The sequence below is a fragment of the Hymenobacter sp. BT559 genome (genome assembly GCF_017571525.1).
In the GTDB taxonomy this organism is placed as follows: Bacteria; Bacteroidota; Bacteroidia; order Cytophagales; family Hymenobacteraceae; genus Hymenobacter; species Hymenobacter ginsengisoli.
The window spans coordinates 229,519-287,189 of sequence record NZ_JAGETY010000001.1; the positions used below are offsets into that span (position 1 = coordinate 229,519).

General features: G+C 59.3%; 46 protein-coding genes (2 of these 46 only partly in view). 20 read left to right on the top strand and 26 right to left on the bottom strand.

Features of this window, described 5'->3' with window-relative positions:
* From J4D99_RS00925 to J4D99_RS00970, 10 genes are all read right to left on the bottom strand, one after another.
* Positions 1 to 1,364: the 5' portion of a tetratricopeptide repeat-containing sensor histidine kinase gene (locus J4D99_RS00925; RefSeq protein ID WP_208129814.1), read on the bottom strand. The gene continues 457 nt to the left of window position 1, outside the view; the window shows 1,364 of its 1,821 coding nt (coding positions 1–1,364); the start codon lies at positions 1,362 to 1,364; its stop codon lies beyond the left edge, outside the window.
* 258 nt (positions 1,365 to 1,622) lie between these two features.
* Positions 1,623 to 2,525 carry an ATP synthase F1 subunit gamma gene (gene atpG / locus J4D99_RS00930; RefSeq protein WP_208129815.1) on the bottom strand — a complete coding sequence of 301 codons (903 nt, stop codon included), beginning with the start codon at positions 2,523 to 2,525 and terminating at the stop codon, positions 1,623 to 1,625.
* Between the two features lie 123 nt (positions 2,526 to 2,648).
* Positions 2,649 to 4,232, bottom strand: coding sequence for a F0F1 ATP synthase subunit alpha (atpA, locus tag J4D99_RS00935; RefSeq protein ID WP_208129816.1), 1,584 nt, complete (start codon positions 4,230 to 4,232; stop codon positions 2,649 to 2,651).
* A gap of 7 nt (positions 4,233 to 4,239) precedes the next feature.
* Positions 4,240 to 4,803: an ATP synthase F1 subunit delta gene (gene atpH, locus J4D99_RS00940; RefSeq protein WP_208129817.1), complete on the bottom strand. Its 564-nt coding sequence runs from the start codon at positions 4,801 to 4,803 to the stop codon at positions 4,240 to 4,242.
* 102 nt (positions 4,804 to 4,905) lie between these two features.
* Complete coding sequence (locus J4D99_RS00945) at positions 4,906 to 5,400, bottom strand: F0F1 ATP synthase subunit B (RefSeq protein WP_208129818.1); 495 nt, start codon at positions 5,398 to 5,400, stop codon at positions 4,906 to 4,908.
* Between the two features lie 189 nt (positions 5,401 to 5,589).
* Entirely contained in the window at positions 5,590 to 5,850 is a 261-nt protein-coding gene (gene atpE / locus J4D99_RS00950; RefSeq protein ID WP_208129819.1) for an ATP synthase F0 subunit C, read from the bottom strand.
* 79 nt (positions 5,851 to 5,929) lie between these two features.
* A complete protein-coding gene (gene atpB, locus J4D99_RS00955; RefSeq protein WP_236018447.1) occupies positions 5,930 to 6,910 on the bottom strand; it encodes a F0F1 ATP synthase subunit A in 981 nt (326 codons plus the stop codon).
* Between the two features lie 148 nt (positions 6,911 to 7,058).
* Positions 7,059 to 7,469 (bottom strand): hypothetical protein, encoded by a 411-nt coding sequence (locus tag J4D99_RS00960; RefSeq protein WP_208129821.1) that lies wholly within the window; start codon positions 7,467 to 7,469, stop codon positions 7,059 to 7,061.
* A 245-nt stretch (positions 7,470 to 7,714) separates the two neighbouring features.
* Complete coding sequence (locus J4D99_RS00965) at positions 7,715 to 9,523, bottom strand: serine hydrolase domain-containing protein (RefSeq protein ID WP_208129822.1); 1,809 nt, start codon at positions 9,521 to 9,523, stop codon at positions 7,715 to 7,717.
* A gap of 2 nt (positions 9,524 to 9,525) precedes the next feature.
* Positions 9,526 to 9,762: an AtpZ/AtpI family protein gene (locus J4D99_RS00970; RefSeq protein ID WP_208129823.1), complete on the bottom strand. Its 237-nt coding sequence runs from the start codon at positions 9,760 to 9,762 to the stop codon at positions 9,526 to 9,528.
* 161 nt (positions 9,763 to 9,923) lie between these two features.
* Here J4D99_RS00970 and porW point away from each other — a divergent pair, with 161 nt between their 5' ends.
* From porW to uvrC, 3 genes are all read left to right on the top strand, one after another.
* Positions 9,924 to 12,971 (top strand): type IX secretion system periplasmic lipoprotein PorW/SprE, encoded by a 3,048-nt coding sequence (gene porW, locus J4D99_RS00975; RefSeq protein ID WP_208129824.1) that lies wholly within the window; start codon positions 9,924 to 9,926, stop codon positions 12,969 to 12,971.
* Between the two features lie 93 nt (positions 12,972 to 13,064).
* Entirely contained in the window at positions 13,065 to 15,422 is a 2,358-nt protein-coding gene (locus J4D99_RS00980; protein ID WP_236018448.1) for a penicillin-binding protein 1A, read from the top strand.
* 150 nt (positions 15,423 to 15,572) lie between these two features.
* Positions 15,573 to 17,387 (top strand): excinuclease ABC subunit UvrC, encoded by a 1,815-nt coding sequence (gene uvrC, locus J4D99_RS00985; RefSeq protein WP_208129825.1) that lies wholly within the window; start codon positions 15,573 to 15,575, stop codon positions 17,385 to 17,387.
* A gap of 72 nt (positions 17,388 to 17,459) precedes the next feature.
* Here uvrC and porN read toward each other — a convergent pair whose 3' ends face one another.
* The 10 genes from porN to lipB form a co-directional block, all read right to left on the bottom strand.
* Entirely contained in the window at positions 17,460 to 18,464 is a 1,005-nt protein-coding gene (gene porN / locus J4D99_RS00990; RefSeq protein WP_208129826.1) for a type IX secretion system ring subunit PorN/GldN, read from the bottom strand.
* Between the two features lie 37 nt (positions 18,465 to 18,501).
* Entirely contained in the window at positions 18,502 to 20,085 is a 1,584-nt protein-coding gene (porM, locus tag J4D99_RS00995; RefSeq protein WP_208129827.1) for a type IX secretion system motor protein PorM/GldM, read from the bottom strand.
* Positions 20,086 to 20,143: 58 nt separating this feature from the next.
* Positions 20,144 to 20,956 carry a type IX secretion system motor protein PorL/GldL gene (gene porL, locus J4D99_RS01000; RefSeq protein ID WP_208129828.1) on the bottom strand — a complete coding sequence of 271 codons (813 nt, stop codon included), beginning with the start codon at positions 20,954 to 20,956 and terminating at the stop codon, positions 20,144 to 20,146.
* Positions 20,957 to 21,022: 66 nt separating this feature from the next.
* Positions 21,023 to 22,039, bottom strand: coding sequence for a T9SS ring complex lipoprotein PorK/GldK (gene porK / locus J4D99_RS01005; protein WP_208129829.1), 1,017 nt, complete (start codon positions 22,037 to 22,039; stop codon positions 21,023 to 21,025).
* 231 nt (positions 22,040 to 22,270) lie between these two features.
* Positions 22,271 to 23,290 (bottom strand): PorP/SprF family type IX secretion system membrane protein, encoded by a 1,020-nt coding sequence (locus J4D99_RS01010; protein ID WP_208129830.1) that lies wholly within the window; start codon positions 23,288 to 23,290, stop codon positions 22,271 to 22,273.
* Between the two features lie 160 nt (positions 23,291 to 23,450).
* The gene (locus J4D99_RS01015; RefSeq protein WP_208129831.1) at positions 23,451 to 24,278 is read right to left on the bottom strand and encodes a uroporphyrinogen-III synthase; all 828 of its coding nucleotides are present in this window, start codon (positions 24,276 to 24,278) and stop codon (positions 23,451 to 23,453) included.
* A gap of 73 nt (positions 24,279 to 24,351) precedes the next feature.
* Positions 24,352 to 25,497, bottom strand: coding sequence for a DUF4271 domain-containing protein (locus J4D99_RS01020; protein ID WP_208129832.1), 1,146 nt, complete (start codon positions 25,495 to 25,497; stop codon positions 24,352 to 24,354).
* Between the two features lie 81 nt (positions 25,498 to 25,578).
* Positions 25,579 to 26,685 carry an MraY family glycosyltransferase gene (locus tag J4D99_RS01025; protein ID WP_236018449.1) on the bottom strand — a complete coding sequence of 369 codons (1,107 nt, stop codon included), beginning with the start codon at positions 26,683 to 26,685 and terminating at the stop codon, positions 25,579 to 25,581.
* Positions 26,686 to 26,735: 50 nt separating this feature from the next.
* The gene (locus J4D99_RS01030) at positions 26,736 to 27,158 is read right to left on the bottom strand and encodes a hypothetical protein (RefSeq protein ID WP_208129833.1); all 423 of its coding nucleotides are present in this window, start codon (positions 27,156 to 27,158) and stop codon (positions 26,736 to 26,738) included.
* The gene (gene lipB, locus J4D99_RS01035) at positions 27,155 to 28,000 is read right to left on the bottom strand and encodes a lipoyl(octanoyl) transferase LipB (RefSeq protein WP_208129834.1); all 846 of its coding nucleotides are present in this window, start codon (positions 27,998 to 28,000) and stop codon (positions 27,155 to 27,157) included. Before lipB ends, J4D99_RS01030 begins: the two co-directional genes overlap by 4 nt.
* Positions 28,001 to 28,144: 144 nt before the next feature.
* Here lipB and J4D99_RS01040 point away from each other — a divergent pair, with 144 nt between their 5' ends.
* Positions 28,145 to 28,504, top strand: a complete 360-nt coding sequence (locus J4D99_RS01040; RefSeq protein ID WP_208129835.1) for a YraN family protein — start codon at positions 28,145 to 28,147, stop codon at positions 28,502 to 28,504.
* Between the two features lie 6 nt (positions 28,505 to 28,510).
* On the opposite strand, the gene J4D99_RS01045 is transcribed toward J4D99_RS01040, so the two are convergent.
* Both J4D99_RS01045 and J4D99_RS01050 read right to left on the bottom strand, forming a co-directional pair.
* Positions 28,511 to 29,635, bottom strand: coding sequence for a toxin-antitoxin system YwqK family antitoxin (locus J4D99_RS01045; protein WP_208129836.1), 1,125 nt, complete (start codon positions 29,633 to 29,635; stop codon positions 28,511 to 28,513).
* A gap of 100 nt (positions 29,636 to 29,735) precedes the next feature.
* Positions 29,736 to 30,560, bottom strand: coding sequence for a cyanophycinase (locus tag J4D99_RS01050; protein ID WP_208129837.1), 825 nt, complete (start codon positions 30,558 to 30,560; stop codon positions 29,736 to 29,738).
* 160 nt (positions 30,561 to 30,720) lie between these two features.
* Here J4D99_RS01050 and mgtE point away from each other — a divergent pair, with 160 nt between their 5' ends.
* The 10 genes from mgtE (at position 30,721) to J4D99_RS01100 (ending at position 45,172) form a co-directional block, all read left to right on the top strand.
* Complete coding sequence (mgtE, locus tag J4D99_RS01055) at positions 30,721 to 32,103, top strand: magnesium transporter (protein WP_208129838.1); 1,383 nt, start codon at positions 30,721 to 30,723, stop codon at positions 32,101 to 32,103.
* A 243-nt stretch (positions 32,104 to 32,346) separates the two neighbouring features.
* Complete coding sequence (locus J4D99_RS01060; protein WP_208129839.1) at positions 32,347 to 33,057, top strand: hypothetical protein; 711 nt, start codon at positions 32,347 to 32,349, stop codon at positions 33,055 to 33,057.
* Positions 33,058 to 33,198: 141 nt separating this feature from the next.
* Positions 33,199 to 33,858 (top strand): hypothetical protein, encoded by a 660-nt coding sequence (locus tag J4D99_RS01065; protein ID WP_208129840.1) that lies wholly within the window; start codon positions 33,199 to 33,201, stop codon positions 33,856 to 33,858.
* Positions 33,837 to 34,643 carry a sensor histidine kinase gene (locus J4D99_RS01070; RefSeq protein ID WP_208129841.1) on the top strand — a complete coding sequence of 269 codons (807 nt, stop codon included), beginning with the start codon at positions 33,837 to 33,839 and terminating at the stop codon, positions 34,641 to 34,643. Before J4D99_RS01065 ends, J4D99_RS01070 begins: the two co-directional genes overlap by 22 nt.
* Before the next feature lie 40 nt (positions 34,644 to 34,683).
* Positions 34,684 to 35,349, top strand: coding sequence for a response regulator transcription factor (locus tag J4D99_RS01075; protein ID WP_208129842.1), 666 nt, complete (start codon positions 34,684 to 34,686; stop codon positions 35,347 to 35,349).
* A 980-nt stretch (positions 35,350 to 36,329) separates the two neighbouring features.
* Positions 36,330 to 36,866, top strand: a complete 537-nt coding sequence (locus J4D99_RS01080; RefSeq protein WP_208129843.1) for a phage tail protein — start codon at positions 36,330 to 36,332, stop codon at positions 36,864 to 36,866.
* A 42-nt stretch (positions 36,867 to 36,908) separates the two neighbouring features.
* Positions 36,909 to 37,478, top strand: a complete 570-nt coding sequence (locus J4D99_RS01085; protein ID WP_208129844.1) for a phage tail protein — start codon at positions 36,909 to 36,911, stop codon at positions 37,476 to 37,478.
* Between the two features lie 44 nt (positions 37,479 to 37,522).
* Positions 37,523 to 38,056, top strand: a complete 534-nt coding sequence (locus J4D99_RS01090; protein ID WP_208129845.1) for a phage tail protein — start codon at positions 37,523 to 37,525, stop codon at positions 38,054 to 38,056.
* Positions 38,057 to 38,176: 120 nt separating this feature from the next.
* Positions 38,177 to 39,133, top strand: coding sequence for a methionyl-tRNA formyltransferase (locus J4D99_RS01095; protein ID WP_208129846.1), 957 nt, complete (start codon positions 38,177 to 38,179; stop codon positions 39,131 to 39,133).
* 75 nt (positions 39,134 to 39,208) lie between these two features.
* The gene (locus J4D99_RS01100) at positions 39,209 to 45,172 is read left to right on the top strand and encodes an Ig-like domain-containing protein (RefSeq protein WP_208129847.1); all 5,964 of its coding nucleotides are present in this window, start codon (positions 39,209 to 39,211) and stop codon (positions 45,170 to 45,172) included.
* A gap of 204 nt (positions 45,173 to 45,376) precedes the next feature.
* On the opposite strand, the gene arfB is transcribed toward J4D99_RS01100, so the two are convergent.
* Positions 45,377 to 45,781: an alternative ribosome rescue aminoacyl-tRNA hydrolase ArfB gene (arfB, locus tag J4D99_RS01105; RefSeq protein WP_208129848.1), complete on the bottom strand. Its 405-nt coding sequence runs from the start codon at positions 45,779 to 45,781 to the stop codon at positions 45,377 to 45,379.
* An 18-nt stretch (positions 45,782 to 45,799) separates the two neighbouring features.
* The gene (locus J4D99_RS01110) at positions 45,800 to 46,750 is read right to left on the bottom strand and encodes a 3-oxoacyl-[acyl-carrier-protein] synthase III C-terminal domain-containing protein (protein WP_208129849.1); all 951 of its coding nucleotides are present in this window, start codon (positions 46,748 to 46,750) and stop codon (positions 45,800 to 45,802) included.
* Positions 46,751 to 46,945: 195 nt separating this feature from the next.
* Between J4D99_RS01110 and J4D99_RS01115 the strand changes: the two genes are divergently transcribed.
* From J4D99_RS01115 to J4D99_RS01140, 6 genes are all read left to right on the top strand, one after another.
* Positions 46,946 to 47,437, top strand: a complete 492-nt coding sequence (locus tag J4D99_RS01115) for a hypothetical protein (RefSeq protein WP_208129850.1) — start codon at positions 46,946 to 46,948, stop codon at positions 47,435 to 47,437.
* Positions 47,438 to 47,762: 325 nt separating this feature from the next.
* The gene (locus tag J4D99_RS01120; RefSeq protein WP_208129851.1) at positions 47,763 to 51,104 is read left to right on the top strand and encodes a SusC/RagA family TonB-linked outer membrane protein; all 3,342 of its coding nucleotides are present in this window, start codon (positions 47,763 to 47,765) and stop codon (positions 51,102 to 51,104) included.
* Positions 51,105 to 52,685: a SusD/RagB family nutrient-binding outer membrane lipoprotein gene (locus tag J4D99_RS01125; RefSeq protein WP_208129852.1), complete on the top strand. Its 1,581-nt coding sequence runs from the start codon at positions 51,105 to 51,107 to the stop codon at positions 52,683 to 52,685.
* Positions 52,686 to 52,758: 73 nt separating this feature from the next.
* Positions 52,759 to 53,589 (top strand): tyrosine-protein phosphatase, encoded by an 831-nt coding sequence (locus tag J4D99_RS01130; RefSeq protein ID WP_208129853.1) that lies wholly within the window; start codon positions 52,759 to 52,761, stop codon positions 53,587 to 53,589.
* 97 nt (positions 53,590 to 53,686) lie between these two features.
* Positions 53,687 to 54,109, top strand: coding sequence for an energy transducer TonB (locus J4D99_RS01135; protein WP_208129854.1), 423 nt, complete (start codon positions 53,687 to 53,689; stop codon positions 54,107 to 54,109).
* 58 nt (positions 54,110 to 54,167) lie between these two features.
* Positions 54,168 to 55,835, top strand: coding sequence for an alkaline phosphatase family protein (locus tag J4D99_RS01140; protein WP_208129855.1), 1,668 nt, complete (start codon positions 54,168 to 54,170; stop codon positions 55,833 to 55,835).
* A gap of 130 nt (positions 55,836 to 55,965) precedes the next feature.
* Here J4D99_RS01140 and J4D99_RS01145 read toward each other — a convergent pair whose 3' ends face one another.
* Together J4D99_RS01145 and J4D99_RS01150 are read right to left on the bottom strand one after the other, a co-directional pair.
* Positions 55,966 to 57,243, bottom strand: coding sequence for a dihydroorotase (locus tag J4D99_RS01145; RefSeq protein ID WP_208129856.1), 1,278 nt, complete (start codon positions 57,241 to 57,243; stop codon positions 55,966 to 55,968).
* A gap of 77 nt (positions 57,244 to 57,320) precedes the next feature.
* Positions 57,321 to 57,671, bottom strand: partial view of an aspartate carbamoyltransferase catalytic subunit gene (locus J4D99_RS01150; RefSeq protein ID WP_208129857.1) — the end only. It continues 636 nt past the right edge of the window; 351 of the gene's 987 nt are visible here — the last part of the coding sequence; its start codon lies off the right edge, out of view — the gene reads right to left on this strand; the stop codon is at positions 57,321 to 57,323.

A 57,671-nucleotide genomic window follows, 5' to 3' on the forward strand; every position in this document is an offset into this window, starting at 1 on the left:
GCCATCTGGTCGAGGTACTCCTGCTGCTGGGCCGGCGCGTAGCGCCCCTCGCGCAGCAGCGTGCTTTGCATCGAAATCTGGGTCAGCATGCTACCTACCTCATCGTGCAGGTCGGCCGCAATGCGTGTGCGCAGGGCTTCGTGGCGGCTTATTTCGCGGCGCCGATAGTGCCAGAGTAGCCCACTGCCGCCACACACTAAGAGCAAGGCTAGCACCAGGAGGGCGGCCAGTTGCTGGTGATAGCGCAGGCGCACGAGCTCCTGCTGCTGGGTTTGGAGTCGCCCCTGCTGCTGCACCAGCTGCAGCTGAATTTGCTGCCGCCGGTGCGAGGCCTGCGCCAGCAGGCCAGCCACCCGGCGCCGCGTGTCCTCACCAGTTAGACTATCGGCATAGCTAATGGCCAGGGCCCGGTACTGGTAGGCCCGGTGCCACTGGCCGAGCTGCGCATTGGCCTCCGCCAGCACCTGCGCTGCATCCCGAATGGCAGGGCGCAAGCCGTGGCCCCGGTTGAGAGCCAGGCTGCGCGCTGCGTAGTAAGAGGCGCTATCATACAGGCCTGTAGCCAGGTATATACGGCCTAGCAACAGTTGGGCCCGCGCGGCTGGGCCTTCCCAATCGGCTTGCAGAGTCTGGCGCAGCAGGCTGCGCGCAGCCGTTATGGCCGCGGCATGGTTGCCTTGACGCTCCGTCATCTCCGCAATGCTCAACTCTACCGGCAGCATCCCTTGCGTGTTAAACACATTGTGGTAGCTAGCCGCGGCCGACGTATAATAATGCCCTGCCAGGCTCCAACGCGCCTGTTGCCGGTTCAGGTCGCCGAGCCCACTATAAGCGCCACCGATGCCGATATTATCTTTCAGACTTTGGGCGAGAAGTAAAGCTTGGTCAAAATGCTCCTGAGCAGCAGCGTATTCGCCCAGCGCAATCTCTATCAACCCGGCTTGAATAAGCTGATAAAGCTCGGCCCGGCGATTATGAATAGCCTGCGCCAGCGCTAGGCCCTGCAGGTTTATGGCCAAGGCCCCACTGTAGTCGCCCTGCTCAAAATGAATGCGGCCCAGGTTGTAAAGCCCGCGCGTACGGTCGTAGCTGCTGTGCAGTCTCGACGCCAAGCTCAGCGCTTGCTGCGTGTGGTAAAGGGCCGAATCATACTTGCTAGCCCCCCGGTAATAGTAGCCCAGGCTAAAGTGCGCATTGAGCATGCCCCGCTCGTAGTGCAGCTGCTTGGCCAACACCAGCGCCTGCTTGGCAAACTGGCGCGTTTTTGCCGCTTGGTTGATGCGCAGTAAAAATGCCTGCTTATTTAACCAGTTCACATAAGCAGTATCGAGCCGGGCGGGCGGGCTAGGTTGCGCTGGCGCCACACTAGCCGCCGAGGCAGCCTGGGCACCTGCCTGGAGTACCTGCGCCCCTAGCAGCCATGCTATTCCTATTGCACGACGCGCCAGCCGCCGGCTTGCTGGCTTCAGGCTAAGCATACTTCGCAGAACAGGGCCGGTTACTCATACCACGAAGTAACTACATTTAGTAGCATTCAACTCATCTTCTCTCTATACCTGGCTAAAAAAGAAGGCTCAGCAACAACTGGTTGCTGAGCCTTCCGGTACAGGTTTGGGCGAGGGCTAGCGGCTGGCAGCCAAGGCTTCAGCGCCCCCCACAATTTCGAGAATCTCGGTGGTAATAGCGGCTTGGCGCGTGCGGTTATACGTCAGTTTCAGCGATTTTAATAGCTCACCGGCGTTGTCTGTAGCTTTGTCCATCGCCGTCATACGGGCGCCGTGCTCCGAGGCATTGCTTTCCAGCACCGCTTTGTAGAGTTGAATTTTCAGGCTCTGCGGAATGAGCGTTTGAATAATCTGCTCTTTGCTAGGCTCGAAAATGTAGTCGATGCTGGCATCGGGGGCCGTGGCGCTAGGGGTGCCGGCGGGCACCTCGGTAGGCACCAACGGCAGCAGCTGCTCGGCCTGCACCACTTGCGTGGCTACGTTCTTGAACTCGTTGTAGACCATCACGACTTGGTCGTAGCTACCCTCTGTGAAGCCACGCATGGCTTCTTCAGCAGCCGGCCGCACGGTGTCAAATGACAGCTTGCCAAATACATGCGTGTAGTCGCCCACCCGCTTGTAGCTACGGCGGCCGTAGTAGTCGTGCGCCTTTTTGCCAATTGCCATCACCGAAATGCTGCTAGCCGGCAGGTTGGCGTAGCGCTCTGCGATGAGGGCATTCACGCCCTTGAATACGTTGGCGTTGAACGCACCGGCTAGGCCACGGTCCGACGTAATGGCGATGATGAGCACCCGGCGCACCTCACGCACCTGGCCATACTCGCTCACTACTTCGTCAGTGGTCGTACGAGTCAGATTAGCTAGAATGCTGGTCAGTCGCTGGGCGTAGGGGCGCATCCGGATGATGTTATCCTGGGCCCGGCGCAGCTTGGCCGCCGCCACCATTTTCATGGCTTTGGTAATCTGCTGCGTGCTCGAAACCGACTGGATGCGCGAGCGAACTTCTTTTAAAGAGGCCATAACTTAATTAGAAACTAAAAATCGCCGGTCGTTGCGAACGAGTGTGAAGCCATTGCACCAGAACGCTGTCGTGCGGAGGCGATGGCTTCGCGTTGCGCGCAAGGACCGGCGATTTTTTGCTGTTTATTTGGCAGCGTAGCTAGCAGCTACGTCTTTGGCCGTCTGGCGGATGGCACCCGTTACCGAGTCATCCAGCTTGCCGGCTTTCAGGGCCTTGAGGGCGTCGGGATTGCGGGCGTTCATCACCTGCGTAAACTCCTTCTCAAATTCCCGCACACGGTTCACGGGCACGGTGTCGAGCAGGCCGTTAGTAGCAGCGTAGATGATGGCCACCTGGTCTTCTACCTTCACTGGCGAAAACTGGGGCTGCTTCAGGATTTCCAGGTTGCGGCGGCCACGCTCGATAGTGAGCTTGGTCGAAGCATCGAGGTCTGAGCCAAACTTGGCGAAGGCTTCCAGCTCGCGGAACTGCGCCTGGTCGAGCTTTAGCGTACCCGACACCTTCTTCATGCTCTTAATCTGGGCGTTACCACCCACGCGGCTTACCGAGATACCCACGTTGATAGCGGGACGCACGCCGGAGTTGAAGAGATTGGTTTCGAGGAATATCTGGCCGTCCGTAATCGAGATTACGTTAGTCGGGATGTAGGCCGACACGTCACCGGCCTGCGTTTCGATGAGCGGCAAGGCCGTCAGCGAGCCCCCACCTTTGACCAGCGGCTTCAAGCTTTCAGGCAGGTCGTTCATGTTGCGCGCAATCTCGTCCGAAGCGTTGATTTTGGCGGCACGCTCCAGCAAACGGCTGTGCAGATAGAATACGTCGCCAGGGTAAGCCTCGCGGCCTGGAGGGCGACGGAGCAGCAGCGACACTTCGCGGTAAGCCACCGCCTGCTTCGACAAGTCGTCGTAGACTACGAGAGCCGGACGGCCCGTATCGCGGAAGTATTCGCCGATAGCAGCACCAGTGAAAGGAGCGTAAAACTGCATCGGGGCGGGGTCTGAGGCCGAGGCCGACACTACCACGGTGTAATCCATGGCGCCGCCCTTTGTGAGGGCATTCACCACCTGCGCTACTGTCGAAGCCTTCTGGCCTACGGCTACGTAGATGCAGAATACGGGCTCGCCACGCTCGAAAAACTCGCGCTGGTTGAGGATAGCGTCGAGCGCTACCGTCGATTTGCCAGTCTGGCGGTCGCCGATAATCAATTCGCGCTGGCCACGGCCAATCGGAATCATGGCGTCGATAGCCTTGATACCCGTTTGCAGCGGCTCGGTTACAGGCTGGCGGAAGATTACCCCGGGAGCCTTGCGCTCAAGCGGCATCTCGTAGGTCTGGCCCTGAATGGGACCGCGACCGTCGATGGGCTGGCCCAACGTATTCACTACGCGGCCCACGATGCCCTCGCCTACTTGGATTGCAGCGATTTTATTGGTGCGGCGCACAGTAGCGCCTTCCCGGATTTCAGAGTAGTCGCCGAGCAATACGGCGCCTACGTTATCCTCTTCGAGGTTCAGCACCAGCCCTTGCAGGCCATTTTCGAACTCAATCAGCTCGCCCGACTGCGCGTGCGACAGGCCGTAGATGCGAGCTACACCGTCGCCCACCTGGAGCACGGTGCCGACTTCTTCCAGCTCGGCGGCCGATTTAAAATTGGACAGCTGCTGCCGCAGGATGGCGGATACTTCGTCCGGGCGTACTTCTGCCATTGGAATATTAGTTTAAGCTGGGAGTATAAGTATTGTCGGTGAGCGAGGTACGCAGGCGACGCAGGTTGCCCTTCACCGAGTCATCAATCTGGCGGTCGCCTACCCGCAGCACGAAGCCGCCAATCAGCGAGGCATCCACCTTTTCGGTGAGCGACACATCGGGCAGACCGGTTTGTAGCTTCACCATTTTCTCAATTTCGGCGCGGGTAGCCGGCGTAAGTGGCGCAGCCGAAGTTACTTCAGCTACCTGCACGCCCATCAGCGCGTTGTACTGCTTCAAAAACTCAGTACCGATGTGCTCGAGCGCATCCTCCCGATTTTTGCTAGTGAGAATTTGAAAGAAGCGCATCAGCATGTCCGATACCTTGCCGCTGAACAGCGCCGTAAGGATGCTAAGTTTCTTGTCGTGCTTCACAATCGGGTTGCGCAGCAGCAGGCGCAAATCGCGACTACCGGCCATTGTATTGGCCAGCAGGTCCATATCCTGCTTCAGCGTTGCCAGCGTGCCCTGCTCCTGGGCCAGGTCGAGCAAGGACTTGGCATAGCGGGCGGCTACTTGGTGGTCGGCCATTGGGTTAATTGCTAATGGTTAATGATTAATTGTTAATGAGTGTTATGCCCTGCTTTTCGGTGTAGCCGAGGCAAGTAACCACCAGCAATTAACCATTGACAATTAATTGAGCTTTACGTCTTTCAGGTACTCGTCTACCAGCTTTTGCTGAGCAGCCGGGTCGGCCAGCTCGCGGCGTAGCACACGCTCGGCAATGTCTACACTCAGCTGAGCTGCCGTGTTTTTAACTTCGGCCAACGCCTGGTTTTTCTCCTGCTGAATGGCTTCACGGGCTTGCTGCGTAATGCGATTAGCCTCTTCGGTAGCCGACGTCTTGGCCTTTTCGATGAGTTGGTTGGCGATGTTCTGGCCTTCCTTCAGCATCTGGTCGCGCTCGTGGCGGGCATCGGCCAGCAGCTTTTCGTTGCCGGCTTTGAGGCTTTGCATTTCCAACTTGGCCTGCTCGGCCATTTTCAGGGCCTGGTCGATGCTGTCTTCCCGGTCTTTCAGCGAGCCCAAAATAGGCTTCCAGGCAAACTTAGCCAGCAGCAGAAAGAGCAGAAGAAAAATGAGGGTTTGCCAGAATAGCAAACCAAATTCGGGAGTGATAAGATTCATAAAGGACGGCAATTATCGGGGTGGCAGCGCCGCCGTGAGGCGGCACCGATAAACATCCGGCGGCGGCTAAGTTGCCCGAACGCCCGGCGTGCTAGGCCTAGCCAGCAAAACCAGGCTGTAGCCGAACGAAAACCCGGCGCGACTGACCTCCGCAGGGGAAGCCAGCCGGCCGGGCTTAGACCGACGCGATTACTGCAATTTCAGGGCGATGAGCAGGCAGACTACGATGGCGAACAGCGTAGCACCTTCCAGCAGCGCCGCCACGATAAGCATAGCCGTCTGGATTTTGCCCGAAGCCTCCGGCTGACGGCCGATGGCTTCCATAGCGCTACCCCCGATGCGGCCAATGCCCAGGCCAGCGCCTAGGATAGCCAGACCAGCGCCGAGGCCGGCACCCATTACAGCCAGACCAACCGAATTAACAACTTGCAGCAACAACGAAAGAAGCATGGTAAAGAGAAAAATGTGTGTAGGGAAAAAACTTGGGAGAAAACAACCCGGCGGCCAGCATGGCTACCCGGCTAGGGGGTTAGTGAGCGGCTACGTCGGGCTGGCCGAAGTGGGTAAAGTTGGAGCCGCCGCCGCGCTGCTCGGCAGTACCGAAATCCTCGTCGTGGCTGTGCGCGTCGTCGTGGTGATGCTCTTCTACAGCGCTGCCGATGTACATGGCTGTGAGCAGGGTGAAGATATAGGCTTGCAGAATCGACACCAGCAACTCTAGCAGGCTGATGAACAAGCCGAAAGGCACTGAGAGGAAACCCGTGGCCGCCGAACGGAAAATGAAGATGAGGCTGATAAAGCTCAGGATGATGATGTGGCCGGCCGTAATATTGGCAAACAGACGAATCATCAGTGAGAAGGGCTTCACAATCACCCCTACCAACTCGACCGGCACCATAATAATGTAGAGCGGCCACGGCACGCCTGGTGGCGCGAAGATGTGACCCCAGTAATTCTTGTTGGCGCTGAACAGCGTGATAATTAGCGTAAGGATAGCTAGGGCGCCCGTTACGGCAATATTGCCGGTGAGGTTGGCTGCGCCGGGCGTGAGGCCAAGCAGGTTATTAAACCAGATAAAGAAGAATACCGTGAGCAGGTACGGCATGTAGCGCTCGTACTTCGGGCCAATACTTTTCTTGGCTACTTCGTCGCGAATAAATAGTACGAAAGGCTCAAGGGCATTTTGCAGGCCCGATGGCGCCTGACCGGCGCGGCGACGATACGACTTAGCAACGGAAGAGAACACCAGCAGCAACACCAGGCTACTCATAGCAAGGGCGGCTACGTTCTTGGTGATGGAAAAGTCGTAGACTTTGCTGCCATCGGTCGTAACGAGTTTCTCTTCTTCCAGCTTGAAGTTGCCGTAGGTTTCGCCTTCAGCTATATGCTTGGACGAGAATACCGACAAGCCCTTGCCAGGCTGGTAAGCGATGATGGGCAGATAGGTAACGAAATTGCTGTTGTCGGTGCTAAACCAGTGCCACTCGTGCGAGTCGGCAACGTGGTGCAAAATAACTTCGCCCGGGTTGAAGGACTCCCCTTTTTCACCCGTTTTAGTGGGTTCGGCGCTAAAGCCGACGAACGTGCACAGGCAAAGTAAGAGGGTGAGTAAACGCTTCATTCAATAGGAGTTAAAAACCAAGTCCAAGGGTAAATTATTATGCTTTTGGGACTTGCTTCGCTGAAAACGGGCGCAAGTTACTAAAAATAGCCCATATTTCAAAGCCAGCACACAGAAAGTAGCCAATGAAGAAGGCTCCCAAGAAGGTAAGCAAACTGTGATTGTCGTGGAGGTTACTGCGAAAAAAGTAGACAAGAATAATCCCGATTCCGAGCACCAGACGCACACCGACGCCACTGAAATACGCTACTAGAAAATTATTGGGAGAGTTCCGCACCACGCTTGCCGTAAGCCAATACGCGAGCAGCGTAAGCGCCAGCAACACCCCTAGCACGAGCGGCGCCAGTGGGTGCACCACCGCCGGCCCGAAGGCCGCCCGCAAGCCGAAAAGCACGGCCAAAGAGCTCAGCGCAAAAGCAGCGAATTGGGTAAGAAAACGAGCATTCATGGGCAGTTGGCCTAAACCGGGGCGCAAAGGTCGGCACAAATGCGCGCAAAAGCCCCGTTGGCCAAGGCCAACAGGGCTTTATTTATGAAAAAACGCTGAAAATTTTTAATACGCTACAGTGAGTGGTAGAGAGGCCCGAGATACCAACGCGAGTCCACCAGCCGCGGCGGCGCTAGTATGCGCACATCGATAGTGCATTTGTTCTCGTTACGGCCGCAGGTTTCTTTTCGGTTGAGATGCCTCTGCTAGGGCCGGGCGCTCTCAATGGCCAGCTGCAACAACGCTGAGCGTACCCCTAGCTCGCCCAGTTTGCCATTACGGCGCGTGGGGTTCACGCGGTTGGTAAACAAGATAACGAATAAGTCGAGGTCGGGCTCGACCCAGAAGTAGGTGCCGGTGAAGCCGGTGTGGCCGTAGCTGCGCGGGCTGGCGCTACGGGCCGCGTTCAAGGCTGGATTCTTGGGGTCGGGCTTGTCGAAGCCCAGCGCCCGGCGGTTGTCGGGGCAGAACTGGCAGGTGGTGTATTCGGCTATCGTTTCGGCTTTGATGAGCTGCTGCCCGCCGTAGCGCCCCTGCCACAGGTACATCTGCACGAGCTTGGCCAGGTCGTTGGCCGAGCCAAACAGGCCCGCGTGGCCGCTCACGCCCCCTAGCAGGGCAGCGCCCTCGTCGTGCACGGTGCCGCGCACCAGTTGGTGCCTAAACGCCGAGTCGTACTCGGTAGGCGCGATGCGGCTGACTGGGAAGCGGCGCAACGGATTAAAACCCAGCGTAGTTGCTCCGAGCGGCTGATAAAGCTGCATCGCAACGAACTGGTCAAACGGCTGGCCCGTAGCCTTTTGCACGTAGTACGGGTAGAGCATGAATGACAAGTCGGAGTATACGTAGCCCGGCTTGGCATTGAGCGCCGAGGTACCGATGCCCTGGTACAATCGCATCGGCATTTCGCGGCTAGCCCACAGGCCCTGCGCCACCGGCAAGGGAAATGCGGCTGACGAATCGGGCCGCAGAAATGCCGTTTTTGGGCTACCATCGGGACTCATGTAGTCGGGCCAGAACGAGATGGATGCCCGCAGCCGCGCCTGGTGCGTCAGTACGTCGCGCAAGCGCAAGTCCTGCTTGTTGGTACCTTTTAAAAAATCAAACAGGGCTCCCAAGGTATAGTCAGGCCCTAGCAGGCCGCGGTCTTCCAGCAGCATAAGAGCTGGCAGCGCGGCCGTCACCTTAGTAAGCGAGGCGAAGTCGTAGAGCGTATTGTTGAGCACCGGCTGGGGCTGGGTACCGGGGCTAGCCTCGGCCTGCAGCACGCCGTAGCTGCGGCGCAGCGCCACCACCCCATGCCGGGCCACGATGACCTGCGCCCCCGGAAACGCCCCTGCCGCCAGCGCGTGCTTGAGTAGCGAATCGACCAGCACCGGCAGATTGGCACGTAGGCCGGCCTCGGCGGGCGTGCCATAGGCGAGGCGCAGGCCGCCCGGCGGGGCTAGCCCCGGCCCCAGCCCCGCATGGGCCGCCACCCCGCGCCCACCGAAGATGACCTGTATTGCCTGGCTTATCGCCTGATAGCTGTGCGAAGGGGCCAGCACCACAGCGGCAGCCTGCCGCAGCTCGGGTAGCGCACCAAGCGCCGCGCTGTCGGATACTAACGCTACGGTTTCTTTGCGTAGGGCCAGCAGCCGGCGCAGCACGGCGCGGTCGGTGCTGGCACCATCGGGCAGGGCTAGCAGCAGCAGGTTGGCCTTGCGCAAGCCCGCTACATCGGCCGGGCGAGCGCCAGTAAAAAACGTAGTCGGAGCATAAGCCGCCACTTCCTGCGGCAGCGGCCAGTTAAAACCAACGGTATCAACACCTCTATGCAGTTTCACGGTGGCTAGCCGTAGCGTATCGAGGCGGCGCAGAGGCAGCAACTGTCCCTTGTTGCGCAGCACCACTACGCCGGGAGCCAGAAGACCCGCGTGAGTTGGCTGAGCCTGCGCGCCGCTGGTTTTCGGCCCTAGCAGCACAGCTAGTACACTGAGTGCAAGCACGTAGCGCATTAAACGGGGTGTGAGCATACTCAGGGCTGTGTGACCGAGCGAATGACTTGATACAGCGCCCCGAAGATGCCTAGTAGCGTGAGGCTAATGGTGTACCAGGGCGTATGGGTCTGAAAGTGCTTGTCGAGCCAGATTCCGGCCCAGGTACTGAGGCCGATAATGGCAAACATTTGCACGGCGATGCCTGAGTACTTGCCCAGGGCCGAGCTGTTGCGAGCCGAGTCGTCGGCTTCTGAATCGGGGAGCTTGGTAGCCATGCGGGTGGGCGGGTTGGGAGGGCGGTAAAGCTAAGCGTTGGATGAAGGTTTCGGGCTAGCCGGGCGTAATTTTACGGGTTGCCGGCCGTTAGCGACAGGGGGCCGAACATTTTGGGCCGTGCCAGGCGTTGCGACTTACTTACCAGACCAGCCTTTTAACGTTGAAAATCGCTATTTCCCTGAAATACTACCGGTTTTGGCTGCTGGCCTGGCTGGGCGTGAGCGCGGCTAGCTGCGCCTCCGATAAGTCGATTCTGAGCCATGCGCTCAACAACGTGGCGGCCCGCGACAATGGCTTCTTTCTGGCCCGCGAAAAGCTGTGGGCCACTGAGGCGACGCTCTACAAGGGCCGCAACGACGACTACAACCGCGTGCTGCCCCTCTACCCTACCCTCGACAGCACCACGGTGCGCGCCACCCGGGCCGACCTCAACGACATTATTAAGAAGGCCTCGCTGCCCATTCAGCACCGCGCCGGCTCCGATTGGACCGATGATGCTTATCTGCTGGTGGGCTGGTCGCGGTATTATAAAATGGAGTTCGACGATGCGGCCCTCACGTTTAAGTACGTGAACAGCACCAGCCGCGACCCGTTTGCCAAGCAGGAAGCGCTCATCGGGCTGATGCGCACCTTTCTCATTACCAAGCAGCTCGATAATGCAAAGGCCGTATCGGACCTGCTCGACAAGGAAGTGGGCCTGCCCAAAGATGCCCGCGAGCTCTTCCTGGCTAGGGCCGATTATTACCTGCAAACCGAGGAGCCCAAGCTAGCCATCGCGCAGCTAGAGAAGGCTGTGCCGCTCATTCCGACCAAGAATGAGCGCTCGCGTACGCGCTTCATCCTGGCGCAGCTCTACCAGGCGCAGGGCCAGAATAAGGAAGCTACGGCTCAACTCAACAACATCCTGAAGCACAACCCGCCCTATGAGCTTGACTTTCAGAGCAAGCTCTTGCTTGGGCAGGTGTCGGACCTCGACCAGCAAAGCAAAGAGCGGCTCGACAAATACTTCGCGGCCCTGCTGAAAGACCTGAAGAACAAAGAGTACCGCGATAAAATTTATTACGAGATGGGCCGGCTGGCCTACCGCCAGCAGAAGTACGCCGATGCGCTAGCCCTGCTGCGCACCTCAGCCCGGCAGCCCACCACCAGCAAGTCACAAAAAGGCTACACGTACCTGCTGGCGGGGCGCATCTACTATGAAAACCTGCAGAAGTATCGGCTGGCATCTGCCTATTATGACAGCACCACGCAGGCCATGCCCAAGGATAACCCACTCTATGCCAATACGAAGGAGCGAGCAGACATCCTGAAAGAGTTTGCAAAGCAATACACCATCATTGAAACCCAGGACAGCCTGCAGGCCTTGGCCCGGCTGCCCGCCGCCGAGCTCGACAAGCGCCTGAATACCTACGCCGCCGCCGAGCTGGAGGCCAAGCGCCAGGCGCAGGCCAAAGCGCTAGCCGCCCAGCAGGCCCTAGCTAAAAAGCAGCAGGCCGATGCCAGCCGCATCACGGCCCCGCCCAGCGCCCTGAGCGGTATCCAGCGCGACATCAGCAACCCCAACGGCTTCGATGCCACCACGGCCGTGGCGAGTGGCGCGGGTTGGTATTTTGATAACGCGACGTCGCTGGGCACGGCCCGGGCCGATTTTCTTCGGCTGTGGGGCGACCGCAAGCTGCAAGACAACTGGCGCACCGTGAATACCCCGAGCAGCTCGCCCAACGCGCCACAAAACGGGGGAGTGCCGGTGAGTATTACCGGCAACGACCAGACGCGGGTGAACGGCGGTGCACCCGGCGCTAGCCCCGCTGGCGCGGCAGCAGCCGACCCGCAGGCTGCGCAAAATGCGCTCGTGGCGCAGTACCGCCAGACCCTTCCCACCTCGCCCGATAAGTTGCAGGCTTCTGACCAGCAAGTAGAAGCCGCGATGTACGCCCTGGGCGGCATTTACAAAGAGTTATTAAAGGAAAAGCAGCGCGGCTATGAAACCTACGCCAATGAGGTGACGCGCTACCCGCGCGGTGCCCACGCCCCGGATGCCGACTACCTGCTTTATCTCTACTATAAGGACCTACCTGATGCCGCCAAGGCGGCGCAGTACGCAGCGGCTTTGCAGCGCGAGTTTCCGACCTCCACCTACGCCAAGCTCATTGCCGACCCGCTATATCGGGAGCACGAGCGCGCCCTGCACAATGCCGTGGCCGCTAGGCTCGACTCGGCCTTCATGCTCTATAAAGACCAACGGTTTACGAAAGCAAAAGCCGTAGTGGTGCGCCTCGAGAAGCAGTACCCCAAGAGCGACCTGCAAGACCGGGCAGCGTACCTGAAGCTACTGCTGGCCATCCGGACACAGCCGCCGGTAGAAGTAAAGAATTTGGTTGGTCAATTCGCCAAAGACTACCCCGATAGCCCGTTGGTGCCCCAGGCACTAGCCCTGGCCGGTGCCTACCAAAAGGCCGAAGCCGGCCAGCTCTACGGCGCGCTAGCCTCGACTGAGAAGCCGCAGCTGTCATCGCAGTTCCGGCCCGGCGAAGTCGATAACCGCATGCGCATCTATTACGAAGACGATGCGCCGGCAGCCCCCGCCCCGGCAGTACCTACGCCTACTAGCCCTACGCCTGCTACTATACCTAAAGCTCCTGACGTACAGGGTGCCCTAGCTCCGCAGCCTACCCTTAGGGCTAAGGCAATGGCGCCCCCCGCATCGGCGGTGCCTCCTCCCTCTGCTACTACGCCCGGCGCCAATGTGCCCGCACTGGCTAGCCCCCCGGCAGCTCCGGCAGTGGCCCTGACTACGCCGGCCCCAGCGCCCGCTGCGGCGGCGGCCCCCACGGTAGCTTATGCCACGCAGCTGAGCGCGGCCCATGCCGTCGTGCTGGTGTACCCAAAGGGTGCGGCACCCACGGCCGACCTGCCCAGCCAGCTTACGACGTATAATGGCAAGTTTTTTCGGGCCAGCAATCTGACCGTGCAGCCGGCGCAGCCACTAGGGGCCGAACAGGAAATGGTGGTGGTCCGGTCTTTGCCGGGCTCGAAGGTGGCCCAGAGCTACGCTACCAAGCTGCGCGGGCCGCAGTCGCCGCTAGCCCGCTTGCGCGGCCAAGGCTACCAGGCCGTCGTCATCAGCCTGGATAACCTGACGCTGCTGCAAGCAGCGGGCGGCGACCTGGCCGGCTATCAGCAATTTTACCAGAAGGTTTACCAGTAAGCGAATTTGGAATTAAGAATGTAGAAGGAGGAATTGCTCTTGTACTTCCACGAAATTCTTCATTCTGCATTCCAGATTACCCATTCAGTTACGATGCCCAGTTCTCCCTCTTCCCCGCCCCGCCAACGTCCGCCCGTGCGCCGAGGCACCCCGCCACCGCCGCGCAAAGGGCGCTTCGAAGCCTTTACGCGCACGATGTGGGTGCTATTTGTGGGCGGTACGCTGGCGCTGCTGCTCTACGTGGGGGCGGTGAGCATCAACTTCATGAACCTGTTTGGGCGCATGCCCAACCTGAAAACGCTCGAAAACCCGAAGAGCGAGCTGGCCTCCGAAATATACTCGGCCGATGGGGTGCTGCTAGGTAAGTACTTCCGCGAAAACCGCACGCCGGTTGAGTATAAGGACTTGCCGCAGAACGTTATCGATGCCCTCATCGCTACTGAAGACGTGCGTTTTGAGGAGCACTCGGGCATCGATTTCAAAAGCATTATGCGCGCCGTGGCGGGCTTGGGGCGTAGCGGCGGCGGTTCTACGCTCAGTCAGCAAGTGGCCAAGGTGCTGTTTAAAACCCGCCCCGGCGAGGAAAGCAACCTCAACGACGGTATCCTCAACGGCCCCGGCCGGCTAGGCCTGCTCATCACCAAAACCAAGGAGTGGCTGCTGGCCATCCGGCTGGAGCGCAACTATACCAAGCGCGAAATTCTGCGGATGTACCTCAACACCGTGGACTACGGCTCCAATGCGTTCGGCATCAACACGGCGGCCAAAACATTTTTCAACAAGAGCCCCAAGCAGCTTACCACGCCCGAAGCGGCTACACTGGTGGGCATCGTGAACGCACCCTCGCGCTTTAGCCCGGCACTGCACCCGGTGCGCTCGAAGCGCCGCCGCAACTGGGTGCTGCAGCAAATGACCAAGGCCGGCTACCTGCCGGCGGCCGAGATGGTGAAGGACACCGCCAAGCCTATTGTGCTGCATTACTCGGTCGAGAGCCCGGTGCAAGGGCTAGCCCCTTATTTCCGCACCGAGGTGGCCAAGTACCTGCAAACCTGGGCCAAGGAAACCGACCACGACCTCTACGCTGATGGTCTTAAAATTTACACCACCCTCGATTCGCGCATGCAGACCTATGCCGAAAAAGCGGTGGCCGAGCACCTGGCCTTGCAGCAGAAGTGGTTTTCGGCCCACTGGAAGGGCCAGCTGCCCTGGCGCGACGAGAACGGCAAGGTGATTCCGCAGTTTCTGGAAACGTCGATGCGCCGCACTCAGCGCTATAAGTCGCTCATGGAGCGCTACGACGGCAACCGCGACTCAGTGAACCACTATCTGCACAAGAAGTACAAGATGACGGTATTCTCGTGGCAGGGCGAGAAGGAAATGCTAATGTCGCCAATGGACTCGCTAGCCTACTACAAGCGCTACCTGCAGGCTGGCTTCATGGCTGTCAATCCGCTCAATGGCTATATCAAAGCGTGGGTAGGCGGGCCCAACTACAAGTTCTTTAAGTTTGACCACGTGCGGCAAGGCAAGCGCCAGCCCGGCTCTACCTTCAAGCCCATCGTGTACACGGCAGCCATTGACCAGGGGTATTCGCCGTGCTTCCCGCGGCCCGATGTGGCAACTACTTTCCCTGGCGTGGCCGGTCGGCCCCCCTACACGCCCAAAAACTTTGAGGGCGGCTACTCGGGGCGCACGTTTACCCTGCGGCAGGCCCTAGCGCGCTCCATGAACTCTATCACGGCTTGGCTGGTGTATAAGCTAGGCCCCGAAACGGTAGTAGCCTACGCCAAGCGCCTCGGCATTACCTCGCCTATCGACCCGGTGCCGGCCGTAGGCTTCGGGGCTTCCGATTGCAGCATCTACGAGTTGTGCGGCGCCTATGGCACCTTCGTAAACAAGGGTGTGTGGACCGGCCCCATCATGGTGACGCGGATAGAGGACAAGAACGGCAATGAGTTGCGCCGCTTTGTGGCGCCTACCAAAGAAGCCTTGAGCGAAGAAACGGCCTACGTGATGACCAATATGCTGCAAGCCAGCACTACTGAGCAGGGTGGCACTAGCACTATTTTGCACACGGGCTTCAATTTTCCCTATCAGATTGGCGCCAAAACCGGCACTACCTCTAATTACTCCGATGCCTGGTTTATGGGCATCACGCCCAACCTCGTGTGCGGCATGTGGATTGGGGGCGAAGACCGTAGCATTCACTTCCGCACCGGCGCCTATGGCCAGGGGGCTCGGCTAGCCCTGCCGCTCTACGGCATCTTCATGAAGAAGGTGTACGCCGATAAGTCGCTCGATATTGACCGCGGGCCCTTCCCGGCGCCCGCCCAGCCGCTTACCATTGAGCTCGACTGCTCGAAATATTACGGTGGCCAGCGCGACACCATCCCGGCCGACCAGAAGATGGTGCAGCCCACCCTCGACCCGCTCGACAACAAAGACATCTAGCCCGCAGCTAGCCCCTGAACTTGTAGAAATGGCCGGCGCTTTTCGTCGGCCATTTTTGTTACACTATCCCCATCCGCGCACCTCCGCGTCTCCCACTGCGTACCTCAGCGGTAACTTCCCGTACCGCTAGTCTGACTAATCTGCCTCCCTATGCCGGCCAAACCTGAACTACAAGAACAGATAAATCGCCTACCCCACCAGCCCGGCGTGTACCGCTATTTCGACGACGAAGGCATCATCTACGTGGGCAAGGCCGTGGACCTGCGCAAGCGCGTGAGCAGCTACTTCACCAAGCAGGACCATAATAAGAAAACCCAGCAGCTCGTCAAAAACATCAAGCGCATCGAGTTCACCATTGTCAACTCGGAGTCAGATGCTTTTTTGCTCGAAAACAACCTCATCAAGCAGCACCAGCCCAAGTACAACATCCTGCTCAAGGATGGGAAAACCTACCCCTACTTGCTACTAACCAAGGAGCGCTTTCCACGCCTCATCCCTACGCGCAACAAGCAGCCCGGCGATGGCCAGTACTTTGGCCCCTATGCCAACCAGGGCGGCCTCAACGTGCTGCTAGAGCTTATCCGGGCTTTATACCCACTACGCACATGTACTTACAACCTGAGCCCCGAAAACGTGGCCGCGGACAAGTTTAAGGTATGCTTGGAGTACCACATTGGCAATTGCAAGGGTCCCTGCGAAGCTAAGGAAGATGAGGCCACGTACAACCAATATATCCAGCAAATTCGCCAGATACTGGGCGGCGACTTGCGCTTACCCAAGCAGTATTTCCGCGAGAAGATGACCGCGGCGGCGCAAGAAATGCAGTACGAGCTAGCCCACCAGTTCAAGCAAAAGCTCGACAAGCTCGACGACTTCCAAGCCAAGAGCACTATTGTCAACGCCTCGCTCACCAATATCGACGTATTCGCCATCGCTTCAAATGAAAAGTCGGCCTTCGTCAACTACTTCAAGGTGATGAACGGCAGCATCATCCTTACCCAAAACCTCGAACTAACCAAAAAGCTTGATGAAACAGACGCCGAAATTCTGGTTCCACTCATCATGCAGCTGCGCCAGGAGTTTGAAAGCGAGGCGAAGGAAATCTTAAGCAATGTGCCCGTGGAAAACTTACCGCTGCCCGGCGTCACGTTCACGGTGCCCCAGATAGGTGATAAGCGCAAGCTATTGGAGCTTAGCATTAAGAACGTACTCTATGCCCGCAAGGAAAAGGAGAGCATGAATGAGAAGAGCAAGGATGTGAATGAGGTACGCATCATGGAGCAGATTAAGAAAGACCTGCACCTGAAAGAGCTACCCAAGCACATCGAGTGCTTCGACAACTCCAACTTTCAGGGCGACAACCCGGTGTCGGCAATGGTCTGTTTCCGCAATGCACGGCCTAGCAAAAAGGATTATCGCCACTACCACGTGAAGACGGTAGTAGGCCCCAATGACTTTGATACCATGTACGAAGTCATCACACGCCGCTATCGCCGCTTGGTAGATGAAGGTGCTAGCCTCCCCCAACTCGTGATTGTAGACGGCGGTAAGGGCCAGCTCAGCATGGCCGTGAAAGCACTGAAGGACCTCAACTTATGGGGCCAAATCCCGGTAATCGGCATTGCCAAGCGCCTCGAAGAAATATACGTTCCCAACGACCCACTACCTCTCTATATCGATAAAAAGAGTGAGAGCCTGCGCCTCTTCCAGCGCATGCGCGATGAGGTGCACCGCTTTGGCATCACTTTCCACCGCAACACCCGCGACGCTGCTACGCTTAAAACGGAGCTTACCGATGTCAAAGGGCTAGGCCCCGTCACGGCTGATAAGCTCCTGAGTAAGTTCAAGTCTGTGAAGAAAATAAAGGAGTTAACCGAAGCCGAACTAGTGACCGAAGTAGGTAAAGCCAAAGCCAAAGTATTGTTAAACTATTTTAATCAGCAAGAAGCTTCTCCTACAGAATAGCAGGCCTACTCCAACAAAAAAGCCCGTGCTGTACAGCACGGGCTTTTTTGTTGGAGTAGGCCTAGCGGTGGCTTAGAAGCTCCACAGGCTGTATTCATACTCTATGAGGTCAGCAGCAGTTTGCTGGGCAGCCAGTAGGCCATTGCGCTCACTGCCGTACTGCGTAGCTAGGTCATCACCAGCCGGGTTTGACACTTTCACGATGTACGAGTTGAACAGCCACAACTCAAACGCATCGGCTAGATTCTTGTGCTGCGCGTCGTTCTGCGTATTAAACCAGATGGCTTGCTGCGGATTGTTGCGGAACACCTTTACCAAGTCAGAATACTTGAACGTGGCAATATTTTTCTCAAGGCCCGACGTGTTAGTAGAGAGCGTCGACGGTAGCTTTAGCGATATCGTCTTAATCTGGTGATACATCCGCGAGCGCTTCTTGTCGAAAATCATCTCCTCCGTCAACTCCATCTGGTAGATGTCCTTCGGGCGGTATTCGGCTGAAGTAGCGGGCGGAGGCGGCGGTGCAGCGGCTACCGTCGAAGTTCGTACTGTACGATACACATACTTGCCGTTCTTCTTTACTGGCTTACCGTTTTTATCTAGAACCTTCTCGCGGCGGGCGCTTGAAGCAGGCGGAGTAGAAGCAACTGGGGCGCCCCAGCCATCATTAGCCGGAGCTGCTTTCTTTGTGCTCTTAGGGGCAGGGGTACTGCCCCAATCACCACCGTCAGCATCGGGGCTGATAGGAGCCTCGATAGCATACGACATGTTAGATGACATCTCCTTCGGAGTGAAGGTGGAAGTCACCGAGTCATTCTTATAAGCAGTTAATTCTCCACGCCTTACAGCATCTATAATAACCCGGCTGATTTCCTTACCGTCCGAAAACATGGGGCGGTTCTGCTTCTCACGCAGGTCAATGGCCCGCGTGATAGTTTTGCGAAACATTTGGTCCGAAACCGGAATCTGCCGGATGGCCCCCGTCGTCACGGTTGAGGTGGCCTGTTCCTGCGCTCGGCCCGCCAAGGCGGCTAGCAGGGCCGCAGCGGTAATAGGCAACGCCTTGAAATAGCGGGTCATAATAGAATTTTTAAAGCTAACGAATTATGTAATTACCTTATTGCAGCGGAATATTGAACGTGCGAGTCATGTTCACGTCCTCAACTTGGTTCTGGAAATTCATGCGTTGTACTGCCTGTACCTCCAAGAACAAACGGTCGCCTTCCTTATAAGCGTTCACCATGTCGCTGAAGTCGCCCTGAGCACCATTAATGGTTTTCGGACCGATTACCGGCCGCTTGCCACGAGCCAATACGGCCGTGAAGCGCGATACACGATACCGGGCATCTTCGGGCAGGAAGGTCTGAAAGCCAGGGTCCGGAATGGCACGCAAGGTGATAGACCGAATTGCCGTGCCTGGAGTTCCTTGCTTTTCATTAGCTTCGCTGCCACCAGCATAGCACTTGATAGTCGGGTTCGGAATCGGACGAACTTTAAAGGTTTGCGAGCCGATAGCATTGCCACCGCTGCTTACGTTCAAGGTTACTTCACGTGAATTAGGCACTAGCGTAACCTCACCCTTCTGGCCCGTGATAACTGAAGCGCCCGAAGCAGAGAAGCTTGGCTGGTACTGGGCACCGAGAGCCGGCACCTGCACGCTCAGTTTGTTGCCGCACTTGTAGTACAGAGCCTGTACCGAAGCCGACTGAATCTGCATCACCGGTTTGGTGATAGTGTAAGGAACTACTACTTTAAAAGTAGTATCACGACCATTCTGGTTAATACGGATGGTACCCGTCCAGCTAGCCTTGGCATTGCCTGAAGCATCGAAGTTACCCGGACGCGCCGTAAACTCGATTTTGCCGTGGTTGGTCTTAGGGTCAACAGTCAGCGCGCTGCCGTTGTACGTCATGTTCTGCTTCAGACCGCTAGCAGCAGCCGTCAGGAACAGCTCTGCTTTGTACTTAGTGCCAGCTGCTACCGTGTTTGACTCTGCCGAAGCGAAGGCTCCTAGTTTATCGAATACAATAGTTTTAGCACCTACTTTTTCGGCCTGCTTTTGGAGCGCGTCAGCTTCGTATTTCAGCACTTCCGTTTCCTTCTGGCTTAATACTGCTAGGGCAGCTACCAGCGGGGTGTTCTCGAAGTTAAGCTCAGCGAAGTTTTTGTTCTTCTGCTCAGGGTCGGTTACGCGTGGGTCTACCTTTGCATCGAGTGCTAGCGGCGAAGCGCCAGGTACAAACTGACCGATATAAGACGAGTAGTCATTGAGCGTTTTTTGCATCGGGTAGGCTAGGCCGTTCCGAGTGCCGCCGAGCATGGTGATAGCCACCTTGTCTTCCGCGCTCATGTTTTTGTATTCGTTCTTACCCTTATCATTTTCGGTTGCTGTCACGAGCTTCTCGCGCACACCAGCTAGGTAAGCCAGTACTTCCTTCGTCTTGCTGCGAATTTCTTCGCTTTGCTTCAATACAGCTTGGTCAGCCGCCTGATTGCGGTTCTTAGCCACAGCTTCCTGAATACCTTTTACAGTACCATCGGCAGCCTTATCCGTCTTGGCATTAACGTCAGTCAGGCTGTCGTCAATAAATTTAAATTTCAGCAGAATCGCTGAGTTAACTTGAAGCGCCAGCAGAGCGGTCAGCACGAGATACATCATGCCAATCATCTTCTGCCGCGGTGTTTCTTTTCCGCCTGCCATCTGCTAGAGATATTGCTAAATTATGTGGTAGAATAAGCGATTAATACAGGTAGCTAGATTAGCTAGCGGCACCAGCACGCATGGCATTCAGCATGTTGCCATACACCCGGTTAAGCGACGATAGGTTGCCAGTGAGGTCGGCTACCTGATGCTGCAGGCTTTCGGTGTCTTTGCCAGCCTGCACCATGTTCTCCATAGCTTTGCCAAGCGTACCGTAGAACTGGTTCATCGACTTGAGGTGCGTGTTAGCATCCTGCAATTCCATCTCGTAAACTGCATTCAGCGCACCGAGATTCTTGGTCACATTCTGCACCTGCAGGTGGTACTCTTTGGCATCGCCCGTAGCATTCGAAAGCGACGTAATAGCGTCTACCGTGTTAGCATAAGCCTTGTTAATACCGTCGAGCGACTGAGCAGCTGTGCGCACTTTCTGCGTGTACTCATCGGTCACGTTGGTAGCTTCGCCAAGCTGGCCTAGCTGCGCGGTAGTAGCGCTGAGGCGATTCAAACCTTGGCCCAGATTAGCAAGTGCCTCGGGCGTAACGTTAGCGTTTTTCAACATATCGTCCAGCTTGCCAGTCAGGCCGTTAGGAGCAGGAGCCTTATCGCGGAAACGGTTATCGTTGGTCGACGGGTCATATCCTTCGCTTAGCTCGGGATATACCAGCGACCAATCAGTTTCGGCCTGATGAGGCTGGAATGCGCTTAAGAAGAAGATAACAGCCTCTGTGCCTAGGCCAACCATGAGCATAACGTCGGCACCTTTCCAGTGCAGAATTTTAAAGAGTGCACCGATGATAACAACTGCTGCGCCAATGCCATATACTTTCGGCATTACATCGTCGTAGAGGAAATTTTTCTTAACGGCCATTTTGGGTAAAAGCTAAGAAGCTTAATTAAAAAAGAGAAAGATGAAGTGGACTACTACTAAGGAAGACTAGTTAAGACGGCGGTTGGTACCCATGCCAATTTGAATCATGGAGCAACGGAAGCCAATATATGAACGCGCCGAATCCTGATATTCAAAATTGCGTGTACCCGTTTCGAGGTAGTACTGAATGTCTTTCCAAGAGCCACCGCGCACTACTTTGCGAGGCTCATTGTCATCCGGGTTAGTTGGGTTCAAGTCCCATACTACCGGTACTGAAGCCTCCATGTAGGCATCATCGCACCATTCCGAAACGTTACCAGCCATATCGTACAGGCCAAAGTCGTTGGGGAAATAAGAGCCCACTTCTGAGGTGTATGCATAACCATCGGAAGCGTAGTCGCCCCGGCCGGGCTTAAAGTTAGCTAGCATGCAGCCTTTCGTGTTGCGCACATAAGGCCCGCCCCAGGGGAAGGTAGCACCCTCGCGACCGCCGCGGGCGGCGTATTCCCACTCAGCCTCCGAAGGCAGGCGGAAGTTAGGGTACGGGGCATCGCCGGTTTCCTCGGCAGTCGTGTTCTTGTACTTGGTGCGCCAGTTGCAGAAATAGCGAGCAGCAAACCAGTCAACCCCTACCACGGGGTAGTCATCAAAGGCCGGATGCGAATAGTAATATTCCAGGAGAGGGTCACCCATATGGTAGGTAAAGTCACGCACCCAAACAGTAGTATCCGGATAAAGCTCAGTTTTGATATAATCCTCTCCTAATGCTTCTACCGAATCTTGCATAATAGCGTTCACGAACTGACGGTATTTGTTGTTCGTGATTTCAGTTTCGTCCATGTAAAAGCCGGCAATTGTTACCTGCTTGTTCATGTTCACCATCGAAGCCGCAATATCTTGGTCAGTCTGGCCCATGTGGAATGTGCCACCTGGGCAAGGCACCATGCCAAAGGGTACCTCTTGCGGATTGAAGATAGGCCGGTCGTCGGTACCAACTAGGTCGCCCTGGAAGTTTTTAGTAAAACAGCCACCCAGAAATACCCCCGATAAGGCGAGTAGGGGTAATACCAGAAATTTTTTCATAATAGGAAGAAAGAACTAATTTATAATCAGGCTGCGATTGGGGCAAATTGTGTAATTACTGGCAAATCTACATTATCCAAAGTAGCCGCACAATACAAAAAACACGTGTAAAGCAGCTTATTCGCTAAGTGGGCAAAAAAACTCGTTTAATGACCCTAAAATCCTAAGTTAGATACAATATAAGTTGCAACTAATGCAGCTTACGACTGTAAAAATTCCCTCTTAACTGGGCTAGTAGCTGTAGCGAGGGGTGCGAATAGCAGGGCGAACAAGCGGCACTGATTTAGGCAAACGCAGAGAAAGCATTATTTCGTGAGAGCTAAAGGCGCGAGCTGCTTGATTGAAGGCAATGAAATCGAAAGCGTAGCCGATGCGGTAGCGATTATCGGGACCGAAACCGTAGCCTACTAGGCCCGAAATCGATTCGTCGTAGCGATAGTTCAGCCCAGCCCAAAATTGGTCATTCCAGGTTGCGCGTATGCCTCCTTCAAAGGAGTAGTTGTGCTGATTATCATATTTAGTAGCGTCGCCATAGTTGCCTGGTAATACAGTCTTTACCAAGACCATTGGTGTCACGGTAACGCTAGAGGAAGCTTCGATATTGTATCCGGCTGTCAGATAGGCGTGGTTCTCGCCTAACACTTGAGAGGTATTCTGGTACCCCAAAATTTTACCGCTAGCGTCACGAATGGCGCTTTGCAACGTGTAGGTCTGCCGAAATAAATTATTTAGGCTGAGGCCAACGTAGAATTTGGGAGCCTCATACCAGAGCCCGGCTCCCGCATCAAACTTATGGTCAGAGCCACTTTCTGGAACGAAGGGGTCGTTTGGGTCATTTGGCCGGTAGCTACCTTTATTCAGAAACGTAAATATACCTTGAATACCGATACCCAACTTGCCGCGGCCGAGCTTGATATGCTGCGAGTAAGAAAAAGCCGTATTGGTCACCTTCGATTGCCCTGCCCGGTCATAGTACACTACTAACCCTACACCGCCATTCAGAGGCAGAATGGGCACCGAGGCCGACACTAGACCTGTACGTGGCGAGCCGTTTTCATCACCCAGCGAATTGCTCAGGTTTAGATACTGATAACGCCCGATAATATTGACCTCCGTTTGGCCCTTAATTCCGGCATAAGCTGGGTTTAAGTACATGCCATTGAGGCCGTAGTGCGTGAACTGCGGCTGTTGTTGGGCGAGCGCTGGCACAGCCCCCACCGCTAGCAGCGTGGCAAGTACAATTCCTTTCATATGGAGCTACGAAGAAAGGGGACGAGAGAAGAGTAGAGGAGCAGGTAGCATACGCAACCTACGTTCAAATGTAACCGATAACCGACCCCGAAAAGCTCCCTGCCAAGAAAAGAAACGACCGGCCGAAGCAGAGAATCGGCCGGTCGGAGGATGAGGTCGGCTAGTGACTGGCTGACTTGTCTTTGCCTGTCAGCGCACCCGATTGCGCTGCATGCTGCCGGATATATGCTTCAATGGCACCGGTCATCGATGGCGCGTTGGGCATAGGCGCCTCTATATCAAGTATTAAGTTGGCATCGCGCACGGCCTTGGCGGTAGTGGGGCCGAAGGCAGCGATGCGGGTGCCATCTTGCGTAAAATCAGGAAAATTGACGAACAGCGAACTGATGCCCGAAGGACTAAAAAAGGCTAGGCAATCGTATTTCACTTCGGCCAGGTCGGACAGGTCGCTAGCCACCGTGCGGTAAATCACGGCCTCGGTGAACTTAAGATTGTTAGCCCGCATGAACTCCGGGAGGTCATCCTTACGAATGTCGGAACACGGGTAAAGAAACTTCTCACCCTTGTGCTTTTTGATAACCTCAAATAGGTCGGCCGCTGTGCGCTGCCCTACAAAAAGCTTGCGCTTGCGCAGCACAATGTATTTCTGCAGGTAGTTGGCGGTCTGCTCTGAAATACAGAAGTACTTCATTTCGGCAGGCATCTCTAGCTTGGCTTCCTGGCAAATACGGAAGAAGTGGTCGACAGCGTTGCGGCTAGTGAAGATGACGGCCGTATGCTCGAGAATGTTGACCTTGTCCTTGCGGAACTCCTTATAAGGCACGCCCTGCACGTCAATAAACTCCCGAAAGTCCACGCGGATACCGTATTTCTCTGCCAACAAAGAGTAGGGTGAAACGTCGTTGGTAGGTTTAGGCTGGGTAACCAGGATGCTACGAATGGGCTTGGCGTGCCGGTCCGAACCCGGTTGTGCTGCGCTCTCGGCCATAGAAAGAAAAAATGGTAACGCTAGAACTATAGGAGAAATGTAAGCCGTGCTTTAGTAAAGAGCCCGACGCTGCTTAGGCAGAATAAGTAAACACAATGAGTTTCAATAATACTGCCAGGGGCAGTACTTCGGTAGCACAAAGGTACGCGAACAAATGAAGATTCAGTAAGGAGGCGCGCTGATGCAGGGTTCGGGCTACGCGCAGTACAGTGGCCGTAAGCAGTAGCAGCACGCAGCCATTGGCCAGTCCAACAATGCCAGGCCAACGTGCGTTCAATCCGAGGTATAGCAAGAGTACTACAGGCAGCAGCAGCCCTAGCATCAATGTGGTGCGCAAAAATTCCCGGTAATGCAGATTTACCAGCAGGCGTAGGTCGAAGATGTAGCTGAGCAACTCGACCAGCAAGTACTTGCCTAGCACAAAACTCAGGATTAGCCCGGTGTATACAAAGACGCGGGCCACGATAGCCGACTCAGGCACGTCAAATACCTGCTGAAATAAGGGCAAGCTGCTAAAGTCGGTATGCAGGGCCGTGAGCAGCAGGGCTAGTGATAAAGAAAATAGTAGCACCAAGCCCATATTGAGCCAGGTGAAAGCAGGACGCGTCAGAAAATTTTGGGGGTCGTTGGCACTACCAAACAACTCATTTACTTGTAAAATACGGGCTAGCCCGGCCGGATAGGCACTGCGCACCACCCCGTATAACAAACCCAATACCAGCAGAAATAAGAGTAGCGCACTGGTACCCTGGCCTGCTGGCAGGCGCAGCTGTAAGGGAGACAGTGGAGTTGCGTGAGCTACCGCGGCTGCTACCGGCTGCGCCGGGCGGCCCACCTCGGCACTAAATGAGCTGAGCACCGGATAGCCGTCGGGCTGCCATACAGCTAGTAAGTGAGACTGCCCTAGCCGGGCGGGAGGCACCACAGCGGCTAAGTCGAGGCTGAACCGCCCGGCCCGCTGAGCAGTAAACTGCAACTGGTTATCCAGAAAAATGCTGAGCCCCGGCGCGGCGGCAAATGAGAGCACAAAGGGCTGACGGGGTCGAAAGCGAACCCACTGGTAGTAGGCGTGTGCCGGCGCATGATAGCCGGGCAAATACAGAATGAGACGATTACTGACCGCATCATGTAGCAGCCACTCATCGGGGGCTAGGCCAGTGGCGGCGGCGGGTGGCAATGGCTGATACTCGGCCGCGTAGCCTCGAGGTGGTCGCCCCAAAGCCAGTACCAACCAAGCCAGTAGCCCTGCCCAGTGGCGATACATACGAAAACTACCTGCCATCGCAGCCGTGGTCAAGCATCAGGAGGAAGCAACCTGCCGGCGCGCTGCCCGGCTTTGGTACACGCCTAAAAACACGCTCAGCACCACGCCAAACAGCACCAGAATCCCGATGAGTGGCAGGTTGCCCAGCGAGTAAAAGTTAATCACAAACAACACCACTACGATGTTGAGCAAACCCAGCAGCAGCACCGTACTAATTTGGGGGAAACCCATAGCCATAATGCGGTGATGAACGTGGTTTTTATCGGGCGAGAAGGGCGAGCGGCCGGCCGCCATACGCAGAATGAATACGCGTAGTGTATCGAAAAGCGGCACAAACAGTACGCCCAGCGTGACGGCGGGCGCCACATTGCCGAAAGGCTGCCCCGTGCGGTTGCCCAGCTCAATAAACTGAATAGCCAGAATTGACACAATAAATCCGCATACCAGCGAGCCCGTGTCGCCCATAAAAACACTGGCTTTGTGAAAGTTGTAGCGCAAGAAGCCTAGCATACCACCAATCAGGCACACGGCCACGAAGGCATAATTGCTAAAAGCCGGCCCGCCGTAGCGGTAGAAATAATACCCAAAGGTGCCCGTAAGGATAAGCACAATGGTGCCGGCTAGCCCATCAAGGCCATCGATAAGGTTGATGGCGTTGGTGATGCCGATAATCATTACGAAGGTGAAGGCATAGCTCATCCCCACCGGCAAGGTATAAATGCCCAGAATGCCCTGAAAGCTCGTTACACGCACATCAGCCATTATCATAACTACGCCGCTGGCCAGCAGTTGGCCCACAAACTTCTTAGCTACTGAAATAGTCACCAAGTCGTCCTTCAGGCCCACAAAGAAGAGGATGATGCAGCCCGCCAGCAGTTCTTTCACGCCATTGTTGAGCGGGGCAAAAATGGTAAGCGCCGACATAAAGCCCGCAAATACGGCTACCCCCCCTAGCCGCGGAGTGAGCGATTGGTGCACCGTGCGGCCGTTAGGAGTATCGAGCAGGTTTTTGAGGTGCGCAATGTGCACGATGGAAGGCACGGCAAACATGGACACGAGGAGTGCCCACATGGCGGCTAGCCCCAGATAAACGCTAAAATGGTCGCCGATAATAGGTGTTGTAATTTGTAATATGCTCGTCATCAGAGAGTAACTGGGCAGGATAAATAAAACAGAGAACTTACGAGCACGGGTTAGCTGTGTAGCACGCCGGGCCGCCCGCCCAGCAGCGCCAGTGGGCTAAGATTGGCCGGCACAATGGCGTCGGGCACAAATAGAAACTTCTTGTCAAAGATTCGCCCATCCTGGTAATAACTCACCCAATACTGGTTGGTAAGGTGAAAAACGGCGGGGTCAATCAGCTCAACTGGGGTGGCCGAGCGGGGCGCCACGTGGTTGAAGCGGTAGCGCAAGGTGGAAGTGCGCACGGCTTCGCCAGTGGGCTGGGTGCCGTAGCCTTCGGCGGCGATGAGCACCGTATCGAGGGCCGTATCATTATCGTTCAGTAAATAAACCGTCCAAGTGGACTCGCCGTTGGTGCCGGGTGCACCTTCGGCATCGGGCACAATGGCAATCGAGACGCCCTGTACCGGGTCGAAAGGAATATCCTGCTTCATGAGGCGAGGGGCAAGGGGCTAGCTGCCGGCGTAGGCATGGAAATGACGTGTGCATCGAACTGCTCCAGCAAGGCTGCCAGCAGGCGCTCCTGCACCTCCTCAACGGGTACCGCACGGCCGAGCTCGGCTTGCAGCGAGGTCACGGCCTTATCCGTAATGCCGCAGGGCACAATGTAGCCGAAGTAAGAAAGGTCCGTATTAACGTTAAGCGCCAGGCCGTGGAGCGTAACCCAGCGGCTGCAGCGCACGCCCATGGCGCATATTTTGCGCGGGTCAGGGGCGCCTTCTTCCCAGCCCAGCCACACGCCGGTGAGGCCGGCAATGCGGCCGGCGTGCAGCCCATAGGTGGCTAGGGTCTGAATAACCGCTTCTTCGAGCGCCCGCAGGTACCAGTGGATATCGGGGCGAAAGTTTTCGAGGTCGAGCAGCGGGTAGGCTACCAGCTGGCCGGGGCCGTGAAAAGTAATGTCGCCGCCCCGGTTGATGCGGTGAAACGTGGCGCCGTGGGCAGCTAGGGCCTCCTCATCGAGCAGCAGGTGCTCGGGCTTGCCACTCTTGCCCAGCGTGTAGGTGGGCGGGTGCTGGCAAAACAGCAAGTGGTTGGGCGTGGGTTGCGGAGCTTGGCCGGCGGCTTCGGCCTGGCGGTTGTGCGCCTTAATAGCCAACGTGTCGGCTAGCAGGTGCTCCTGGAGGTCCCAGGTGGGCACATAGGGCACCAGCCCGAGCCGCTGCACTTGTAAGCCGCGCTGCACAGCTGCTTCTAGGGGCTTGGCGGACGGCGCGGCAGGAGCCGTTTCGGCTACCGGAGCAATGGGGGCCACGCAGGCCGAGTAGATATCCATCGGAAGGGCAGAAAAAGACGGGCTGGGAAGGCAAAGTTACTTCGCATCAAATGGTTTAGCTTGCGCTGCTGCTAAAGCCACCGCCGCTACCGCGCAGCTTAGGAGGCGCTACATCAAACGCAATCAGCACTTAAACAAATACTTATGCCAACTAAAGCGCACGCGCTAGGGCAAGCTGGCGAAGCTGCTGCCGCCGACTTTTATCGGCAAGCTGGCTATGAGGTGCTAGCCCTGGGCTACCGCCACGGCCGGGCCGAGGTAGACCTGGTAGTGCGCCACGGCACGGCCCTGCTGGTATTTGTAGAAGTAAAGACGCGCTCGGGCAGCCAGTACGGCCCACCCGAAACCTTTGTTTCGGACCGTAAAAAGGAGCTGTTCCGCCTCGCTGCTACGCACTTGCAAGAAGAATTGGACTGGCGTGGCGATATCCGCTTTGACATCCTGGCCGTGACGCAGCTACGCACTGGCTTTCGGCTCGAAGTGTTTGAAGATGCCTTTTACTAGTCGCGGCTAGGGGGTAGTAGTACCGGCGGCCGGCACTGTGCCAGTAGGCGTAGCAGGCACGGCGGGCGGCGTGGCTACGGGCGGGTGGTAGCCCGGGCGGCGGTCTTGCGCTTTGCGCACGGGCGGGCGGGGCACCGGCGCGCCGTGGTTGCCCGGCCGGCGCGCGTCTTTCACAGGGGCGGCATCGGGGTCAGCTTCGCCGCGCTTGTCGATGTTTTTCTCCTTATCGTAGATGATGGAGCCGCCGCGGCTGTACTCGCGCACCAGCTCGGGCTCTTCTACCTCGGGCTCGTAGCCGCTCTCGCCGTACTGAAACACGTAGTGCGGGTACTTTTTGTAGTCGCCAAAGTTGGTCCACTCCCCCACCCGGCGGCCGTTTTCGAAGTGTCCACTCCACTCGCGGCGGCCATCGTTGCGAAACTTCACATAGTCGCCTTCCAGCTTGCCGTTCACGTAGGGCACTACTTCTTTCAGCATAGTCTGGCCCGCGTCGTAGTAGCTGATGTTGGCATCGCGCGGAAAGCCCATTTCGTAGTGGGTCTTGGCTGTGAGGTTACCCTTCACATCAAATTTTTCCCAGCGCAGGTGGCGGGTGCCGTTAGCAAAGTAGCCGGTTTCAAGCACTTGGTTATTCTGCGTCTTTTTATAAGGTCCATGCAGCACCTTATCGGTCGAGGCATCGAGTTCGCCAGTGGCTTTAAAAATCTTGTGCTTGCGTGGGCTGTAGTAGTAGGCAGCCGGCGCCATGGGGTTGGGCTGCTTAAAAGTCTTGAGGTAATAGAACACCTCAATAGTCTGGTTGCGGCCCTTGGGGCCCGACTTTACATAAGCCTTCTTGATGCGCTCGCCCAGAAATATCTTTTTCTTGATGGGCTTTTTGCGCTGGGCCGCTTTTTCGGCATCCTTTGCCGCCTTCTCCTCGGCCTTGGTGAGCACGGCTTTCTTACCTGCGGTGCTGAGCTTGGGCGCCCCTTTGCGGGCAGTGGTCGTGAGCGTATCGCCGGGCGTACCCAGGCTAGCCACCGCCATATCACCGGGGCGCGAGTTGAACGAAACCGTTTTGCGGGTGCAAGCCACTGCCAGCAGGGCTAGCAGCCCCAGCACGTGCGCCCGCCTACGAAGCAATGACATGGCAATGAGTACGGAGATTATTCGGCAGCCCAACGCAAAAGTATTCAGTTTTGGTGCCCGGCTGGGCAACGGGTGAGGGGCTGAAGGAACGTAACATCATTCACCCCTTCGCGCCTTCACCCATTGCAACTGTGTCGCCCTTCACCAGCAGGCTTACCTGGAAGCCCTGGCCGCTGATGGGCTGGCCCGTTTGCTGGCTAGCGTAGTTGCTGGCCGAGAGGTGGCGCCCATCTACGAGCACTACCACTTCTTCGCCAAATACTTCGGGGGCCTGGCCCGGGCGGAAGATGACGCCTGTTTCTTCGCTCAGGCCTAGGCCTAGCAGCGTGGGGTGGGCTAGCACGGCGTGCAGCAGGCGCGGGTAGCGGGCCCGCTCGGCAAAATGCTGGTCTATTAATAAATTAGGCAGGATGGCTAGCCCCGGAATAACCTCGATGCCGCCAGCTAGCAGGCTGCGCCAGCCCCGGCCGGCCACCAGCATCTGGCCACCCAGCGCCGAGGCCCCCGCGCTGGTGCCCGCCAGGATAAAGCCGGCCTCGTGCTGGCAGCGGCGCCGCAGCACCTCCAAAAACTCGGTACCCAGCAGCTGCTCGGTCAGGCGCTCTTGGTCGCCGCCGGTAACGAACACGAGCGCGGCGGCCCGCAGGCGGGCTAGCGTGGCCGGCGCGTCGGCGGGGTGCGCCTCATCTACCTGCAGGTGGCCTACGTGGGGGCAGCCCAGCTTGTGCAGCACGCGGGCATAGGCGGCGTGGGTGCGCTCGGGCTCGTGGGCCGTGGCGGTGGTAAGTATTTCGATAGAAGCCCGGCGGGTGGGCAGCAGGTCGGCCAGCAGGGCTAGCGTGGGGTCGTCGTAGCCACCACCCAGCACCACTAGGGTGCCCTGAAGCGTAGCGGGGGCGGCGAGCGAGAAGGGAACGGAAGACAAAACGACGAACGAAGGCAGGTACAAGAGCGAAGTACGCCAAAAATGCCGGCCGGGCTGCCAACCTAGCGCTAGCTGAAGCGTAATTTTGCCGCGCAACTACTACTTGCCTAGCGAAACAACTGCCTGCCCAACTTCTCCATCCGATTTTTCAGCTCTGCCTATGACCGCGCCCGAAACCGTGGACCACATCACGACACTCATTCAAGAGGGCGAGTTTTTTAAGCTGAAAAAACTATTGCGCACCTTCCAGCCGAGCGAGCTGGTCGAGCTCATTGAGAACGAAGAAGAGCGCGAGCAGCTCATTATTTTCCGGCTGCTGCCGCTCGAGCTGGCCACGGCCGTGTTTGAGTATCTCGACCTGGAGGTGCAGCGCCACTTTCTCGAAAACCTGGCCCAGGATAAGGTGACCGACATCCTTAACGAGATGTCGCCCGATGACCGCACGGCCCTGCTCGAATTTCTGCCCGCCAACTTTGTGGCCGAACTGGTGCAAAACCTCTCGGAGCCCGAGCGCCGCGTTACGCTGCAGCTGCTCGGCTACCCCGAGTACTCGGTAGGCCGCCTGATGACGCCCGACTACATTGCCATTCGCGAGAACTGGACGGTGCAGCAAGTGCTCGACTTCGTGCGCCAGCACGGCGGGCAGTCCGAAACCCTGAACATGCTCTACGTGACGGATGCGCGGGGCAAGCTCATCGACGACATTCGCATCCGGGAATTCTTGCTGGCGGCGCCCACCACGCGGGTGCGCGACCTCATGGACCACCGCTTTGTGCAGCTCTCGGCGGGCCAGGACCAGGAAGAAGCCATTGATGTGTTTCGGCGCAACGACCGCGTGGCCCTGCCCGTGGTGAGCCCCGACCAGGGCATCTTGCTCGGCATCGTAACGCTCGACGACATCCTGAGCATTCGGGAGGAAGAAGACACCGAGGACATCCAGAAATTTGGCGGCTCCGAAGCGCTCGACGAGCCCTACATGACCACGCCGCTGCTACGCCTGGTGCAGAAGCGCGCCGGCTGGCTGGTGGTGCTGTTTCTGGGTGAGCTGCTCACGGCCTCGGCCATGCAGTTTTTCGAAGGCGAGCTGCAGAAGGCCATTGTGCTGGTGCAGTTTATTCCCTTGATTATCAGCTCGGGCGGCAATTCGGGCTCACAGGCCACTTCGCTCATTATCCGGGCTATGGCGCTGGGCGAGTTTACCCTGAGCGAGTGGTGGCGGGTGCTGCGCCGCGAGCTGGCGGGCGGCATTATGCTAGGGGCCATTCTGGGGCTGGCAGGCTTTGGCCGTATTGCTATCTGGCAGATTATCAGGCCTATTTACGGCCCACACTGGCTGCTGGTGGCTACCACGGTGGGCGTGGCCCTAGTGGGCATTGTGCTGTGGGGAAGTATTGCCGGCTCGATGCTGCCGCTCATTTTGCGGCGGCTAGGCCTCGACCCGGCCACCTCGTCGGCCCCCTTTGTAGCTACGCTTGTGGACGTGACGGGCTTGATTATCTACTTCACCGTGGCGCTGGTGATGCTGCGCGGCACCTTGCTGTAGCGCGGCTCACCGGCTAGCAGCACCGCGTAGTAATACCTGTTTTTAAAACCCCGTATTAATACGCGCAGGCGCCCGGCTCGCCGGTTGTCTCTTTGTAGTTATAAATCCGGCTTCTAAATGGTAGAAGGCTTTTCCAGAAAGCCCCTGTGCACATTGCATAGGGGCTTTTTGGAAAGGGCTATCTTGTAACTTTCCTTATTGCAATAGTTGCCATTCATTTTTCCTTACTCCACTTTTAGTTTCATGTCTGCACAAGATTCACCAGTCGGCATCATCAGCCAACAGGTATTCGACCAGTATTCCAGCAGATGGGTTGAGGTCATTGGCAACAACGACACCTCGCTACTCAACCAATGCTTTCAGGCCAATAGGCAGAAGCTGCCCCACGTTACCTTCCCCGCGCTGCAAATTGCCCGGCTGGTGTCTACGGTAGGAGCTACGCATGTTAAAGCCCGGTTTCTGGTAGCTACCCAAACGCAAGGAGAACTACTATTCCCGCATTTCACGCTGGCCCTATTTGCCACCGACGACCTCAATGCCCGCTTGTCATCCTACTACCTGGCCGATGCTTATTGGGAAACCGACCCTAGCCCGGGAAACGTGGGCGGAGAGGTGCCAAACGTGCTGGTAAACTTCTGGCTGAACAACTGGCTAAACGACAAAGTACTTGGCACCGAGGTAACACAGGCCATGTTTAATAGCCCCTATGGCTTCTTACGCGGCTACACCTTTACTATCGACGACTTTGTTAATCCGCTCTCCCAAGTCAAGAACTTAGAGGATGCTACGCTCCAAATCAGCTTTGGCTTGCACGAATTTTACCGCACCGGCACCGACGGCACCGATGCGCTCAACTACACGTTCGGCCTGGTAGTGCAGTACCTCGATGGCCTGGGCGCGCCCGTTGACGACCCATCGTTTGATATGAGCCAGCCTTGCCCGCCCAACTGCTAAGTTATAAGCGCAGGGGGAAGAGTTGAGGCTAGCGCTCTGGCTCTTACCCGTTTGTTTCCTTTTGATTCCGAACGCGATACCCTTGATGCCTCTACAACTACTTACTTCGTTCCCTTGCTTACGGCTGCTACTTTTGCCGCAATGACCGGCCAAACCTTCTTTATAACGGAAGGCATAGCTGGGCTGGCCCGTGTGGCCCTGGGGGCAGCGGTTATTGTAGGAGTAATGCGGTTTAAACACTTACCTAGTGGGCTGCGCTACCTCGTAGCCTTGCTAGGGCTGGAGGTAGCAACTGAGCTGGCAGTGGCGGTGTTGCACTACAAGCATCAGCCCAACCTGTTTATCCTGCCTTTTTTTTCGGCCGGCGAGTTCTGGCTGCTTGCCCTGGTGTATGACCGCGCGCTGCAATCGCCCGCATTTTCTCGAATGCGCCCGTGGCTAGCAGGCAGCTTTGTGGCCTACTGCCTCTTCGATAGCCTGGTTTCGCCCGAGATGGCCCGTTTCAAGCCAGCCTTGCAGTTGGTGGAAAGCGTGCTGGTATTGGGCCTTGTGGGCTTATTTTTTCGCAAGCTACTCAGCGAACTCCGGATAACCCGGCTCGACCGGGAGCCTATGTTCTGGGTATCTACTGGGCTGATTGTGAAGCATCTGGGCAGCATACAGATTTTTCTGTTCAGCAATTTTCTGCTTAGCCACTATTCCAAGGAGCTAAACCTGAATATCTGGGCCATTCACGGCTTGCTGCTCATCGTGTTGTATAGCTGCTACCTTGTAGCCCTATGGATTCGCCCCCAGAATTAGCGTTTGGTCAGCTATTGATTGGCGGTATCAGCTTTATGCTTCTGTCAGGAGCCTTGCTGGTTATGTTCATCGTGGTGTACCAGAAGCGGCTGCTTCAGCAGCAGTTACTATTGCGTGCTGCCGAAGCGGAATATCAGCGGCAGCTGCTCGCCGCGGTTATCGAAGCGCAGGAACGCGAGCGCGAGCGCATCGGGCGCGACCTGCACGACGGCATCGGCTCGACCCTAGCCACCGCCAAGCTGCTCATGGGCCGCCTCGAAAGTACTGGGGCTCAAGAAGAAGCCTCTAACCTGAGCAGCATGGTGAAGGAGATACTGGGCAACGCCGTGCACGACGTGCGCGGCCTTTCGCACAGCTTGTACCCGGCCGTGCTCGACCGCTTTGGCCTGGCCGATGCCTTGCAGCACCTGGCCGATGTGTGCAACGAAACCAGCACCCTGGATGTGGAGCTGAGCATTGACTACCCGCAGCCGCTAGCCCTGCCGCAAGAGTTGGCCTTATACCGCATCTGCCAGGAGCTGATTCATAATGCCCAGAAGCACGCCCAGGGCGCCACGCTGCTGCAAGTGCGGCTGCGCCAGCACGGCACCCGGCTATCGCTGTCGGTAGAAGACGATGGCTGCGGCTTCGACGCGACGGCCCTCGAAAGTACCCGCGCGGCCTCGGGCGGGGCGGGCCTGCGCAGCATAGAAGTGCGGGTGCAGATGCTGCGCGCCCGCCTGAGCCAGCAGTCGGCGCCCGGCCAGGGCACCTGCACGCTCATCGAGATGGATACCGCTGCCTGATACCCTAGCCATTGCCATTCCCTCTTCTCTCCTTTCTGCTATGCCAACGCCTACTACGCCCGTCCACATTGCCTTGCTCGACGACCACCAGCTGTTTCGGCAGGGCATGCGCTACATCTTGCAGGCGCTGCCCTACGTGGAGTCGGTAACCGAGGCGTCGGAGCTGGCTGAGCTGCAAGCCACTTGCCGCCAGCGCCTGCCCGACGTGCTGCTGCTCGACCTGCAAATGCCGAATATAGATGGGCCGGAGGCCGCCCGGCTGCTCCTACAAGAGTTTCCCGACCTGAAAATCATCGTGCTCTCGATGTTTGCAGCCGACAAATACATCACCCAGATGATGAAGGCCGGAGCCCGCAGCTACCTCCCCAAAGACGTTGACCAGGAGCAGCTGCGCCTCACGATTGAGGAGGTTATCACCACGGGCTTTCACTTCACGCCCCGCATTTCGCGGGCCCTCATTCGGGGCGTGCAGCACCCCGAGCGCACCCCTACCCCCAAGCTGCCCGACCTGGTGCAGCTTACCACCCGCGAGCACGAGGTGCTGCGCCTTATTTGCCAGGGCTGCACGGCAGCCGATATCGCCGAGCAGCTTTTCATTAGCCGTCGCACCGTGGAGGGCCACCGCCAGAAGCTGCTCGAAAAGACCAGCGCACCCAACTCGGCCGGCCTGGTCGTGTATGCAGCCCGGCATGGGCTAATCGACTAGCCTGGCTAAGCCGCTTACCCACGTAGAAATACGCTCTTTTTAAAGTGCGTATTTCTACGCTAAAAAGCGAATGCCCCGTGCGAGTCCTTTGTGCTGTCGCCGCGCCCTCGGGCACCGGCAGGCCGCTGCTCTTTCTGACCTATGAAAATAACTTGCCCGGCCAGCAGTGCCAGGATAGTCCCGTCTCGCCCTGGCGAGGCAAGCCCTTGCTTTTGACACAACCCTTGCCAAGCGCCCGGCTGACGCCCCACCGGGCCTAGCCAGCTGGCAAGCCACACCGGCCCTGGCAGCGCGCCAGGGCTTAGTACGAAAGAGAGAGCCGGCCAGCGTGACGCTGGGCCGTGAGGCTGGGGCCCACTGCGGCGCCAGCTATACGCACACTAGAGGTGAAGTCTATCAGCTGATTAGCTAACCGTTGATATTCAACCAAAAACAGGTATATCTACGCTAGCTCCGGGATTCGGCAGGACGGTATTTTGTGCCACTGTTGGTATGGCTGGGCGCAGGTGGGTTGAGCCCGGCCGCGCCACTAGTTTGCTACCGCGCTGCGAAGGGCGCCGGCTGCAACGCCCACTTTCCCGGCACTGGCCTGGGGAGGCTGGCTACGTTCGCTATTTTCTATTCTCACCTTCTTCCCGTGACCGACAAAGCAGTAAACCGCCAGGTAGTAGCCCAGCCGCCAATGCCCGAGCTTGCGAAGCATTGCCTTGTGCAGGAGCCGGCCACTGCTGCTTCTCAGCTCGTGGTAAGGCACTTGGAGCCGATTGGCACGCGCAAAGACAGCCCGGGGATAATCGGCCAGGACAGCGCCTGCCCCCGACTCTACCGCGCCCGCCCAGGGCGGGCTAGCCGGGCCTGCTGCTCAAAGCAGGCCGTGGCGAGCGGCCTCCTCCATCCCGCCCATTGCTTTTACTACCCGTGCTCCAGCCTCTAGCCAAAGCGCCTTTGTTCCATTTCTCACCCCCTGCCATTTTTCGTTTATGGACCCCTTCTTAGGAGAAATTAGGCTGATGCCCTACCAGTACACCACCTTATACTGGCTGCCCTGCCAGGGACAGTTATTATCCGTTGCGCAGTACCAGGCCTTGTTTTCGCTGCTAGGTACCACCTTCGGCGGTAATGGCCAAACCACTTTCGGCCTGCCTGATTTACGTGGCCGCGCTATTGTGGGGCAGGGCCAAGGCCCAGGCCTTAGCAATTACAAGCCCGGCCAGCAAACCGGCACCGAAACCGTGAAATTGGCCGTTGCCGAGCTGCCCGCCCACACCCACGCCATGAGCGCCACGGTGCCAGTGAGCAACCTCGGAGGCACCACGGGCTCGCCGCAGGACAGTTTCTTTGCCCAGCAAGCCCGAGAACAGTACAGCGGCGCCCCCAACGGCGGTACTATGGCCCCCGCCCTCCTGTACGGCGACACCGACACCGCCGGAGGCGGTGAGGCCCACAACAACATGATGCCCTACTTGGTGCTGGCCTACTGTATTGCGACTAACGGCGTGTATCCGCAGCCAGAGTAAACGCTGGTTTTTCTTTCTTCTCATTTCCACCCCTTCAGCACTATGTCAACTGCTTACATTGGTGAGATTCGCTCCGTGGCTTTCGCCCGTATTCCATCGGGCTGGGCACCGTGCAACGGCCAGTCCCTGCAAATCAGCGAATACGAAACCCTTTTTTCGCTTATAGGCACCGCTTATGGGGGCGACGGCTATTCCACGTTCAACGTCCCCGACCTGCGCGGCCGGCTGATGGTAGGCTCCCAGGGCGGCGCGGGTGGCGGCGGCCTGAGCACCTACCAGCTGGGCCAGCAAGCGGGCGCCGAAACCGTGGGGCTGACCTCTCCCCAGATGCCCCAGCACCAGCACTCGTTTTCAGGTATGCTGGGTGCCAACTCTAACGGCCCGTCGGGCCCCGACCCCACGAACCAGTATCCAGGCCCGGGGCAGTCCCCAAGCGGGGGCAGCAAGCCAATTCCGTACGCGCCGGGCAGCGACGGCAGCACCCTCAACGCCGGGGCGCTGGCTTTTACGCCAAGAGCCGCGGGCGACAGCCAGGCCCACAACAACCTGCAGCCCGTGCAGGCCCTGTATTTCATTATTGCCACGTCTGGCCTCTATCCGCCCCGGCCCTAGGGCAGCTTCTTTCCCCTTCTTTCCCTTGTTTCTGACCTTAACTTATGGATGAGCCCTACCTCGGCGAAATTCGTCTCGTCAGCTTCGACTTCGCCCCCAAGAACTATGCTTTCTGCAACGGCCAGCTCCTATCCGTTTCGCAAAACCAAGCCCTGTTTTCGCTACTGGGCGTCACCTTCGGCGGCAATGGCGTCACCACCTTTGCCCTGCCCGACCTGCGCAGCCGTGTACCGGTAGGCGCGGGCGTGCTACCCTCGGGCAGCAGCTACCAGCAAGGCGACCAGGGCGGCGCCGAATCGGTGACGCTTACGCAGGGGCAGCTCCCGACCCACTCCCACGCCTTCGCGGCCACTTTGAAAACCGCCGACTCGGCCGACGAACAGGCACCGGGGGGGCAATATCCTGCTAAGGATGGCAACGCGCAGTTTGCCAGCGGCCCGGCCAATACGACTATGGGCGCTCCCATTAAGGGGACCAGCGACGTGGCCGGCGCCAGCCAGCCCCACGAAAATCGTCCCCCCGTACTCGCCATGAACTACGTCATCGCCCTGGTTGGCAACTGGCCGCCCCGCACGTAAGAGCGAGGACCACCCGCCGAGCTACCGCCTGCAGATTCCTTGAATTGAGGCTCGACACCTGGGCCGGTAGCGCCAGTAATTAGTGGTACTCCTAATCTTTTCCCTGTCAGTCTTCCGCTTATGCGCGTCGCCATAATCATTAGCAGCCTGCTGGGTTGGCCCCTGTTGCAAGACTTGCTCAGCCAGGGCGTGGTGGCCGGCATTGCTGTGCCCGCCAGCGGCCGCGAGGAGGCCGCGCAACTGCGCGAACAGCTAACCCAGGCCGGGCAGGCGCCGCTGTTGCTAGCACGGGCTGGCCTAGGCGCGGCACTGGCCGGGTGGGTGGCGACCGTGCAGCCCACGGTGGTGCTAGTGCTCACTTTTCCGTGGCGCATTCCGGCGGGGGTGCTAGCGCTGCCGCCGCAGGGCTTCATCAATTTTCATTTTGCGGCGCTGCCCGGCTACCGGGGCCCAGAGCCCACGTTCTGGCAAATCCGCAACGGCGAGCCAGCTGGGGCCGTGACGGCCCACCGCATGGCCGCCGACTTCGACACTGGGCCGGTACTCGTGGCCACATCAGTACCTATTGGCCCGCACGATACCCACGGCCTGCACCGCAGCCACCTGGCCCTGGCCGCCGTGGGCACCGGCCGCCAGCTGCTGGCGGCCTTGGCCGCAGGCGCCCCCGGCCAGCCTCAAGACGAAGCCGCTGCCCGCTACTGGCCCCGCCCCGCCCTGCCCGACCTGTGCCTCGACTGGCAGGAGCCGGCCGAAACCCTGGCCCGCCTGGTACGCGCCGCCAACCCCTGGAACCGTGGGGCCCTAGCCACCCTACGCGGCCAGCCGCTGCGGGTGCTGGGGGCCACGGCACGGCCCGAAACCGTAGCGGCCGCGCCCGGCACCGTGGTGCTGGCCGCCCCCGGCCAGGCGCTGCTGGTAGCCTGCGGCGCGGGCCAGGTGCTGCAGCTGGATGTGGTGGCGCTCGACGAGGGCTATTTCACGGGTGGCCAACTGGCGGGGCTAGGGGTGCCGGTAGGCGAGGTGCTGGGCACGCTGCTTCAGCCAACGCCCATCCGAGAAGCATTAATTCATAGTTAAACAATTGTTAGTAAGGCCATTATGAGTAACGTAGTTTCTCACTTCTGATTCAACCTGACTTTCTTCCTTCTCGCTATGAAACAAAAACTACTTCTGACGCTGCTGCTGCTGACTACCTGGGCAGCGCGGGCACAAACACTGCTCCAACAGCAGTCGTTCGAGGGTACCGGTACTGACGCGGCGCCGGCCAATGCCTACACCGCGTCGACGGTGGCCAGCGCCAGCAGCACGAACATCTATTTTTATAATGCGACCCTGCCAGTGCCCGGCTTTAACACAGCAGCAGGTCAAACGTCAACCGTGACGAACATCAACGGCATCGCGCCGAACACGACCGGCACGCACTTCTGGGCGTCGGAAAACGTGCGGCGCGCCGCCGATGGGACCATCCTGGGCAACCCGCCGGCCGACCTCACCCTGGCGTCCATCAACGTAGCCGGCAAAAGCAGCCTGTCGGTGACGGTGGCCCTAGCCGATGCGGCGGGGTTGCCTCTCAACAACGGGATTCGCTGGGAAACGAATGATTTTGTGCGCGTGCAGTACCGCTTTAACGGCACCGGCGGCTGGACCACCATCGGGCAGTTTGTGGGCGATGGCAGTGCCGGCGGGGGGCCTCCGCCCTCGGGAGGATTGCGCCAGGATTATTACCCGTGCGATGGCGTGGCCAATGCGGGCGCGCCCGTGCTGAATCAAACCCTGACCGATTACAACTTTCCCATTCCGGGCTCGGGCAACACGCTGGAAGTGCGGGTCGAAATCGACCAGGATGGTGCCAGCGAAGAATTTGGGTTTGATAACATTCGGGTGTACGGGGCGAGTGCGGTCGGCAGCCCGCCATCGCTGAGTACCCTGGAAACGACGGCGGTGGCTTTTGCGGAAGGTGGCAGTCCCGTGGCCCTCACCAACAGCCTGACGGTGAGCGACCCGGACAACACCGGGCTAGCCAGTGGCAAGGTGAGCATTTCGGCCAACTACAACTCGTCGGAAGACCGGCTGTCCTTCGTGGCCGACGCAACCACCGGCAACATCACAGCCAGCTTCGATACCGGCACGGGGGTGCTGACCTTGACTTCGGCGGGCGCCACGGCCACCCTAGCGCAGTGGCAAAATGCCTTCCGCAAGGTGTATTACCAGGACATTGATGCCATTAATGCTACGGCCGGGACGCGCACAGTTTCGTTTTCCGTTACTGACCCCAACAACAACATCAGCGGGGCCCTGCAGCGCAGCATCACGGTGACTGCGGCGCTCGATGCCGCTTCGAATGTGCCTTACACAGAGCCTTTTGAAACCGACGGCGAAGGCACCCGCTATTCCAGCAACCACTATTTCTCGCAGGATGCGGCGCAATTTCAGCGTACCAATGCCAACCCCACGACGACGGGGCCCGCGGGCACGACCTTCAGCAACATCGTCGGCTCGTATTACTGGGTGGGCGTGAACACGGCCCCGGCCAGCCTGAACCCGACTGGCAAGAACAACGGCACCCTGACTACGAAGCAGGTGAATGCGACGAACTATACCAACCTGCACTTTCAGCTTCGTATTGGGGCTTCGTCGTCCATCAACAACGGCACCCAGGCCAACTGGAAAACCAGCGACTATTTTCAACTCTTCTACCGCCTGAATGGCAGCAGCACCTGGACGGCGTTCGGGCTGTTTCGCGGCACCGGCACCGGCACGAGTGGCGGCGTCATTCGCCAAGACTCGAACCCCAACGGCACGGGCGCGCCAACGGGCACCCAGCTGACGCCGGCGCTGCAAAACTTCGACTTTGCCCTGCCGGCTTCGCTGAATGGGCAAACCGTGGATTTTCAGCTGGTGCTCGTCAACAGCGATGGGGTTAACTATCTGGCCTTTGACCAGCTACAAGTAACGGGCACGCCAGCCGCTACCGTCAACTCCCTTGTACGGGCTAGCGCAAGCCCCACTAATGCCGCTACGGTCAACTACACGGTGACCTTTGGGGCGCCAGTAACGGGCCTAACGGCTTCTAACTTCTCGCTGACTACTACCGGCATAACCGGGGCTACGGTGGGCACGCCGGTGAGCACAGGCTCGGGCAGCACCTGGACGGTGCCCGTGAACACGGGCACGGGCAGCGGCACGCTGACGCTGAACCTGGCTAACGACACCAACCTATCGGTTGATATTACGACCACGCTGCCATTTGCGGGCGAAACCTACAACATCGACAAGACGACCCCGACGACGACCATCACCAGCTCGACGCCGGGGGTGAGCAACGGCGCCACCACCAGCACCACACCCATTGCATTCACGATTACGTTCTCGGAAAGCGTGCTGAACTTCGTACAGGGCGACGTACAGGTGGCGGGCGGCAACCTCTCGGGCTTCTCGGTCGCGAGCGGCACGACGTACACCTTCAACGTGACGCCCAACGGCAACGGCAGCGTGGTGACGGTGAACGTAGCGGCCGGCGTGGCCAATGACGCGGCCGGCAACGCCAACACGGCGGCTTCGCAGTACAGCGTTACCTATGTGGCTCCCAGCACCACCGTTACGTCCATTACGACAACGACGAGCAGTCCCACCAACGCCAGCAGCATTCCCTACACGGTGACGTTCGCGGCCAGCGTGACGGGCCTGACGACCGCCAACTTTTCGCTGTTGCCTACCGTGACGGGTGCTAGCATTAGCAGCGTGAGCGGCTCGGGCACTACTTACACGGTGGTGGTGAACACGGGCACCGGCAACGGGTCGCTCCAACTGAACCTGGCCAACTCCACGAGCCTCAGCCCCAGCGTGAGCAATGTGCCCTACAATGGGCCGAGCATTACCATCGACAAGACGGCCCCGACGGTGACGGCGTTCACTAGCTCGAACGGAGCGACGGGCAGCACGACCACGACTACGCCTTTGCCGTTCTCGGTGACGTTCTCGGAAAGCGTGACGGGCTTTAGCAGCGCCGGCATCACGGTAACCAACGGCACGGTAACCAGCGGCCCCACGGGCAGCGGCGCCGGGCCCTATACCTTCAGCGTGACGCCCACCACGGCCGGCACAGCTACTACCGTCACGATTGTCGCCAAGGCGGCCCAGGATGCGGCCAGCAATGGCAACACGGCTTCCAGCCCCTACTCACTTACCTACCTGCCGCCTACTGTCGTGGTTTCGGCTGTAACTGGTATCACGCCCTCGCCCACGGCCACGGCGCAGGTTAGCTACACCGTGATGTTCTCCGCCGCCGTATCTGGGCTGACGACCGGCAACTTTGACCTGACCACCACGGGCCTCAGCGGCGCGGGTGTGGCCAGCGTCTCGGGTTCGGGCACGACCTACACAGTAGTCGTGAATACGGGCGCGGGCAACGGCACCCTGCGCCTAAACTTGAATAACAGCACCAGTGTGACGCCTACGGTAACAGGGCTGCCTTATACCAGCGGCACCCTGTATACCCTCATCAAGAGCTTTACGGCCGCGCCCACCCTGCGCATTCAAGCAGCGGGCAGCGCCAGCAAAGGCTCCGATGTGACGGCCTTCGTGGACGCGGTGCAGGTGCAGCAGAGCGGGGGCACGGCCTTCGCCAACGGCCTGCAGAACGGCGGCTTCGAGTTCAACAACGTGAGTTTGAATAGCTTCAAGAAGACCGCCGACGGCGTCGTCGCCTCGCCCTGGACCTTCACCAGCCTAGCCGGGGTGTCGCGCAACGGCCCTAGTGGCTTTGGCTCGACGACTACCGAGGGCGACGCGGTGGGCCTGGTGCAAAGCACCGGTGGCAACAACGGCAGCATTGCGCAGACCCTAGCCGTGCCCACGGGGACCTACCAGGTGAACTTGCAGGCCGCCCAGCGGACTAACTTTGGCACCAGCGACCAGGTGGTAAACGTGTTCGTCAGCGACGTGTTTGTGGGCAGCATCCAGCCCCCCGGCAGCGGCTCCTACCAGTCCTTTACCTCGGCCACGTTCAACGTGACGGCCCCGTCGCTGACGGCGACGGTGAGCGGACCGGCCAGCCCGACCAGCAGTTCGTCCCTTCCGTTCTCGGTGAGCTTCTCGCAGAGCGTGGGCACCAGCTTCACGGCTTCGGACGTAACGGTCACGGGCGGCACGCTGACCAGCGGCAGCTTCGGCGGCAACGCGAACAACGACTCCTTCACGTTCACCGTGACGCCCAACGGCCCCGGCCCCGTGGCGGTGAGCGTGGCCGCCAATGTGGCCTTCGACGCTAACAACACGGGCAACACGGCCAGCAACACGGTGAGCGTGCAGTTCGTGGCGCCCACCATTGTGGTGGCCCCAACCTCGGCGGGCTCCCCAACCGTACTGCCCAGCTGCACGCCGGGCACAGCCTACAGTCAGACGTTCTCCGCCTCAGGTGGCTCAGGCCCCTACGCCTACGCCATTACGGCGGGGGCGCTACCGGCGGGCCTGACGCTCTCCTCCGGCGGCGTGCTCTCGGGTACGCCCACGGCCAGCGGCACGTTCACCTTCACGGTGACGGCCACCGATGCCTCGGTCGCCCCCGGCCCCTTCAGCGGCGCGCGCAGCTATTCCCTGACTATCGGCTACCCCGACTTGGTAATCAGCACCAGCGGCCAAACCGTGCCGGGTGGCACCTACCACAGCATCACGGTCCAGCCCGGGGGCGACGGCACGCTCGCGGGCGACGTCACCGTCACGAGCAATGTGACGGTGCAAAGCGGCGGCGTGCTCAACGACGGCTGCGCGCTTATCAGCGGGCCCGGCAGCTTCACGCTGGCGGCGGGCGGCACGCTGCGTATCTGCTCGCCGCAGGGCCTTAGCAGCACCGGCGCCACAGGCACGGTCCAGGTGACGGGCATGCGCAGCTTCAGTCCCGATGCGCTCTATACGTACACTGGGAAGGTGGCCCAGGTCACCGGCCCGGGCCTGCCGCCCATCGTGCGCGTGCTCACGCTCACCAATGCGGCGGGCCTGACGTTGACCACGGCCCTGACGACCACCACGGCGGCCACCTTCACCCAGGGCGTGCTGACGACCGGAGCCGCGACGCTGACGCTGGGCAATGACGCCACCCTCAGCGAGGATGCCGACGGCTACGTCACGGGCACGGTGCTGGCCACCCGCACCCTGAATGCGGCGGGCAGCGCCGAAGCCTTCGGCGGGCTCGGCCTCGTGCTCACGCCCAGCGGCCCGACCCTGCCGGGGAGCACTTTGGTGCGGCGCGTCACGGGCACGGCCCTGCGCGGGATGGGCACGAGCACGAGCATCACGCGCTATTTCGACATTCAGCCCACTATCAACACGGGCCTGAACGTGGCGCTGGTGCTCACGGCCCGCGACGACGAGCGCAACGGTATTGCCCCGGCCAACCTGCGCTTATTCAAGAGCGATAACAACGGCACGAGCTGGCGGCTGCAGTCGGCTACGTATGGCACCGCGACGACCAATGGCCTCACGACTTACTCGGCCAGCCTGAGCGGCATCAGCGATTTCTCGCTCTGGACCCTGGGAGATGCCGCGGCGCCCCTGCCCGTCACGCTCACCAGCTTCCAAGCGCTGCTGCAGGACGAAAACCGGGCCCTGCTACGGTGGGCGACGGCCTCGGAACTCCATAGTGCCTATTTCGCCGTAGAACGTAGCCTGGATGGGCGCAGCTTCGTCGAAGTGGGGCGGGTAGCGGCGGCCGGCACCAGCCTGCTGGCCCACGCGTATGAGCTGCGCGACCCGCTGCCGCTGCCGGGCCTGACGTACTACCGCCTGCGGCAAGTAGACACCGATAAGTCGGCCACGTACAGCCCGGTGGTGATGCTTTCGCCACACACGCAGCCCGCGGTGGCGATAAGTGTTTACCCCAATCCGCGGCGTGGTACGGCCGCGACAAGCGTCAGTTTGCAAGGCTTGACCAACCAACGGCTCACCGTGCAGGTGACGGATATGCTTGGGCGCACCGTGAGCACCCAAGAGTTCACGCCCACTACTTCCTACGCTACCATAGACTTACTATTACCTGCCGACCTGGCTACGGGCGTGTATGGCGTAAGCGTGCGCTCGGGAAGTCAAACGTGGACTACGCGACTAACTGTGGCTCCCTAATACCACTTGGTGTTTTTGCTAAGGCCCTGACTGAGTAGTCAGGGCCTTTTTTACAGCGACTGAGAGAGGTTTAGCAGGAACTCTACCCCTCAAATTCCGCCACGCGGACTACGCCGCCGCTAGCCCCACTCTTGCGTACTACCTACTAAAAAGCCCACCCCGCCGCAAGCGGGGTGGGCTTTTTGCTTACCGTTAGCTTGGGCGCTACTCAAGGCGGCGCCGGTTGGCTTTTTTGTCACTCTGGATTTTCTTGCTTTCGAGGCGCTTGCGCACAGCGCCGGCACTGGGCCGGGTGGCGCGGCGGGGCCTGGGGCGGCGCAGGCTTTTCTGCAGCAGCTCGTGAAAGCGGGCCAATGCAATTTCCTTGTTGCGGAGCTGGCTGCGGTCGTCCTGAGCCACTACCAGCAGGTAGCCTTCGGTGGTGAGCTGGCCGGCCAGCTTTTCCAGGATGAGCTGCTTTTGCTCATCCGTCAGCACCTGCGAGGCTTGCAAGTGCCAGCGCAGCTCTACGCGGCTCTCTACCTTATTCACGTTCTGCCCGCCCGGCCCGCTGGCCCGGCTGGTTTGGAAGGTGATTTCGGGCAGGAAGGCAGCGGCGGGCGGCAGCATCGGCAGGTGCAGGGGCGCTTACTGTTTGACCAGCAGCATGGCCCCATACGAGTAGCCGCCGCCAAACACGGTCACAATCAGGTTGTCGCCGCTTTTGATACTCGGCCAGATTTCGGCTAGCCCAATGGCGGCACCGGCGCAGCCGGTATTGCCCAGGCGCTCGATATTATTGACAGCGCGGGCGGGGTCGAGGCCCAGCTGCTTCACCACATTGGCCGAGATGCGCAGGTTGGCCTGATGCGGAATCAAGTAATTCAACTCACTCACCGCCAAGCCGTTCTTATCGAGCAGCTGCTGCGTAATGCGCGTCATGTAGGTGCAGGCCTGCTGAAACACGTCACGCCCATAGGGCATCACAATGCCTTTGTCGACGGGCTTGAGCGTCACGGCTTCGTCGGCCTTGCCCATAGGGGCGGCCCCGCCCGTGAGCACCTGCACCACGCGCAGGTCCTGGGAGCCTAGCGGCTCTTTGGTGAGCAGCAGCGCCGCGGCGCCGTCGCCCCAGAGGTGGCCAGCCATGGTGTCTTCCTCGTTGTTGTAGGCGGTGTTGTGCTCGCTCACCACCACCAGTGCCCGGCTAGCCTTACCCAGGGCAAAATAGCCTTCCACAATCTCCACCGCATTGAGCAGCGACGAGCAGGCCGATGAGATGCTCACCGTGGGTATCTCATTGATACCCAAGTCGCGCTGCACGGCGTGCGCTGCCGTGTAAATGGTATCGTGCGGGGTATAAGTGCCCGCTACAATAAGGTCGATGCTGGCCGGCGCAAAGCCCGGCAGCTCGGCAAGCAGGGCATGGGTGGCCGCAATGGCCATCGTATTAGCATTTTCGCCCGGGCCGGCTTTGCGCCGCTCGCGGATGCCCGTGCGCTCAATTATCCAGTCGGAGGCTAGCCCATTGAGGCGCGTAAAATGTTCGTTCGTAACAACGGCCGTCGGCAAGTAGGCGGCCACGTGATGCAGGTACACGCAGTGGGTAGTGGGTGGTAGAATATCGATACAAAGGTCCGGCTAACAAACGTTAGGCATCGAATAAAAGCTGTAAAAGCCGGAATCTTATACGTGGTGCCCGGCGCCTGGCTTGTTAAACAACGCACTAGATGGCACCTGGCGGGCGTTGGCACCGTAGTTGTCTGGCTTCCGGCAACTCTGCGTTTACAGCTTATGCACCTACGTTTTTTTCGGCTCGGCGGGTTTATCCTGCTGCTACTAAGCCTGGCTACGAGCGCCTCAGCGCAGAAATATGACACGGCCCTGGGCGCCCGGCTAGGGGGCGGCAACTACGGCATCACCTTGCAGCAGCGGGTGGCATCGCGCGTCACCATCGAGGGCATTGCCGGGCTGCGCGAGCGTGAGTACAGCGGCACGGTACTGGGTGAGTATCACTTTGGTATTCTGGGGCCTAGCCTCAATTATTACTTCGGCGTGGGCGGCCACCTGGGCCACAACAAGGATACGGGCGGCTTTGGCGGCTTCGATGGCCTAGTGGGCGTCGAGTACAAGGTCGCCTTCCTGCCCGTAGTACTCAGCTTCGACTTCAAGCCCACTTTCGAAATCAACAGCGACGACTACGCCCGCTTCCCCACGGCGTTCTCCATTCGCTACGTGCTGTTTAAGCGCAAAACCAACATCTTCGACCAGATACGGGGCCGCTAGCCTCGTCGCCCATGAGCTCGACCTGCCGGCACCTGCGAAGGGCCTGCTCTGCTACGGCGGGGCAGGCCCTTGTTGCGTGGGCATTACGCACGCAAGCCCCCATGTAACAAATTGGTAATGAAGTGCATCAACCAGCTACACAAGTAGCACAAAGGGTATTATTCAAGTAATATTCACGAAATAATCAAGAAGGAATTTTGCCCCGTCGAATCGCGTCTACCGCCCCCGATTTAGCCTTTGCTAGCACAACGCGTGGGTGGGGCTGGTCGGCGACGGCAGCTGCGCTGCTGGCAATCAGCTTTTTGCTATCACTCCATCCTTTTTGATGAAACACTATTCTACTAGTATAGGCGCCCGGCTAGGGTGCTTTCGGCGGAGCCTTGCCCCTACGCTGGCGCTGAGTATCCTGGCCCTGCCGGCCTTAGCCCAGACGCAGGCCGTGAGCGGCCAGGTAAAAGCGCCCTCCGGCGAAGCACTACCCGGCGTGAACGTTATCGTAAAGGGCACCTCGCTCGGCACCGTGACCAACGCCGAGGGCAAGTACTCGCTGGCTGTGCCGGCTAGCCAGGCCGTGACGACGCTTACGTTTTCCTTCGTGGGCTACAAGCCGCAGGACGTGGTGGTGGGCAACCAGGCTACTATCGACGTGACGCTGGGCGAAGACACTAAGGAGCTGGCCGAGGTGGTGATAACGGCGCTGGGCATCAAGAAAGACGCCCGCACCATTGGCTACACTACCCAGGAAATAGCGGGCGCGCAGCTGGTGAAAGCCCGCGAGCCCAACCCGGTGAACTCGCTGACGGGCAAAATAGCGGGCCTCACGGTGGCGCCCAGCGCCGAGCTGCTAGGCCGCCCTACGCTGCTACTGCGTGGCAGCTCCAACATCCTGTTTGTGGTTGATGGCGTGCCGATTAACTCCGATACCTGGAACATCAGCCCCGACGACATCGAAACCTACACCGTGCTAAAGGGGCCGAACGCGGCCGCCCTCTACGGCTTTCGGGGCCAGAACGGGGCTATTATGATAACCACTAAGCGCGGCACCGGCGACAAGCGCAAGGTGGCGGTGGAGTTCAATTCGAGCACCCAGATTCAGCCCAGCTACCTGGCCATTCCGGAGAAGCAGAACGAGTACGGCTTCGGCTCAAACTACCAGTACGCCTATTCCAACAGCCTCTACGACGAGGGCAACGTGAACCGCCGGGCCAACATCTGGGGGCCGCGCTTTGAGGGGCAGAATGTGCCGCAGTACGACTCGCCGGTGGTGAACGGTGTGCGCCAGGGCACGCCCTGGCTAGCCAAGGGCGCCAACAACTTCCGCGACTTTATGCGGATGGGCGTGCTGTCGGCCAATAACGTGTCGATATCGTCGAGCGGCGAGAATTACGACGTGCGCCTGTCGGTGTCGAATAACTACCAGCGCGGCATGGTGCCCAATACGGGCCTCAATATCACCAACTTCAACCTGAGCACGGGCGTCAACTTCAACCCCCGCCTCAAGTTTGACGCGGCTTTGAATTTGAGCTTGCAAAACTCGCCCAACATTCCGCAGAGCAGCTCGGGGCCGGAGAGCGAAACCTACATTTTCCAGGTGTACGGGTCGAGCAGCTGGGCGCTGAGCGATATGCGCGACTACTACAAAGGCCCGCAGGGCGTGCCCGGCGTGCAGCAATATTATGCCGAATACGGGCGCGGCAACAACCCCTATTTCGTGGCCAACGAGTGGCTGTACGGGCACCGCAAAACGGATATTTATGGCTACGGCCGCCTCAGCTACAAGCTCAGCGACCACTTCAACCTGGCCCTGCGCTCGCAGATAACGACCTGGAACCAGCTGCGCACCGAGAAGGTGCCGTACTCGGCCATCACCTACAAAACGCCCGACCTGCGCCAGGGCGACTACCGCGAAGACCGCCGCAACCTGCTCGAAAACAACACCGACCTGCTGCTGAGCTACAACCAGAAGCTAGGGGAGAATTTCACGCTGAGCGCGGTGGGCGGCGCCAACGTGCGCTTGTTCAACTACAATTCGAGCTGGGCCACGACGGACTTCCTCATTGTGCCGGGCGTGTACAATTTCAGCAACTCGAAAAACCCCGCCCAGGCCTACGACTTCGGCTCGGATATGACGGTGCTGAGCGCCTACGCCACTACCGACCTGGCTTTCAGAAACATTGCCTCGCTAGGCCTCACCGGGCGCTTCGATAAGCTCTCGACCTTGCCGAAGAACAACCGGACGATTTTCTACCCGTCGGTGTCGCTGAGCACGGTGCTGAACGAGTACCTGCCGCTGCCCGAGGCCATTTCCTTCCTGAAGCTGCGTGGCTCGTATGCCAACGTGAAGGGCGGCAATACGGCCAGCACCATCGGCTCGGCCTACCAGGCCGTGACGGGCAACTCGGTTTCGAGCCTCATCGGCTACGGCGCGGAGGTGACGACGGCCTACGATGGGCCGAACTACGTGAACCAGGCTACCTACACCATCACCAAGCCTTATAACAACCAGCCGGGGGCTAGCTTCACCAATAGCCTGCCCAGCCCCAACCTGAAGAGCTACTCGGTGACGTCGTACGAGTACGGCTTCGACGCCAAGTTTTTGGGCAACCGGCTCGGGCTCGACGTGACACACTTCACGTCTATTAACGGGCCGCTGATTTTCCAGCTGCCCGTGGCTTCCTCGTCGGGCTACACCAGCCAGACTACCAACGCCGTAACCACCCAGAAGAACGGCTGGGAAGTGGCCCTGACCGGCGCCGTGCTGGCCAACCCTAGCGGCCTGAGCTGGGACGTGCTCGCCAACTGGAGCACCTATAAGGAAACGCTGCGCGAGATTGACGGCAAGGAAACGAGTATCTACCTGCCCGGCCCCAACCACGTCTTCAACATCGGTGACCGCCTGGATGGCTACTACAGCTACAACTTCCTGCGCTCGCCCGACGGGCAGATTATCAACTCCTCGACTGGCATTCCGCTGGTGCGCCCGTCCGGCACCAACAGCTTGCAGTTTATGGGCAATACCAACCCCGACTGGGTGTGGGGCGTTACCAACCGCTTCTCGTACAAGAACTTCAATTTTAGCTTCCAGTTTGATGGCCGGGTGGGCGGCGTCATCCGCGACCAGGTGTATGCCTACGCCCTGAACGCGGGCAACGCTACCGACCTGGTGCAGGGCCAGCTAGGGGCTGCCCGCCTGCAGGAGTGGCAAAGCACCAACCTAGGCACCAAGGCCCCCACGCCGGCCTACGTAGGCCCCGGCGTGGTAGTGGCGAGCGGCAACGTGAAGTTTGACGCTAACGGCAACATCAGCAACTTCAACGAGCTGCAATTTGCCCCCAATACCAAGGCCACGACCGTGCAGACCTATACCCAGGGCGTGTACAACAGCGGCATTGAGGAGCCCTACATGGTGAGCAAGACCTACGCCAAGCTGCGCGAGGTCATCATCGGCTACTCGGTGCCGAGCAGCCTGCTAGCCTCGCGCTTTATCAAGGGGGCCAACGTCTCGCTGGTAGGCCGCAACCTGCTCTATTTCGCGCAGCGCAAGGATTTTGACCTTGACCAATACGCGCAGGGCTTCAACCTGGCCGACGGCAGCACGCTGAAAAACCCGAGCCTGCAATCGGCCACCACGCGCTCGATGGGTATCAACCTCAACCTGACTTTCTAGATGAAATCCTTTGTGAACCTGGCTGGGGCAGCCCTGCTGCTAGCCCTGGCCGCCAGCGGCTGCAAGACGATGGACGAGCAGCTGCCCAATCCCAACCTGCCCACCGCCGACAGCGCCGTACCGCCCGCGCTGCTGCTGCCGCGCATCGAGTACGACCTTTTCAACAGCGGCGACGGGGGACCCTTTACGCAGGTGCAGCGCTGGAACCAGTATACCATCTCGAACGACAGCTACTACGGCGGCCAGAACCAGTACAACTGGACCACTACGGGCTCGCTGTACACGGTGCTCAAAAACGTGAACCAGATGGATATCCAGGCCGTGAAGCAGCTGGGTACCAAGCAGAACGTGTACAGTGCCCTAGCCAAGTTTTTCCGGGCCTACATTTTTATCTGGCAAACCCAGCGCGTGGGCGATACGCCTGCTGCGCAGGCCGGCCAGGGCCTAGCCAATCTCACGCCCACCTTCGATGCACAGAAGGCCGTGTACGCCCGCAGCCTGGCCATGCTCGACACGGCCAATACGCTGCTGGGCAACTCGCTGGCGGGCACACTGAGCGGCGACATCTACTACCAGCAAAACGGGGCTAGCGCCGTGGCGCAGTGGCGCAAGGTGGTGAACTCGTATAAGTTGCGGGTACTCATCAGCCTCAGCCGCCGGGCCCAGGACAATGCGGATTTGCAGATTCCGCAGCAGTTCGCGGCCATCGTGAACAACCCAAGCCAGTACCCGGTGCTGACCAGCAACACCGACAACTGGGCCTTCCAGTTCAACTCGGCCTACAACACCTACCCGCACACCCCCAACGACGGCAACAACCAGCGCCAGAACGCCGGCGCCGCCTACCTCAGCCTCACCACCGCCACCCAGGACCCGCGCACGTTCATCACGGCCACGCCCGCGCCGGCCCAGCTGGCGGCCGGCAAGCAGCCCAGCGACTTCTCGGCCTACGTGGGCAGCAGCCCGGCGGTAGGCTTGGGCGATTTATCGACCGGCTCGAACGCCGGCCAGTATTCGTTTACCAATTACCTGCGCTACTACTCGTCGGTGCAAGGCCCTGAAAGTTACATCCTGCTAGGCTACCCCGAGCTGAATTTCACCATCGCCGAGGGCATCAACCGCGGCTGGGTGCCGGGCGCCTCGGCCAACACCTACTACCTGCGCGGCATCAATGCTTCGCTGGATTTTTACGGGCTAGCCGACGGGCAGCAACTGACCATCGGCGACGTATCGGGTAAGAAATTGGGCACGGCTGTGGTGTCGCGCAGCGCATTCCTGAGCAATCCGGGCGTGATGTACAAGGGCGATAACACCGATGGCCTGGAGCAGATTCTTAACCAGAAATACGTGGCCTTTTTCCAGAATTCGGGCTACGAGCCGCTCTACAATTGGCGGCGCACGGGCTTCCCGCGCACGTTCGTGAGCACCGGCAGCGGCATCAACGCCACGGGCAAGATTCCGCGCCGCTGGCAGTACCCGGTGGATGAGCAGACTTACAACCCCGATAACTACAGCGCGGCCCTGAAAAGCCAGTTTGGCGGCACCGACGACCTGAACCAAGACACCTGGCTCACGAAGTAAAGCTGCTGGAAGCGGCTCGGCTGGAGGCAACCGCCTCTACGCCGGGCCGCTTCTCTTTTCACCTCTCAGTTCGATGAAAAAGCTCCTTCTATTCCTCGGCCTCGCCACGCCCGCCCTAGCCCAAACGCCGCCCGATACGGCGGTTTTCGCCCCCCGGCGCGCCGTGATGCTGCAAGGCACCAGCAACTTCCGTGACCTGGGCGGCTATCCGGCCGCCGGCGGCAAGCACGTAAAATGGGGTCACATTTACCGCTCGGCCGACATCAGCAAATTGACTGATAGCGACCTGCTAGCCCTGCAAAAGCGCCACGTGGCGCTGGTGTGCGACCTGCGCGGCCCGCAGGAAGTAGCCCAGGCGCCCGACCGCCTGCCCGCTGGCGCCCGCCACTTGGCGTTGCCCGCCGGCAGCGAAAAAATCGACCCGCGCTTGCTCATGGGCGGCAGCAAAAACCTCGACCGCGACTCGCTGATGCGCGCCGTGTACACCAACACGAGCTTTTTCAAGGCCAAGTACAAGCCGCTGTTTGATGAGCTGCTGACCCTCGACAACGGCCAGGCCCTGCTTTTTCACTGTACTGCGGGCAAGGACCGCACCGGCATCGGGGCGGCGCTGGTGCTGGCGGCGCTAGGGGTCGACCGGGCCACCATCCTGCGCGACTACGCGGCCACCGACGTGTACTGGCAGGCTGGCCGCGCGCAGAGCTTGCAGCGCATGAGCCAAGCCGGGATGTCGGCCGAGGCCGTGAACACCGTGCGCCCCCTGCTCGCCGCCAACCCCGCCTACCTAGCCGGCACCTTCGCCGCCCTCGACCGGCAGTATGGCTCCATGGATAAGTTTCTGGCTACGCAAATGGACCTGACGCCTGCTAAGCGGGCGGCGCTGCGCGCCAAATATCTACAGTAAGCCATGGTGCAGCTTTCTTTCACGGAAACTTAACGCTGGCGTGGCACTGAGGCAAAGCAACGGCCGGAGCTTTGTAGCAGGGCTAGTATGCTACCGTATGCGAAATTTTTTACTTTTTATATTCTTTACGTTCAGCGCGTTAGTCGGGCTGGGGCAAACTTTCCAGGCCACGGAGCCGCTGGGCACGGCAGGGGCTAATCCTGCGGTGCTCAACTACGCCGAGCAGATGCCCGCCTTCGTGGGTGGCGAGGTGGCCCTGCACCAGTACCTGGCCACCCAAACCAAGTACCCGCCCGAGGCCCTGCGGCGCGGGCTGTCGGGCCAGGTGGTAGTGCAGTTTGTGGTGGATGAGCAGGGCCGGGTGCTCGACCCAATAGTGGTGAAAACGACCGCCGCCGAGTTCAACGACGAGGCCCGCCGGCTGGCTTGGCTCATGCCCCGCTGGACGCCCGGCCGCGAGCACGGCCAGCCCGTGCGGGTGCGCTGCACGCTGCCCATCAGCTTCACCTTTCGGCGCTAGCCCCGAGCTCGCCTACATTTACCGGGGTAGCTCCGTAGGGCTGCTCTTTGCTTTAGTTATGCTGAACCGCTTGCTTTTGCTAGCCGCCGGCCTGCTCGCCTCCGAGCCCGCGCTGCTAGCCCAAAACCGCCCCGCACCCAAGCTGCTGGTAGGCATCATGGTCGACCAGATGCGGCCCGACTACCTGACGCGCTTTGCCAATGACTTCGGGCCCGATGGCTTCAACCGCCTGCGCCGCGAGGGGATGGAGTGCCGCAACACCCACTATAACTACATTCCGACCGTGACCGGGCCGGGCCACTCGTCGGTCTACACCGGCACCACGCCGCGCTACCACGGCATCGTAGGCAACTCGTGGTACGACCGCCGCCTGCGCCGCGACGTGTATTGCACCGACGACACCACCGTGCAGCTTGTGGGCCCGGCCAGCAAGGGCCTCGGCGTATCGGCCCGCAACCAGGTGAGCACCACCCTCGGCGACGAGCTCAAGATGACTTACGGCGGCCGCAGCCGGGTGCTAGCCCTGTCCTTAAAAGACCGGGCCTCGGCCCTGCCCGCCGGGCACATGGCCGACGGTGCTTTCTGGTTTGATACCGGCACGGGCAGCTTCATTTCGAGCACCTACTACGTGCCCCGGCTGCCGGCCTGGGTCGAAAGCTTCAACGCTCAGAAGAAGGCCGACTACTATCGTACCCAGACCTGGACGCCCCTGCGCGGCCCCGAGGCCTATCGCAACAGCCTGCCCGACTCGAACCGCTACGAGCGCATTTTCAAAGGCAAAACGGCCGCAACGTTCCCCTACGACCTGGCCAAGCTGGCGCCGCTCAACCCGCCTGCTTACGAGGGCATCTACACTTCGCCCTTCGGCAATAGCCTGCTTACCGACCTGGCACTGAGCGCGCTGGCTAGCACCGACCTGGGCCGCGACGACGTGCCCGATTTGCTGGCCATCAGCTACTCAAGCCCCGATGCGGTGGGCCACACCTTCGGGCCGCTCTCCAAGGAAGAAAACGACCTCTACCTGCGCCTCGACCTGGAGCTAGCCCGCCTGCTGCAAGCCCTGGATAAGACGGTGGGCAAAGGCAACTATGCTATATTTTTGACCGCCGACCACGGTGCCAGTGAAGTAACCCGCTACCTCGCCGACCACCAGCTGCCCGTTGGCACCTTCGACCGCCGCGCCGTGTACCAGGCCGCCAGCGCCTACCTCACCGCGCAGCTAGGCCCCGGCCAATGGCTCGAAACCGAGCGCAACAACACGTACTACTTCAACCGACCGCTGCTAGCCCAGCATAAGATAGAACTGGCCCACGCCCAGCAGGTGCTGGCCGAGTTTGTGCGCGACCAGCCGGGCATAGCCCAGGTCAATACCACTACCCAACTGCTCGATGCGGGCTACACCACCGGCCTCGAAGCCAAGCTGCAGCTAGGCCTCTACTACCCGCGCTTTGGCGATGTGCGCTATGAATTGATGCCCGGCTGGACCGGCGACATCGGCGTGGGGGCTAGCCACGGCACCGGCTACGCCTACGACAGCCACGTGCCGCTGCTGTGGTGGGGCCCCGGCATCCCGGCCGGCGTCAGCTACGCGCCGCACACCATCACCGACATCGCCCCCACGGCGGCTATGCTCTTGAATAGCAAGCTGCCCAGCGCCTGCATTGGCCAGCCCATCGTGGAGGTGCTAGGCGGCCCCGCGCCGGCTACCAAGCCCAAGCGCCCCTAGCGCACCCAGGTAGGCTGCTTCGGCGCCCCCGCCCTGCCTGGGGTAAGGGCGCCGCTGTTCTACAGCAGATTAAGCCACATGCTCGCTGCTATTTCTCACTCAAGCAGAGCAGCGGCGCCCTTTACACCTGTTAGCGTTCCAGCAGGATTCCCGGCCCTAAAATCACCATATCCACCCGGCCTTTCAGCGTCTGGTCGATGAAGGGGGTGTTCTGGGATTTGGATTTCATAAAGTCCCGCGTAAAGGTCGTTTCGGCTTCGGTGTCGAACAGGACGCAGTTGGCCGGCTGGCCGACTTCGATGCTGGGCACCGGCAGGTCCATCAGGCGGCGGGGCTCCGCCGAGTAGCGCTTTACCACCAGGTCCCAGCCAAATTTCTTAGGCTCGACGAAGAAGTGGTGCAGCGAAACCAAGGCCGTATCCAGGCCGGTGATGCCGTTGGGCGCGCTAATGAAATCCTGGGCTTTCTCAAATGGCGTGTGCGGCGCGTGGTCGGTGGCAATGAGGTCGAACACGCCTTCGATGAGCCCTTCGAGCAGCGCGTCGCAGTCGGCCTGCGTGCGCAGCGGCGGGTTCATCTTGTAGTTCGTGTCGTAGTCACCAATGTGCTCGTCGGTAAACAGCAGGTGGTGCGGGGCCACTTCGGCCGTCACCTTCACATCGCCGCGCGATTTCCACCAGCGGATGGTTTCCATGCCGAGCTTGCTCGACACGTGCTGGATGTGCACGTGCGCGCCGGCCGCCCGGGCCAAACGAATGTCGCGGTCAATGATAATCTCCTCCGCGCAAGCCGGTGAACCCTTAATACCAAGCCGATAGCTCATCACGCCTTCGTTGAGGGCACGCGGCCCGGCCAGCTCGGGCACCTCGCAGTGGCTGGCGAAAAACATCCCGAACTCGGTGGCATACTGCATGGCCCGCAGCAGCACGGCCGGGTCGTTGGTGGTGTCGCCGTCGTCGGTGAGCATTTTGACCCCTAGCCCGCGCATCCCCTCGATTTCCGCCAGCTCCTTGCCCTCGCGGTTCTTCGTGACGCAGCCCGAGGTGTACACCGGAATGCGCGAGCGGTCTTTAGCATTTTCCAGCACGGTGGCCACGGTAGTGGCCGAGTCGAGGGCCGGGCGGGTGTTGGGCATCATCACCACGCCGGTAATGCCGCCGTTGATGGCCGCCTCGCTGCCCGTTGTAATGGTTTCCTTGTTCTCGAAGCCGGGCGCGCGGAAGTGCACGTGGGCATCAAACATGCCTGGCATCAGCACCCGGCCACGCGCGTCGATGACGCGCGCACCCTCAGGAATAGCCAGTTTAGTACCGATGTCCTGGATTTTTCCTTCGACAATCAGGACATCGCCCTCGCGCAGCACGGGTGAGTTTTCGGAAGCGATGCGGGCATTTTGAAGGAGAAGCATGAAGTGATAATGTCTGTAAACCGCTAGGGTTATGGAAGATGTAAGTAAGAACTGAAATTAGCCTGCGCGGCTGGCACCTAGGGTGTGAGCAGCGAGGAGCCCGCCCGCGGCCGCGCGGCAGCAGTATAAGCCTCCTGCTTCGGAAACTCCCCGCCCGGCGTAAGCCAGTCGAGCACGGCCATGCGGATGGAGATGCCATTTTCGACCTGGTTGGTAATCAGGCTACGCTCGTAATCCATTACGGCGTCGCACAGCTCGACCCCCCGGTTCACGGGGCCGGGGTGCATGATGTAGAGGCCCCGGTCGCGGATTTCTGCCAGCCGGGCCGTGGTGATACCGTAGACCCGGTGATACTCGCGCACGCTCGGGAAAAACTGCACGTCCTGGCGCTCTAGCTGCACGCGAAGCAGGTACACCACATCGGGGCC

Excerpts from the sequence above, each read along its gene's own strand:
- porN (WP_208129826.1), bottom strand. The coding sequence starts at position 18,464 with ATGACCCGCTATTTCAAGGCGTTGCCTATTACCGCTGCGGCCCTGCTA.
- J4D99_RS01075 (WP_208129842.1), top strand. The coding sequence starts at position 34,684 with ATGCCAACGCCTACTACGCCCGTCCACATTGCCTTGCTCGACGACCAC.
- J4D99_RS01065 (WP_208129840.1), top strand. The coding sequence starts at position 33,199 with ATGACCGGCCAAACCTTCTTTATAACGGAAGGCATAGCTGGGCTGGCC.
- atpA (WP_208129816.1), bottom strand. The coding sequence starts at position 4,232 with ATGGCAGAAGTACGCCCGGACGAAGTATCCGCCATCCTGCGGCAGCAG.
- atpH (WP_208129817.1), bottom strand. The coding sequence starts at position 4,803 with ATGGCCGACCACCAAGTAGCCGCCCGCTATGCCAAGTCCTTGCTCGAC.
- J4D99_RS01045 (WP_208129836.1), bottom strand. The coding sequence starts at position 29,635 with ATGTCATTGCTTCGTAGGCGGGCGCACGTGCTGGGGCTGCTAGCCCTG.
- J4D99_RS01040 (WP_208129835.1), top strand. The coding sequence starts at position 28,145 with ATGCCAACTAAAGCGCACGCGCTAGGGCAAGCTGGCGAAGCTGCTGCC.
- J4D99_RS01125 (WP_208129852.1), top strand. The coding sequence starts at position 51,105 with ATGAAATCCTTTGTGAACCTGGCTGGGGCAGCCCTGCTGCTAGCCCTG.
- porL (WP_208129828.1), bottom strand. The coding sequence starts at position 20,956 with ATGGCCGTTAAGAAAAATTTCCTCTACGACGATGTAATGCCGAAAGTA.
- J4D99_RS00970 (WP_208129823.1), bottom strand. The coding sequence starts at position 9,762 with ATGGCTACCAAGCTCCCCGATTCAGAAGCCGACGACTCGGCTCGCAAC.
- J4D99_RS01085 (WP_208129844.1), top strand. The coding sequence starts at position 36,909 with ATGTCAACTGCTTACATTGGTGAGATTCGCTCCGTGGCTTTCGCCCGT.
- J4D99_RS01090 (WP_208129845.1), top strand. The coding sequence starts at position 37,523 with ATGGATGAGCCCTACCTCGGCGAAATTCGTCTCGTCAGCTTCGACTTC.
- J4D99_RS00980 (WP_236018448.1), top strand. The coding sequence starts at position 13,065 with ATGCCCAGTTCTCCCTCTTCCCCGCCCCGCCAACGTCCGCCCGTGCGC.
- lipB (WP_208129834.1), bottom strand. The coding sequence starts at position 28,000 with ATGGATATCTACTCGGCCTGCGTGGCCCCCATTGCTCCGGTAGCCGAA.
- J4D99_RS00960 (WP_208129821.1), bottom strand. The coding sequence starts at position 7,469 with ATGAATGCTCGTTTTCTTACCCAATTCGCTGCTTTTGCGCTGAGCTCT.
- J4D99_RS01130 (WP_208129853.1), top strand. The coding sequence starts at position 52,759 with ATGAAAAAGCTCCTTCTATTCCTCGGCCTCGCCACGCCCGCCCTAGCC.
- J4D99_RS01025 (WP_236018449.1), bottom strand. The coding sequence starts at position 26,685 with ATGACGAGCATATTACAAATTACAACACCTATTATCGGCGACCATTTT.
- J4D99_RS00965 (WP_208129822.1), bottom strand. The coding sequence starts at position 9,523 with ATGCTCACACCCCGTTTAATGCGCTACGTGCTTGCACTCAGTGTACTA.
- J4D99_RS01115 (WP_208129850.1), top strand. The coding sequence starts at position 46,946 with ATGCACCTACGTTTTTTTCGGCTCGGCGGGTTTATCCTGCTGCTACTA.
- J4D99_RS01070 (WP_208129841.1), top strand. The coding sequence starts at position 33,837 with ATGGATTCGCCCCCAGAATTAGCGTTTGGTCAGCTATTGATTGGCGGT.
- uvrC (WP_208129825.1), top strand. The coding sequence starts at position 15,573 with ATGCCGGCCAAACCTGAACTACAAGAACAGATAAATCGCCTACCCCAC.
- J4D99_RS01030 (WP_208129833.1), bottom strand. The coding sequence starts at position 27,158 with ATGAAGCAGGATATTCCTTTCGACCCGGTACAGGGCGTCTCGATTGCC.
- J4D99_RS00945 (WP_208129818.1), bottom strand. The coding sequence starts at position 5,400 with ATGAATCTTATCACTCCCGAATTTGGTTTGCTATTCTGGCAAACCCTC.
- J4D99_RS01080 (WP_208129843.1), top strand. The coding sequence starts at position 36,330 with ATGGACCCCTTCTTAGGAGAAATTAGGCTGATGCCCTACCAGTACACC.
- atpE (WP_208129819.1), bottom strand. The coding sequence starts at position 5,850 with ATGCTTCTTTCGTTGTTGCTGCAAGTTGTTAATTCGGTTGGTCTGGCT.
- J4D99_RS01145 (WP_208129856.1), bottom strand. The coding sequence starts at position 57,243 with ATGCTTCTCCTTCAAAATGCCCGCATCGCTTCCGAAAACTCACCCGTG.
- J4D99_RS01120 (WP_208129851.1), top strand. The coding sequence starts at position 47,763 with ATGAAACACTATTCTACTAGTATAGGCGCCCGGCTAGGGTGCTTTCGG.
- J4D99_RS01095 (WP_208129846.1), top strand. The coding sequence starts at position 38,177 with ATGCGCGTCGCCATAATCATTAGCAGCCTGCTGGGTTGGCCCCTGTTG.
- J4D99_RS01060 (WP_208129839.1), top strand. The coding sequence starts at position 32,347 with ATGTCTGCACAAGATTCACCAGTCGGCATCATCAGCCAACAGGTATTC.
- mgtE (WP_208129838.1), top strand. The coding sequence starts at position 30,721 with ATGACCGCGCCCGAAACCGTGGACCACATCACGACACTCATTCAAGAG.
- J4D99_RS01135 (WP_208129854.1), top strand. The coding sequence starts at position 53,687 with ATGCGAAATTTTTTACTTTTTATATTCTTTACGTTCAGCGCGTTAGTC.
- atpG (WP_208129815.1), bottom strand. The coding sequence starts at position 2,525 with ATGGCCTCTTTAAAAGAAGTTCGCTCGCGCATCCAGTCGGTTTCGAGC.
- porM (WP_208129827.1), bottom strand. The coding sequence starts at position 20,085 with ATGGCAGGCGGAAAAGAAACACCGCGGCAGAAGATGATTGGCATGATG.
- J4D99_RS01010 (WP_208129830.1), bottom strand. The coding sequence starts at position 23,290 with ATGAAAGGAATTGTACTTGCCACGCTGCTAGCGGTGGGGGCTGTGCCA.
- J4D99_RS01100 (WP_208129847.1), top strand. The coding sequence starts at position 39,209 with ATGAAACAAAAACTACTTCTGACGCTGCTGCTGCTGACTACCTGGGCA.
- J4D99_RS01015 (WP_208129831.1), bottom strand. The coding sequence starts at position 24,278 with ATGGCCGAGAGCGCAGCACAACCGGGTTCGGACCGGCACGCCAAGCCC.
- arfB (WP_208129848.1), bottom strand. The coding sequence starts at position 45,781 with ATGCTGCCGCCCGCCGCTGCCTTCCTGCCCGAAATCACCTTCCAAACC.
- porK (WP_208129829.1), bottom strand. The coding sequence starts at position 22,039 with ATGAAAAAATTTCTGGTATTACCCCTACTCGCCTTATCGGGGGTATTT.
- J4D99_RS01140 (WP_208129855.1), top strand. The coding sequence starts at position 54,168 with ATGCTGAACCGCTTGCTTTTGCTAGCCGCCGGCCTGCTCGCCTCCGAG.